The organism is Austwickia sp. TVS 96-490-7B (genome assembly GCF_019331795.1).
GTDB lineage: Bacteria > Actinomycetota > Actinomycetes > Actinomycetales > Dermatophilaceae > Austwickia.
Genome location: NZ_JAHPZL010000004.1, coordinates 341,350 through 382,426 on the forward strand (window position 1 = coordinate 341,350; position 41,077 = coordinate 382,426).

Below are 41,077 nucleotides of genomic sequence, written 5' to 3' on the forward strand. Positions count from 1 at the left end.
GTTCTCACCGGCGTGGTGACGTTTATGGTCGTCGCAGGGGGCGATCTCGCCGCCACGATGAGTTCACCGCGAGTCATGCAGATGCTACTCGGCCTCCCGTTCGGCGCCGCGATGCTCTCCGTCATCGCCGTCGCTGTCGCGGTGCTCGTGCGTCAGCCCATTGCAGCGGCCTGCCTCCTCGTCATCTGGGCCACCTACGGTGAAGACGCCGTCGGTCTCATCCCCGGTGTCGGCCCGGTGGTGAAGCTGCTGCTTCCGATCACCAACGGTCAGGCAGTCGCAGGCGCCCCGGGTGTCCAGGGCATCTCGGGTTCTTCCCTCGTTGCGGGACTGTGGATGGCGGTCCTCGCGGCGATCTCCGTCGTCGTCGCCGTCGTCGTCGAGCGCCGCCGCCGAGGCTGGGTCTCCTGACGACTCAGCCTCGGTTCTTGGAGCCCGTCGCCGCGCATCTCCGGGTGCGCGGCGACGCCACGGGGGCGGACCGTATCGCCTATGGGGCCATCCGATGGGATGAACCGCCAGCGGAAACGAGTACCTAAGCTGGCCCCATGTTGATCTGCGAAGACGTCATGATCCTTCTCGCCGAACCACGCGGGATGATCGAGAACTGGGATGCGCGGCGACAGTGGAGTCTCACGGCCGGAGCCCTGTGTGACCTCGAAGAGCTCGGCGCCATCGCAATTGAAGGCAAGCAGGTGCGGGTGCTCTCCGAGCAGGCCACCGGTCACGCGGCCCTTGAGACAATCCTCACGCGCATCGTCGACCGACGCGATCGCAAGCTCCCCTCGATCCTGCGCGATTCCGCGGCGTGTCCGCTGGAGGACATCATCGAGGGGCTCTCCGCCCGAGGCGTCCTGGAATTGAAGAGCAAGAGCCGCTTCGGCCTGTTGCCGAGCCGATACACGGTAACCGACTCGACCGTGGAGAACAACTTGCGTGCCGCCATGACCAACACTCTCCACGGGCGTGGCAATCGGCACCATCTCAGCGTGCTCGCCATCATCAACAGCGTCGAGGTGGTCCACCAGGCACTCAAACACGAGGCCGCTGGCGTCAAGGACCGTGAGATCTCCGCCTTGCTCGAGGATGTCAAGGACTCCTCGACGATGATGTCGGCGCTGCGGTCCTCCACTCGTGGCATCGGCAGCGCCCTCCCCGCCATCGCCGGGGGCATGTGACCGCCGCGACCGGGCCGCGACTCGCGCACGCAAAGAAGGCACCACGGTCACGTCCGTCCCCCACGGACGTGACCGTGCGGAGGCGCCGCGCACTCTCGCGGATCAGTCGTCGAGACCTAGCTCGGCGATGTTCCACTCGTGAGCGCGGATGATCGCCTGAACGCGGTCTCGCACGCCGAGCTTCGCGATGAGACGAGCAAGGTATGACTTCACCGTCGCCTCGGTGAGACCTAGAGCGTCCGCGGTCTCACGGTTGCTCATGCCGCGCCCGAGTAGCTTGATGACGTCCATCTCCCGCCCGGTGATGAACCGCGCCGCCATGGGCGGGGCCGACCGCTTGTCCTCGCGGATCGCATCGACCACGTGAGCGATCACCCCGGGTGACAACGTTTGCTCGACCATGACAGTGCGGCGGACATCGCCAGCGCCCTCTCTCCCACTTCTGGCCTTCAGCGCCGTAGGGGAGGCAGCGTTGGGAAGTCTCTTATCGCTGCTGATCCTCATGGCGCTCGTCGCGAACACACAACCCCTCAAATGGGTCATCGCGCTCGCGGTCGCATCCGTGGCATGGGGCACGGTGGCGTCGGCCTACGGTGTGTTCCGTCTCGACGGCGGCATTGCCGCACTGCTGCCGATCCTGGCGGGCGTCGTGTTACAGGGGGCCGTCTTGCGGTCGTCGCTCTTGCCACGCCGACTGGAGCGGAACGAACTCGCGGCTGCGGTCACCCGTGCCGAAACGGCCAGAGCAGCAGAGCGGCGGCGCCTCGCCGGTGAACTTCACGACATCGTCGCGCACGACCTCACTATCCTGACGATGCTTTCTGCCACCGGGCAGAATCTCGACGACTCCGGAAGGTACAAACCACGTTCGCCCGCATGGTATCGACATCCCGGTCGGCCTTCCCCAAACTCTGCCAGCTCCTCGACGTGCTCGAACGAACGGAGGCACCTCCGGTCAGTGTGAGCGCCTCCACCACCCGCCCCGACGTCGGAGCGGCGCTGACCAGCGGCATCGAAGAACTCACGCGACTCGGATTCTCTCCGTCCCTCACATAGTTGGATGTGGTCCCCCGATCCGTGCAACACGGGCTGCGTCGAAGCATCAGCGGAATGCTCGCCAACGCCGCGAAATATGCAGAGCCCGGCACGCCCGTCGACATCGATCTCGCTCTCACCGCCGATGAGGTCGCCCTCCGAGTCGTCAACACGTCGTCGTCGACGGGTCAGATTCACGGACCAGAGAGAATAGGGCTTGGCCTGAACAACCTTCAGGAGCAGGCGGAGTGTTTCAACGGGACCTTCCACGCGGAACTCCGGCAGCATCGATGGGTCTCCGAACTGCGCGTCCCGTTGCAACCTCACGCGGCAGAAGCCGTCCGCAACCTTTCCACCTGGCCCGCCGAACAGATGTCATAGCGAAACGAGCCCCATAGGGACACCCCCCGACACCGCCTGCCGCAACCAGCTCATCAACACCTGCCGCGCACCCGTCGAATGCGCCAACGCCCTGCTGAAATCCTCCTTCAAGGCCCTACGCCGCATCACCTTATGCCCCTGGAGAATCGGACACATCACCACCGTCGCCCTCATACTTTTAACCACCAACGGCGGCTGCTGGTGAGAAAACCTCTCTCGGCGATGCCTTTCACTGAGCCAGCTATCAGACTAGACCGCATCTTTCTAAATCAGGGAACCAGATGGGTCATTGTCCTGACCTATCTGTCTGTGATGATTTCGCTGTCCCAACTGATCCGCTAGACCGTACGTGAGGGGGCGCCCCACTGGAGCATCCCCCTCTCGCACCCTCAGAGAACGCCGGTGGAGCGCAAGAGGGGACCCAGGACTGTTCGGTCGAGGCCGCGGCGGATCACTGTGGGAGCCCACAGAGGTCGTCCGTCCCGGAGCCGGGACGCAGCCGTGAGCAGTACCCGTATGTCGTACACGCTGCCCCACACCTCGGGGACGCCACGGTCCACATCAAACAGCGTATAGACGGCTTCCATGCCGGTACGCACTGAGTATTCAGTGGTGAACACGGTGTCGCGGTCGGTGTGGGCAAATTGTCCGAGGAAGGCGAGGTTGACGCTGCCTGCGGGGACGACATCGGGCCGGTCCGCACGGCTCCGAGGCATGAAGAAGGCGGTGATGAACGGCATCATGCAGGGCATGCAGACCGCTGAAGTGGCGGCCATCTCGTCAATCTGCGCCGGAGGCACCCCGATGTGGTAAAGGAATTCGCGAGTGATTTCTTCGCCGGTGCAGTCTCGCATCGGTTTTTTCACATAATCGCCGGGGCGATCAGTGAAGAGTCCGTAGATCCAGATGACTAGTTTGTCAGCGGGTTGAGCTGCAAAATGGGGTTGGCGGTTGATGGTCCAGGACATCATCCAAGAGGAATCACGGACAGTGACAATGCCGCCGGTGGTCACTCTCCCCTCAAAAGGATTCCGTTGGCAGATCTTCTCCAGGTACGGCGGGATACGATCGTCGAGGGTGGTCAGCGTCGCTGATTCCCAGTTAGTCAGTTGGGGGTCGCTGCAGAACTTTTCGGGATGGCCGAAGGACTCATCTTGACGGGCCATGTTTTTCCACAGGCTCCAGATGCCATCGTCGTGGATGCGCGCGTCAAGGGCTGGGGCTTGGTGATGGTCGCCCCAGGTGGAGTTTTCCACGCACGATCCGTTAGTGACGAAGACCACGTCATTCTCGGTGAGGTCGATGCCGCCGGGGAATCCGTTGCGGGTCCATTCGATCCGACGAGCCATCTTGCGCAGCGGTGCAGTGGGGTCGCCTGGTACGGCGGTCTTCTCAACGAGGACGTTGGTGACTCGGGTGTCGTATTGGAAGGTGACGCCTTGGTCTTGCAGCCAGGTCACCAGGGGCAGGATGAGCGACTCGTACTGATTATATTTGGTGAATTTGAGCGCGGTGAAATCGGGGAGACCACCAATGTGGTGAATAAAACGTTGAAGATAGAGCTTCATCTCCAGCGCACTGTGCCATTCTTCAAAGGCAAACATTGTGCGCCAGTAGAGCCAGAACGTGGAGTCCAGGAAGTCCCGCCCAAGGACGTCAGTGATCTTCAGATCAGCGAGGTCTTCATCCCGGGTAAAAAAGAGTCGACCAATATCAAGTTGAGCCCGAGTGGTGAGGTCGAATCGGCCATCGGTGCGACCGTCTCGACCTTGGTCTTTGGTGGCTCGCATGAGGGAGTAGTTGGGGTCATCCTTATTGAGCCAGGAGAACTCGTCGAGGACAGATGCACCGGGGGTTTCCAGTGAGGGAATGGATCGGAAGAGGTCCCAGAGACACTCGAAGTGCTCTTCCATTTCGCGCCCCCCACGAATGAGGAATCCTTTGCCTGGATCCACGATGCCGTCGCAGGCCCCTCCAGATAGTGGTGAGGCTTCGAGGATGGTGATGCGGTGCGGGTCTACTTGGGCATCTCGGATGAGGAATCCGGCAGCAGCGAGTGAGGCGAGTCCGGCGCCGACAAGATGGGCAGATGCCGTGTCAGCGCGATGGGATTTGCGGGGTCGAGCAAAGGCTTCGTAGTTTCCGCTGCTGTAGTACACGACGTGTCCTTCCGTGGAGCGCCGAGCTGGCGTCGCCGTAGCTGTGGTCCCAGCGAGAATACCTCTTTCGGAGTCCGCTCCGCTTTAGATTGCGGTTGTCGCAGCCACGGCCAAGCCGCCCCGGCGGCCACTCAAGGCCCCGATACGCTGGGAGTTCATCGGATCCACGAGGTGAACCAGAATGCAGACAGCCCCCATGCCCACTTCCGGACCTCCGGAGACCCACCCCGCCCCACCGACAGAGGGTCGCCGAGAGCGCAACAAGCGGCTCAAGGCGGAGGCCATTTTGGCCGCAGCGGAAGACCTCTTTCGACACCACGGATACACTGCCGTCACCACCCAGCAGATCGCCGAAGCAGCACAGGTATCCAATGGCAGTCTTTTCCGCTTCGCCGGCACTAAAGCGGACCTGTTGATTCGGGTGATGGAGAGCCGCCTTCGGCTGGGCCGTGAACAAGGCTTACAGATGGCCAGGAGCGGAGCTGACCCTGTCGAGGCGATCATCGCGCTGCTGCACCCGATCGCTGAAACCGGGATGCCCCACCCTGAAGTCGTCGTGGCCTACCAGCGAGAACTGCTGTTCGCGGAGGCTCCAGAGCGCGGCGCCGAATTGGATTCAGTCGAAGCCATGGAGGCAGCAATCCGGGAGGTTCTCACGATCGAGCGCCCCGGATACGACGAACAGACCGTGCACTTCGCAGCGTTCACGATCTATTCGACGATCTATATGGATCTCGTTCGAGTCAGTGTGGGGCGAGCGTCAGCGCAGGACTTGCCGCGACGGCTTCGGGCGACGATTCGGACCTTGCTGGACACGCTGATCCCCGCGAAGGAGGGAATGGTGTCAGCAGCAGACCCGGCCCGAGTGCCGCAGCGCAGCTCGACGGGTTCCGCGCCGGGTCAACGCTCCACAGTGCGCACGTAGCGTTCGCCGACTCGATTCGCCCATCCGTGGGCGGCGAAGGAACGCAACAGGTCGAGAGCGTTTTGTACGACGCGGAGATCGGTGGCGCCGCCAGATGCACGGGTCGCGGCAGCCAGGATGAGTTGTTGATAGTCATCGCTGCCGCTGACCAGACCTCCGCAGAAGAGCCAGCTGGCCGCGGCGGGGTGACTGAGGAAGCGGGCGGAGGCAGCGAGTGCGGCTTCGACGTCGGCGACTGCGGCAGTGATGATCTCGGTGGCCACTGGGTCGTGGTCGTCGGTCCAGGCGGTGGTGACGGCGGGGGCGAGTCCGGCGAGATGTTGTTTGGGGTGTGCCGTCTCGCCGAGTGTGCGGGCGAGGTGGAGGGTGTCGGCGTCGTTGAGGTTCGCGTGGGTGGTGATGGTGGTGGCGGGGCCGCGTCCGTCTGCGGCGCGGACCATCGCGATGAGGGCTCGTTTGCCGAGGTCGACGGCGGCGCCTTCGTCGCTGGCGAGCCATTCGACGCCACCGACACGGGTGAGGGAGTCAGTGGCGTCGCGGGTCCAGAAGGCGCTGCCGGTGCCGATGATGGCGGCGACGGTTTCAGTGCCGGGTGCGCCACTGAAGAGCAGTGGTGCGACGTCGTTGACGAGGTGGATAGTGCCGTCGTACTGGTGGGTGATCGCCAGGGATCGGAATTGGGCGGCGAGCGTATCGGCGGAGGTGTCGTCGAAACCTGCGGTGGCGATGTAGGTGGCGGTGACGTGATGTTCGGCGACGCGGGCGATGAGTGCGCTGTAGACGTCGAGGGCTTCGTCGGCGGATCTGCTGGCGGTGTTGGCGCTCCCGAAGGTTTCGGTGAGGGCTGGGGTGGTGCCATGCCAGATTTCGAGTCGGGTGTGGGTGCCGCCGCAGTCGGCGACGGCGTACGACGTCGGGGGTGCCTCGGAGGGTGCGCTCACGGCATTGATTCTCTCTCGTCAGAGGGGGTGGTGTGGTGCGGCTGGTGGGGTACGGCGAGCTCGCGGGGAACCCGACAGTCAGATTGTGCACAATTTAATTGCGTACACTGGGATCGAGCCCATTGGTCCACCCTCGACACCTCGAAGGAAAACACCTGATGAAACCGTACGTACGCCTCCTTGCCCGCATCCTGCTCGGCGTCTTTTTGATGTCAGCTGGGTACAGTCACATGACCAGTGCCCGGATGGAGTTCCAGGCTCAGGTCCCCGACTGGTTCCCGATGGACAAGGATCTGGTGGTGATCCTCTCCGGGATCGTCGAGATGACCCTGGGCGCTGCGTTGATCTCCGGCTTCCGCAAGCAGATCGTCGGGTTGGCAGCTGCTGCTTTCTTCATCGCGATCTTCCCGGGCAACATCGCCCAGTTCATCGAGGGCAAAAATGCTTTCGGCCTGGACTCCGACCGCGCCCGCGCCATCCGACTGCTGTTCCAGCCGCTGCTGGTGCTGTGGGCACTGTGGGCCACTGACGCCTTCCCGGTGATCACCCAGTGGTGGAAGTCCCGCAAGGCAGGTGCCAGCCAGAGTTGAGACGGCAGCGCCGTCCTCGACAGTTACTTCTCCCGTCGAGGACGGCGCGTGAACGCCCGCTCCACACCATGCTCAGCCCGGACCGCACCGTGAGTCGCTGGTTCGCCGGGCTCACCGACACCTTGGAGGACCGTCGGCGCTGCCGCAGTCATCGGACCGGATGCCCGCCGCTTCAGTCGCTGCTCCAGCTGCTGCGCCAGCCACATCAACACATAGTTGGCGAGGATAAACAGCAGTGCTGCCACCAGATACGCCGGCACGGTGTTGGCATAGGCCGACCCCATCGTGCGCGACCAACTCATCAGCTCAGGGAACGTGATCGCCACTCCCAGCGCGGAGTCTTTAAGCACCACGATCAGCTGACTCACCAGAGCTGGAAGCATCGCGGTCAACGCCTGAGGCAGCTGGACGACCCGCAATGTCTGCCAAGGAGTCAGCCCCACTGACAGGCCCGCCTCGGCTTGGCCGCGAGGAAGACCGTCCACCCCGGAGCGGACCAATTCGGCGATAACCGAGCCGTTATACAAGGTCAGCGCGGTCACCACCGCAGCCAAGGGCGCATATTGGCTGTCCAAGACTCCCCGGGCAAAGAACCCGAAGTAGGCAAATACCATCATCAGCAAGACCGGAACGGCGCGGAAGAATTCGACGACGACCCCGCAGAACCAACGGATGGGGACGATCGGGGACATTCGCCCCATTCCGAAGAGCACACCAAATAGTCCGGCGAACACCACGGAGAGCACCGTCGCCCGGAAGGTGCCGATGAGACCGGGGATGAGGTAAGCACCCCAGGCTTCAGCGGTAAGGAAGGGCCGCCACAAGTCGGGGTCCAGCTGGCCGGCCGCAGCAAAACGCTTCCCGATCAGCGCCAACAGCCCCACAGTCAAGGCTGCCCCGATCACGGTCATGGCCGCATGGCGACGGCGCGCCCGTGGCCCGGGAGCATCGAAGAGAAGGTTCTGGGTGCTCATCGCTTCACCGCCAGTTTCTGCGACAACGTGGTCGTCGCGATGCCGATGGGCAAGGTCAGCAGGACAAACACCATCGCGAAGAGGAGGAACGTCGGCATACTCGCCCCTTCGTTTTCCGTGATTTTCGACAGGAGTCCGGCGCAGTCTGCGACACCGATCACCGCGACGACGGTGGTGTTTTTAATCAACGCGATCAGTGTCGACCCGAGCGGCGCGACAGCTCCACGGAAGGCTTGCGGCAAAATGACCTGGGTCAATGATTGGCTAAACGTCAACCCAATCGCCCGGGCCGCTTCGGCTTGACCTATGGGCACCGTATTAATCCCGGACCGTATGGCTTCACAGACGAATGAGGCGTGATAGACGGCCAGGACCACCGTGGCCCATCGGAAGGCGTTGGTCGACACGTCGGGACTGAGTTGCAGTCCCAGGATGAATGCGGCGCCAAGGATGCTGAACACCATCAGCAAGGTCAACGGGGTGTTGCACACCACTGTCACGAATGCCGCACCGACTCCGCGGAGCACCGCCGCCGGTGAGACCCGAAGGACCGCCACGATCGTGCCGATGATCAGCGCTCCGATCGCCGAGAACACCGATAGTTGGATGGTCACCCAGATGGCGGCCCAGACGTCGTATTTCGCCAAGATCTCCCCCATCGCTGCACCTCCTCGAGGGGTTGGGGCGGTACGGCGACGGCGGGTGCCTCGGTGGCGCTGCCGTCGCCTTCACGCCAAATGTCGTCAGGAACAGGGATCGGGGGTCGGCGGATTGCCTTCACCCGGGGAGTAACCGGCCGCGCCGAGATTGGAATCGACGATCCGGCGCCATTCACCATCAGCGATCATCTGTGTGATCGCGTCAGTGAGCTTCGTGCACAGTGCGGTGTCACCCTTCTTCAGCCCAATGCCATACCGCTCTTTGGTGAAGGGTTTCCCGACGAGTTTGACCTTGCCTTTGTAGTGGTCCTGCGCGGCGTATCCCGCCAGGATCGTGTCATCCGTGGTCAACGCATCGACGGCGCCAGCCGTCAAACCAGCGACACACTCGGAGTACGTCGAAAAGTTCTGCAGGTTGACCCCAGAAACCTTCTTTGCGATCTGTTGGGCGGACGTCGATCCGGTGACTGAGCAGAGCTTCTTCCCAGCTAGATTGCCCGTGCCATCGATCGTAGAGTCCGCCTTGACCAGAAGATCTTGACCAGCGATGAAGTAGGGCCCCGCGAAGGACACCTTCTTTTTGCGAGCGTCGGTGATGGAGTAGGTCCCCACGATGAAATCAACCTGGCCGGTGCTGATCAGTGTCTCGCGTTGCGAGCTGGGCGCTTGAACCCAGGTAATGCGCGACTCCTCGACGCCAAGTCGCTTCGCCACTGACCGAGCAACGTCCACATCCATCCCGGTGTAGCGGTAGCCCTGTTTGAGGCCAAGGCCAGGCTGGTCGTACTTAATTCCGATCTTAAGGCGGGGTCCGTCAGAGGGGTCCGAGCCGAGTGCGCTGCACGCACCCAAGCCCAGAGTCAAGGTCGCCGCCGTAGCGACAACCACGGTGGTCCGGCGTGGGCTCATCCGTCATTACTCCCTAGTCGTGACCGGTCAGTGGGTGAGGATCTTGCCGAGGAAGTCCTTGGCACGGTCCGACTGAGGTTGAGTGAAGAACTCTTCGGGAGTGTTCTGCTCGACGATCTGGCCGTCGGCCATAAACACCACTCGGTCAGCAGCCCGACGCGCAAAACCCATCTCGTGGGTGACCACCACCATGGTCATCCCCGATTGCGCAAGCTCAGTCATGACGTCGAGGACCTCGTTGATCATCTCTGGGTCCAGTGCCGACGTGGGCTCATCGAAGAGCATGATCTTCGGTTCCATCGCCAGGGCGCGAGCGATGGCGACGCGCTGCTGCTGTCCGCCGGAGAGCTGCGCGGGCAGCTTGGCGGCCTGATGCGCGACACCGACCCGTTCCAGGAGCTCCAAAGCCCGTTTCTCGGCATCCGCTTTGGCCACCTTGCGCACCTTGATCGGCCCCAGCGTGACATTGTCCAGGATCGTCTTATGAGCAAAAAGATTGAACGATTGGAAGACCATACCCACCTCAGCGCGCAGCTGAGCGAGAGCTTTTCCTTCTTCCGGAAGTGGCGCGCCGTCGATGGTGATGGAGCCCGATTCGAAAGTTTCCAACCGGTTGATGGTGCGGCACAAAGTGGACTTCCCTGAGCCGGACGGACCGATGATAACGATCACTTCACCTTTATGCACCGACAGATTGATATCCCTGAGCACATGCAGGTCGCCGAAGTGTTTGTCGACATGACTGATCTCCAAGAGGGGAGTCGGCTCGTCGGCCATGGCAGTCTCCTTCGTCGCCGTGGAATGCCCAGAGCGGGCGATCAACACCTCGCACCACACCGATGGCGGAATGGCGCGTGACGGCCTGATGTCGACGTTCTGGTCGACAGGGCCTCCGCTCAGGAATGGCGTGAGGTTACTCCCTGAATGTTGCGGTGAGGTTACACAGTTGAGTGAATCCGCAGCAGGAGTCGACGTACTGACCTTGTATGTCCTGAGCGAGCCGACAGCACATCACTCCACTCACCACTCCGACAACTACTTGCCGAATCGTTGAGCACTCTCCATGATGAGGCCATGAATGAGCGCCGCTTCAGCGCCGTCGCCCAGACGACATCCTGGCCCGTCGACGTCAGCACCTTCTTCGCCCCGATGGCCGCTGTCGGGGCATCCCTCCTACGACACCAAGACCGATGACATCCCGCACCCCCGACCTTTCGCCACTGGCCAGTGCGCGCCACCGCCTCGACGAGGTCATTCATTCTCCGGTCCGCTTCGCGGTCATGTGCGCTTTGAACAGTGTCGATGCCGCCGACAATGCCACGCTGCGGGAGCAGCTCGACCTGAGTTATTCCTTGCTCGGCAAGCACGCCGCGATCCTGCACGAAGTCGGCTACCTGCGCATCGACAAATCCTTCCTGGGAACAACGGCCTGTACGTCGTACCGGCTGACCCGACTAGGACGGCGTGCCCTGCACGATCACCTTGAAGCTTTGGACGTGCTGGTGAGGGGCCTGGCACGGTAGCTCCGCCGCCAGCGTGACGGTCACCGCCACCCCATCGGTGCCGACCTGCAACGGTGACCTGCAACAACACCCTCCGCTACGACTCAGCACTGCCACCAGTCGGTGTTGACGGGTCTGACTGCGCACCCTAGATTGTGGAACATCTGACATATTCATCACGAACACATGTTCCCCAAGGTGGAGTATGGCTTGATCCTGTGATGTCGCCCGCGACACATGCCGTGCCCCCACCCGGGCGTTCCTTTTCCCGCTCCCGCACCGGAGGATGGAGATCAGGAGCAGGCCCCCGTCGACACCTGAAGACCGTCGCCGCGACCCGCACCACCAGACACAGGCCCACAGCCCACCAGCACCACCCCGGACAGCCGGGGACAGCACGCTCACGAAGGAGAGCCCAGGATGCCCACCCGTTCCGATGTCGCCACCCTGATCGACCACACTCTGCTCAAGCCGGAGGCCACCCCCGCCGACGTCGAAGCGCTCCTCGCCGAGGCCGCAGACCTGGGCACCTACTCGGTGTGCGTCTCCCCCAACATGCTCCCGGTGACTCCCGTCGGTGACGTCAAGATCGCCACCGTATGCGGCTTCCCTTCTGGCGCGCATCACAGTGAGGTCAAGGCGGCCGAAGCTGCGCGTTCCGTCGCTGACGGCGCCGACGAGGTTGACATGGTCATCAACCTGTCCCAGGCCACCACTGGAGACTTCGACGCCGTCGAAGCTGATATCCGCGCCGTCCGCGCCGCCGCGCCCGCACCCGTGGTGCTCAAAGTCATCATCGAATCCGCCGCATTGACCGACGAGCAGATCGTCGGCTGCTGCCGTGCCGCTGAAGCTGCCGGGGCCGACTTCGTGAAAACGTCCACCGGTTTCCACCCCGCCGGGGGTGCCAGCGTGCACGCCGTCTCCCTGATGGCTCGCACCGTCGGCGGCCGCCTCGGCGTCAAAGCCTCAGGCGGTATCCGCACCACCGAAGCCGCCTTGGCCATGATCGACGCGGGCGCGACCCGCCTCGGCTTGTCCGGTTCTCGCGCCGTTCTGGAAGGCCTGCAGGCATGAACGGCACCCTCATCGCTCAGGCTCGGGAATGGATCGGACAAGACCCCGACCCGCAGACCCGGGACGAGCTGACCGCCCTGATCAATCGGGCCGAGAACGGTGACGATCAGGCGGTCGCCGACCTGGAGTCCCGCTTTGCCGGACCGCTGACCTTCGGCACGGCCGGTTTGCGCGGTGCGGTCGGTGCTGGACAGACCCGCATGAACACTGCTGTAGTCACCCAAGCCACCGCCGGATTGACCCGCTACTTGCTCGACACCGTCGGAGAGCGGCCCCGCATCGTCATCGGATGTGACGCCCGCCGCGGATCCCACGAGTTCCGCACCGCCGCGGCTCAGGTCGTCGCCGCTGCTGGCGCAGTCCCGATGCTGCTGCCCGAGCAACTGCCCACCCCGGTCACTGCCTACGCCGTACGAGCATTGAACGCAGACGCCGGAGTCATGGTGACCGCGTCACACAACCCCCCTGCCGATAACGGGTACAAGGTCTATCTCGGGGGCCGAGCCGCTGACGGGGACGGTTGCGGTGTCCAGATCGTGCCACCCGCTGACGCGGAGATCGCCCGACGTATCGCCGAAACTCCCGGCGCCGGGGCCATTCCGCTCAGCGAGGACGGCATCGAAGAGGTGCCGATGCAGGTCGTCGAGGACTACGTCACCCGAGCTGCCGCGTTGCGTGGCAGCACCCAGCCCGCTGCCGCCCGCATCATCCTCACCCCGATGCATGGTGTCGGCGGCGCCACCGCCCAGGAAGTCCTGCGGCGCGCCGGTTTCACCGACGTCCACATCGTCGCCGAGCAGGCCGACCCCGACCCGACGTTCCCCACGGTGCCTTTCCCCAACCCGGAGGAACCCGGCGCAATCGACCTGGCTCTGCGACTGGCTGCCGACGTCGATGCCCACGTGGTCATCGCGTTGGATCCGGATGCCGACCGCTGCTCGGTCGCCATCCCGCTGCGAGCGGATGGGACCTGGCGTCAACTCACCGGCGACGAAATTGGCGCCATCCTGGGCGAACAAGCCGCCGCAGACGCCAGCAGGGAAGGCGACACCCTGGCCTGCTCCATCGTGTCGAGTCGGTTGTTGGCCCGGATCGCAGCAGCTCATGGACTGCGCCACGCGGCCACGCTCACCGGCTTCAAATGGATCGCTCGGACCCCTGACCTGCGTTTCGGCTACGAAGAAGCGATCGGCTACTGCACCGATCCCACAGCGGTCCGAGACAAAGATGGCATCACCGCTATGGTGCGAATCGCCTCCCTCGTCGAGGACCTCCTCGCGCAGGGGCGCACTCTGGAAGATCTCCTGGACGATCTCGCCCGGGCCCACGGCCTGCACGCTACGGCACCACTCAGTTTCCGGGTCACCGACCTGTCGCTGATCAGCGATGCGATGGCACGGTTGCGTGCCCAGGCCCCGGTCGAGTTGGCTGGCTCACCTGTCGTGGAGGCCCGGGATCTCGCGGAGGGAAGCCCCGAGCTGCCACCGACCGACGGGCTGCTCTACCTGACCGACGCTGGTGACCGGGTCATCGTGCGTCCTTCTGGGACCGAACCGAAGCTGAAGTGCTACCTGGAAGTTGTCCTTCCGTGCGGCCAGGGTGACATCCCGCACGCGGATGCTGCGGCACGCCTGGAACGGATCAAAGCCGACATGACTCGCGCCCTGGCGTTCTAAAGGACTACCCCTCCCACTCCGTCCACTCAACGTGGGCTCCGCTGACCTCCCGCAGCCCGGAGATCAGCGGAGCCCCCATCTCTTCTTGGAGCGTTCATGAGCACCGCCAGCACCCCCCACATCCAGCCCGGCGACGTCCCCATCGCCGAGCGCATCCTGTTGCCAGGTGACCCGTTGCGGGCCAAGTTCATCGCCGAGACCTACCTCGACGATGTGGCCTGCTTCAACACTGTTCGCAACATGCTCGGCTTCACCGGGACCTATCAGGGCATCCCGGTCTCGGTGATGGGCACCGGGATGGGCATCCCCTCGATCTCCATCTACACCTACGAGCTGATCCACTTCTTCGGCGTAAAAACCCTGATCCGGGTCGGGTCTTGTGGCGCCATGCAGCCGCAGCTGGACTTGTACGACGTGGTCATCGCACAAGGCTCCTCCACTGACTCGCAGTATCTGGCGCAGTTCAACCTGCCTGGCACCTTCGCTCCGCTCGCGTCGTACCGGCTGTTGGAACGCGCCAAGCAGGCCGCTGACCGCGCCGAGCAACGCTGCCATGTCGGCAATGTGCTGTCCAGCGACGTCTTCTACAGCGCTGACACTGATGCACTGTCCCGCTGGGGCAAGATGGGCATCCTCGCAGTGGAGATGGAATCAGCTGGCCTCTATGCCAACGCCGCAGCCGCTGGTGTCGACGCACTGGGCATTTTCACAGTCAGCGACCACATCCTCACCCACGCGCAGACCACCCCGCAGGAACGCCAGACTGCGTTCACTGGCATGGTCGAGATCGCTCTGCAAACGGCAGTGTCCTGAGCGTCCGAGAAAAGGGTGACGACCGAAAAGAGGGCGTCACCCTTTTCTCTGGTGCCTCTTTCCTCCGACGGCGCCGCTCACCCCCTGGAATGTGATAGATGCGAGCAGAAATCAGCTCACCTCCAGCCACCTATGCTGCGCATTGACAATCATCGATTGATCCCAGCATCATCGGGTGCGCTCAAACTCCAGCACTCGTGGGAACAGCACATTGTTTTCTTTGTGAATGTGTTCATGCACGTCAGATTCCATCGCCTCCAGCCGCTTCAGCATCGCCCGGCACGACGGACAGGCGTCGTCGGGGGCAGCGAAATCGCCGGTCGTGGCTCGGATCCTGCGGAGCAGGTCACCGGCGACATCATGCTCGCTGAGCATGTGGGTGATGGGACCGACAAGACTGCCAGGGAAGATCGGCTCCGCACCCGGAGTGGCCAGGGCGATGATCGACGGAAACAGAATGCGCTCTTCCTTGGCCAGGTGACTAGCCAAGTCAGTGGTGAGAGATTCATAGTCGGCGGCGACCTGAGCCAATTCGGGATGCCGTTCACTGTGGACACCAACAACCAGGTCGATCAACTCACCGAGGCTAGGCATTTCATCCCACAGATAACGGTGGTGGACATCAATGATGTGCCGGGCGAGTTGAGCGATGTCGAGTTCCTGCCAGGTCGGTGTTTCACCGGTGTGAGGCAGGTCAAGGCGGTCGACGAGTTCAGCCGGATCAATCCCCGCTTCCAGGCATGCCGTTTCAAGGGTGCGCTCGCCGTGGCAGCAGTAGTCGAGCCGATATTCCTGCAGGATGCGACTACGTCGAGGGTCTTGGGTGACGAGGTCGCCGAGCGTGGCGGTGGGGTCGAGGGTCATGACTGGGCTCCCTTGCGTGGTGGTGAGGGTGGGACGGCGGGGGTGGCCGCCAGGTGGGAGGTGAGGGTGTCCCGAGCGGCGGACCAGGCGTGGTGGAGACGGCACTGCGTCCCGGCATCGCAGGGGTGGTTTTCGACGATGCAGCGGCCCGTGGCGGTGGGTCCGTCCACGGCCTCGACGACGTCAAGGACACTGGCATGCGCGGCAGCGTTGGTGAGGGCATAGCCGCCGGTAGGCCCAGGCTCAGAACGCACCAGGCCCACTTTGACGAGGGGGCCAATGATCTGGGGCACGAATCCGACGGTGGTATCGAGGGCCGTGGCGAGGTCGCCAGCTTTGACGCGCCGACCTGGCGGTGCCAGACAACTCATGGCCCGCACCGCCAGCCCGGCTCGTCGCGTCACCTCAAGTCTCATAGTCACAGACTAAAGGTTTTGCGGCACGGCAGCGAGGAGTCACAAGCCGCCGTACCGACGCCACCCTCACATCAGGTGATCGCGCTCCGCGCCGATCGTCGTGGAATCTCCATGCCCGGTGTGCACCACCGTCTCCTCGGGGAGCACCATCAACCGTTCCTGAATGGACTGCACAATCAGCGGTTTGGACGAGAACGACCGCCCGGTCGCACCCGGGCCACCAGCAAACAACGTGTCCCCGGTGAAGACCACCCCGAGCTCCGCCGCATGAAAACACAGGGCGCCTGGGGCATGCCCCGGGGTATGCAGGGCGCGCAGGTCAATCCCACCGATCGAGATCACCTGTCCATCTTCAAGATTCGCATCCCAGTCCAGACCGGGGTGGGTCAGCTCCCACAACGGCCGCTCAGCAGGATGCAACCAGATCGGAGCCCCCGTCGCGGCGCGAAGCTGCGGCGCCACCCGCACGTGATCGTCGTGCGCATGCGTGCACACAATCGCCCGCAGCTCCCGGTCACCGACCACCGATAAGATCGCCGCCACATCGTGGGGAGCATCTAACACCACACACTCCCGGTCGTCGCCGATCACCCACACGTTGTTGTCGACGTCGAAGGTTTCCCCGTCGAGGGTGAAGGTGCCCGAGGTCACCCCATGATCGATGGGTCCGGTACGTCCCGCCGCCGCACCGATCCCATCGCCGTACGGCGTGCTGGCGCTCACAGGACCACCACCGAACGCAGCACCTCACCGTGGTGCATCTTCGCGAACGCTGCTTCCACATCTCCCATACTGATCGTCTCGGTGACGAAAGCGTCCAAGTCCAGGCGCCCCTGACGATAAAGGTCGATCAACATCGGGAAATCCCGCTCCGGTAGGCAATCGCCGTACCAGCTGGACTTCAACGACCCACCCCGACCGAAGACGTCGATGAGCGGAATGTCCGGAACTGTCATTTCCGGAGTGGGGACCCCAACCAAAACCAATGTGCCCGCCAAGTCCCGGGCATAAAACGCCTGCTTCCAGGTCTCTGGGCGACCCACCGCGTCGATGACCACATCTGCGCCGAACCCGCCGGTGAGTTCCTGGACTCGTGCAACCAGGTCGACATTGGCGCTGTTCACCGTGTGCGTCGCGCCAAGATCTGAAGCCCACTGCAACTTTTTATCGTCCAGATCCACCGCGATGATCGTGGTGGCCCCCGCCAATGCGGCCCCCGCGACCGCAGCGCATCCCACCCCACCACAGCCGATGACGGCCACCGACTGGCCGCGACGGACACCACCGGTGTTCATGGCCGCACCCAGACCGGCCATGACACCACATCCGAGCAGACCCGCCGCTGCAGGCGCCGCAGCGGCATCCACTTTGGTGCATTGACCTGCTGCGACCAGGGTCTTTTCGATGAATGCACCGATCCCCAACGCCGGGGTGAGCTCAGTGCCATCAGTGAGCGTCATCTTTTGAGTGGCGTTATGGGTGGCAAAGCAATACCAGGGTTCGCCTCGTTTGCAGGCCCGACAGCTGCCACATACGGCCCGCCAGTTCAACACGACATAGTCACCCGGGGCGACATCAGTGACATCGGGGCCCACCGCCTCGACCACACCGGCAGCCTCGTGACCGAGGAGGAAGGGAAACTCGTCGTTGATGCCGCCCTCGCGATAATGCAGATCGGTGTGGCAGACACCGCACGCCTGGATGGCCACGACGGCCTCTCCTGGCCCTGGATCCGGCACGATCACCTCGACGAGTTCGACCGGTGCGCCTTTGCTACGGGCGATGATGCCTTTGACGGTGCTGGGCATGCGGAGCTCCTTGTTCTGTCGCGGGGATACCACCCAGTCAACTTGCCTGGCAGGTTTTTTGCCAGAGATGACGCCTCTCAGGTGGTGTCACAGCAGGTCACCCTCCGCCGACTCTCTTTCCGCTGCGGCAACTCATGTGAGGATGGACCCCGTGCCCGCGCCGCTGTTTGACCCCGTGGTCCACGAACCCACCCGAATGCGCCTGTGCGCTCTGCTGATCCCCAGCGATACCCGGGACTTTTCCTGGCTTCGCGACGAACTGCAGATCGCCGATTCGACGTTGAGCAAACACGTATCCGTGCTGCGCCGTGTCGGCTATGTCGAAACGACCCGCCGCCGTACTCACGGCCGCGACCGCATGCAGGTCGCTCTCACCGACATCGGACGCGCCGCATTCTGCGGACATGTCGCCGAGATTCAGCGCCTCGCTCGAGTGGTCCGCCGCGCCGAAGGTCACCGATCCCGTCGTACGGCGAACTCATCTGCCCTACCTTCAGTACCGGTCCCGCAGCCCGGCACGCCGAGCGCCTCCGTCGCCGCCCGGCGTGGGTGAGGGAGACGGCGCGGAGGAGGTGCGTCCGGGGCGGGTGCGGGGATGGCTTGCCTGGTGATCCCCGGTCAGGCCTGGGCGAGCGCGGCTTCGATGTCGGCGCGAAGAGCTTCAGGCTTGGTGATCGGGGCGTAGCGGTCGATCACTTTGCCGTCGCGTCCGACGAGGAATTTGGCGAAGTTCCACTTGATGCCGCCGGTGATGGTGCCGCGTTTTTGGGATTTGAGCCAGGCGTAGACGGGGTGGGTGTCGGGTCCGTTCACTTTGACCTTGTCAAACATCTGGAAGCTGACGCCGTAGTTCTTGGTGCAGAACTCGCCGATCTCGTCGGCGTCTCCGGGTTCTTGGCCGGCGAACTGGTTGCAGGGGAAGCCGAGGATGGCGAGACCTTGTTCGGCGTACTCCTCGTGAAGTTGTTGCAGTCCTTCGAGTTGGGGGGTGAGTCCGCACTTGGAGGCGGTGTTGACGACGAGGACGACCTTGCCGGCATAGTCGGCGAGGGATTTTTCGGTGCCGTCGAGAGCGGTGGCGGTGAAGTCGTGAAGGGTGGACATGGTGCTCTCCTTGGGATATCTGATACGTCCGTTAAATATTTCACACAATTAAGTTGTGCACAATACTTAGGTGGGGCCCTTCCTGCTTCAGCCAGCAACGACGAGGCCGGGACGGGGTCACGCACCCCCTCCCGGCCTCGTCCGCACCTGAGATGAGCTCAGCCAGCAGCGACCTTCGCATTGAAGTCCGCGATCATCTCGTCCCACACCGGCAGCAACGCATGCAAGTCATCCCAGAACGTCTGATCGCGCCGCGACTCAAACAGCTCAAACGGCGTACCTTGCTGCTCGACCCAGGTGTAATAACCCAGGTTGAAGATGCGGTCCTTGTCGAACTCGGTCATTTCCAAGGTCGCATCAGTGGGCACATTCGCCAGGTGAGCACCCCAAACTTCGGCTGCATGCTGGGCCGTAAACGATCCACCGAAGTCCCGTTCGGTGATCTTGACCCGCTCGGAGGAGTACATCTGCCCACCATCGGTGGCCACCGTCACCAAGACATCGTCAGCGCCCAATCCCAGCACCTTCGCGCACGAGATCGCAGCGAGCACATTGCAGATCGAGGAGACCCCGAAGTCAGGTAGCGTCTTCAGGATCGCCTCGGGCACCCCTTTGGCGCGCAGGTAGTCCAGGCCCGCGGACTCGTTGAACATGACCTCGAGGGAGTCGGTGGCCTGGTCGGAGATCGCGCAGACCAGGTCGTGCTTCTTGATGTTGTGGATGATCGGCAAGTGCTTGTCGCCGATGCCCTGGATGTTGTGCTCGCCGTAGCCGTTTTTCAGCAGCGTCGGACATTCCAGGGCCTCGACGGCGCACACCTTGGTGCCATAGGTGTCTTTGAGGTATTCGCCACTGGCGATAGTCCCAGCTGACCCGGTCGCGCTCGTCATCAAGGCGAGTCGGGCGGCATCGTGCCCTGAGGTCTGCTTGTAGTGCTCGAAGACATGCGCCAGCGCCGCGCCGGTGACTTTGTAGTGCGTCAGGTGGTTACCGAACTCGGCGAACTGGTTGAAGATGAAGTTCTTCGAGTCCTTCGCGAGCGCGTTGCACTCGTCGTAGATTTCTTTGACGTTGCTTTCGGTGCCAACGGTCTTGATGACGTCCTCGGCTGGGTTTTCGCACCACGTGTCGAGCCAGTCGAAGCGCTCTTGGCTCATGCCCTGCGGCAGGATCGCGACGCCGCGTGAGGCCATCAGTCGGGAGATGGCGACGCCGCCGCGAGCGTAGTTACCGGTGCTCGGCCAGATCGCGCGGTGCGCAGTCGGGTCGAACTGGCCGGTGACGAGGCGCGGGGCGAGACAGGCGTACGCCGCGAGCACCTTGTGCGCGGTGATCATCGGGAACCGGTTGCCAAAGAGCACCAGGATCGGGGAATCGATGCCGGTCAGCTCTTTGGTCAGCACGACATGCTCTGGTACGTCGACTTGGTTGCCCTCTGAGTCGTTGTACCAGTGCACGCGCCACAGGTTGCGCGGGTCGGGGCCTTGCGGGTCGGCGTCGCCTGCCTTGTCTTTGGCGATGTACTTCGGGGGGTTGGACAGCTCTTCCAGGGTGGGTAGCACGATGCCGCGCTCCCGGAAGCGCCGCACGCTGTTGGCCAGCACCTCCTCGTTGACGACCCGGTCGGCCAGTCCGAACTGGTCCTCGAGGGCTTGTTGGTGACTGTGCTGCGTGGTCATCGAGGTTCGCTCCTGCCTGCCGAGCCGCCGGGAATGGCGTCAGATTTATCTTTCCCCAAAGTATCCGCTCTTGTCAGCATACTTGCCGCAAAGTCCCGTAATGTGTCCGATACGTGGACTGTGCGGATGGGTCAGCGTTCCGACGCGATCTCCGCAGGAGTGCGACCGCGCAGCACGCGCTCGGGGACAAACCAGGTCAACACGAAGGTGAACAGCAGTACGGCGACCGCGCAGATCAACACGTGGGTGATGGAGTCGGAGAACCCCACCCGGAATGGCAGCGCCAGTCGCGGATCAATGACCGAGAGGAACGACGAGTCGCTGGTCATGGACCCCGAAACACCACTGTGGTCCCGCAGCATCGCCAGGATCGGCCGGTTCGCTGGGTTCGCCGCCACCGCAGGATCACGCAACGCCCCCAGGAATTCGGGGTTACCGGCAGCAGCTTTGAACGCATCTGAGATTCGGTCAGGCAGGGTGGAAAACAGCACCGAGAGGAAGACCGCCGTACCGAGGGTGCCGCCCATCTGCCGGAAGAAGGTCGCTGCAGAAGTGGCGATCCCCATGTCCTGGCGGTCGACGGCATTTTGCACGGCCAGGGTGAGTGGCTGCATGCAGCTACCGACACCCAGACCGAGAACGGTCAAGCAGGCCGTGACGTACCACATGTCGGAGTCGACGTGGATACGGGACAGCAGGTAGGCCCCGAGGGCCATCAGCGCTGTGCCAATGATCGGGAAAGCCTTGTACCGACCGGTGCGGGAAATGATCTGACCGGAGACAATCGAGGCGACCATCAGCCCTGCGGTCATCGGCAGCATGGCCAGACCGGATTGGATCGGCGAGTAACCGTGGACGATCTGCATCCACAGCGGCAATGTCATCATCGCCCCAAACATCCCGAAACCGACGAAGACACTGACCAGCAGCGGGACCCCGGAGTGTGGGTTGCTGAAGAGGCGCAGCGGGATGAGCGCTTCTTCTCCGGCGGCGCGTTCAGCCAGAAGCAGCAGGGTCAAGCCGACGAAGCCGACGATGTAGCAGGTGACCGCCGACGTGGAGGTCCATCCCCATTCGCGGCCTTGCTCGGCGACGACGAGGAGTGGCACGAGCGCCATGATCAGAGTCGCGGCACCCCACCAGTCAACACGGTGATCCACACGGTGATGCACGGTGTGCAGGTTGACCCACACCCCAGCGAAGGCTGCAATCCCGATCGGGACATTGATGAGAAAGACATAACGCCATCCGGTGATCCCGAAAATAGTCTGCTGGTCAGCGAGTAGCCCACCGATGACGGGGCCCAAGACGCTGGAGGTGCCGAAGACCGCAAGGAAGTATCCCTGGTATCGGGCGCGTTCCCGTGGGGGAACGATGTCGCCGACGATGGCGAGCGCGAGGGAGAACAGCCCGCCAGCGCCGACTCCTTGGATGGCTCGAAAGACGGAGAGCTGGATCATGCTGGTCGCTGAGGTGCACAGGGCGGAGCCGATGACGAAGACCGCGATGGCGAAGAGGAAGAACCGCCGACGTCCGTAGATGTCGGAGAGCTTGCCGTAGAGGGGGGTGGCGATGGTGGAGGTGATCAGGTAGGCGGTGGTGACCCAGGCTTGCCGGTCGAGTCCGCCGAGTTCGTCGGAGATGGTGCGGATGGAGGTGGAGACGATGGTTTGGTCGAGGGACGCGAGGAACATCCCGGCCATCAGTGCTCCGATGATGCGCAGCACGTGGGCGTGGTCGGGGTAGTGCTGTTCTTCGGGGTCGGTGGTGGCTACCGCAGAACCAGCCGGTTCTCGTTGAGGTTCGTGCTGGTCGGTGCGACTGGTCATCGTCACTGGTTCTCCTTGCAGGTCCGGGTGGCGTCGTCGATGTCGGCAGCTGTCGCCGAGGACGGGCACGGGTGGGCGGCGAAGCGGGTCATGACGTCGTCGTTGAGTCGGCCCAGCAGGGTGGTGAGGGTGTCGATGTCGGGGGTGTCCCAGTCGTCGAGGAGTCCTTGGAGCAACTGGTGGAGGGTGTCGACGTGGGCTTGGAGGGAGGCGCGTCCGAGGTCGGTGGGTTGGACGAGGGTGGCGCGTTTGTCGACGGTGTCTCGGATTTTCTCGACGTGTCCGGTGCGCACGAGTGCGTCGACCTGTCTGCTGACGGTGGAGGGGTCGAGGCCGAGTTCAGCGGCGAGCGCGGTGGTGCGTGATGGTCCGAGGCGGGCGAGTAGACCGAGGACGGGGACGCCGGAGGGGGTGATGGTGTGGTGGAGGGGGGTGGCGGTGCGCAGGAGGTGCAGGGTGCGTTTGAAGTGGACGAGTTGGGCGCGCAGCGCGGCGGTGGCGGTGGCTCGTTCGTCGGTGGGGTCGGCGTCGGCGCAGAGGGGTTGGGTGGGCATGGGTGGTCCTTGGGTACGGCGGGTGGGCATGTCGTCCTGGCGGCGTGGGGGTGGGTCTCACGTCGGTGTGGGTGCGCTTGCGGGGCTGCGTCGTCGCAGGGCTGCGTGGTGGCGCAGCGGGTGCTGTGGTGTCCTGTCGGCGTGGCCTGACTGAACCTAAGCGATCACATGCATGATACATACATGTAATTTCAGGTCGCGCGGACCCCCTCCCCCGCCGTATCGATGATCAGTGGTGATCGTGCCGCCCGAAGAGGCGGAAACCGCCACGGTTTTCGTCGTGTCGGCCCTCGTCCCGGCTGGCATCGTGCCCGCTCGGGTGAGTCCCGACCCCGCGGAGTTCCGGGATCACCGCTCGTTCAAAAAGGTCGACACCGCTGAGGTCGTACGCCGCTTCAGTGAACTGACACATCGCGTAGGTCAACCCGTTGGCACGCAGCGCGAAAAGCTCCTCGACGACCTGCTCCACCGGTCCCACCAAAGGTTGCCCAGTCAGCGCATGGACCTGCTCGGTGGCGAGATCGTGGGACAGCCCGGCACCCACCAGATGGTCGTGATACCAGTCGAGACGGGACCGGACTTCTTCCTCATCCCGACCGATGACCACGTCGTATTCGGCGGCGCGGGTGATCTCATCGACATCTCGGCCGTCCTGGTGGCATCGATCGTCCAGGGATTCACCCCAGGCAGCGAACGCTTCCGGGGCAGTGGGCAGAATCACCGCGTCACCGTGGCGGACAGCCAGTTCCACCATCCGATCGTGATCGGCGACAAACCACATCGGTACGCCGGGCCCAGTCTGAGCGGCGGTGCCATCTTGCAATGGCACCGGCAACGTCATCGCCGCCCGTAGCGGTCCGCGGTCGATACGACCCTGTGTCCACGCCTGACGCAGCACTTCGATGCCTTCTTCGAGGGCGTCGACCCGTTCGTCGCTGCTCGGGAATCCATGACCGTAGGCCCGCCATTCTGGTTCGTGGCCGTTGACACCGAAACCGAGGTCCAGCCGACCTTCGGAGATGACATCGACGGTGGCAATGGTCTTGGCGAGAGTCGCGGGGAATCGATGAGGCAGGCAGGTGCTGAGCACCCCCAGCCGGACTCGCCCGGTGACCGCGGCGAGCGCGGCGGTCACACTCCACGCCTCGTGGGTGGGGGCGGGTGCCGCCAGCGGTGCAGCGTGGAAGTGGTCATCGATCCACACTGCGGTCCAGTCGTCGCTGGAGTCGGCACGACGGGCCAAACCGGCCATCACTCCCCAATGCTGCTCAGGGTCGATCCCGAGCAGGTCCAGGCGGCGTCCTTGGGGGATGTGCAGGCCGAATCGCATCGCGGTCTCCTGGGTCGTCGTCGACTCCGTGGTATGGAGTCACGCTAGCGCCCACCAGGGACGATATGGGGTCCTAGGGCCTCATGACGTGGAGGCGCGACGCTCTCGGAGGGCACGTCCTTTGGCGTGAGCGGCGTCGCGCAGGTCATCTTGGAAGGTGACCATGCGTCGACGTACCTCGGCGGCGCGGCCAGGGTCGCTGGTCGAAGCGCCAATGATGCGGGCAGCGAGAAGGCCAGCATTGCGAGCCCCGCCGATGGAGACGGTGGCGACGGGGACTCCGGCAGGCATCTGCACAATGGACAGCAAGGAGTCGATGCCGTCGAGGTGCGCGAGAGGCACGGGGACACCGATGACGGGGAGCGGAGTGACAGCGGCAAGCATTCCAGGCAGGTGAGCCGCTCCCCCAGCGCCGGCGATGATGACATGGAGGCCGCGGTCAGCGGCGGCGCGACCGTAGTCAATCATGTCGGTGGGCATGCGATGCGCGGAGACGACGTCGGCCTCGTAAGGGATAGCGAATTCGTCAAGGGCAGCGGCGGCGTCGTGCATGACCGGCCAGTCACTGTCGCTGCCCATGACGATCCCGACGAGGGGTGCGATTTCCATTGAGGGCCTTTCTGGTGCGGTGAGGGTGGGATTAGCTCGTGACGATGCCAGCGAGGTAGTCGCAGGCGTGACGGGCACGTTCACGCAGATCAGGTAGGTCATCGCCACAGACGTTGACATGACCGATTTTGCGGCCAGGCCGGACGCGTTTGCCGTAGAGGTGCATTTTCAAGCCCGGGTCGCGGGCAAAGAGATGCCGGTACGTCGAGTAGAGCTCGTCGTACCCGTCACCACCGAGCACATTGCCCATGACGGTCCACGACGCACGGGGACGGGGGTCGCCGAGGGGCAGGTCGAGGATGGCACGCAGATGTTGTTCGAACTGGCTGGTGATGGCCCCATCAATGGTCCAGTGACCGCTGTTATGAGGGCGCATGGCCAGTTCGTTGACGACGTACGTCGGCTGGTGGTGACCCTCAATCTCGAAAACTTCCACAGCCATCACCCCGGTGACTTGAAGTTCACCGGCGATGCGTAGCGCGTCATGGGTGATGAGAGCCGCGAAATGCGGATCAAGGTCAGGCGCGGGAGCAATGACTTCAGTGCAGATCCCTTGTTCTTGCACGGTTTCCACGACCGGCCAGGCAGCGGCTTGACCGGAGGGACTGCGGGCGAGTAGCACGGCCAGTTCCCGCCGGTGGTCGACATGAGCTTCGGCGAGGAGTCCGTCCGGCCCGGCAGTGGCGAGCCAGTCGAGAGCCTCCTCAGGAGTGCGGACGAGCCGGACCCCTTTCCCGTCGTACCCGCCGCGAGGTGCTTTGAGGACGATCGGCCAGCCGGCGCGCTCCCCAAAGGCGGCCAGTTCGGCGGGTGAGGTGATCTGCGCCCACAGCGGGCAAGGAATGCCTAACGCGTCGAGACGGCGCCGCATGGCGAGTTTGTCTTGTGCGTAGCGAAGCGCCTCAGGATGGGGGTGTAGCGGGATTCCGTCGGCGAGGAGAGCAGCTAGGACTGTGGCGGGGACATGTTCGTGGTCGAAGGTGACGACGTCACACTGCGCCGCGAACGCTCGGACGGCGTCCAGGTCGTCATGGGTGCCTAGCGGCGCGGAGGGGACGACGAGAGCGGCGGGATCGTCGTGACCTTCTGCGAGGACGGAGAGTTGAATCCCCAGTCCGACGGCGGGTGGGGCGCACATCCGAGCGAGTTGGCCGCCGCCGATGATGCCGACGACGGGGAAACCTCCGGGAGCGCGTTGGGGGATGCTCACCGGGCCAGGCTAACGAGGTGCACCAGTCAGGGTTGACGGGGCGTGTCGCCTGCTTCGAGTGTGGGTTCGGCGGCGGACAGGAATAGCGCAAAAACGACCGGATATCCCTGGACCAGTTCCAGTCGGCCGCCGTGACTTTCGGCAAGATCCCGGGCAAGTCCAAGACCCAGGCCCGTGCTTTTGGTGGACACGCTGCGTTCAAAAATATGCGGCGCGAGTTCGGGTGAGACGCCGAGGCCCTGGTCGGAGACTTCGACCACGACTGATGGCCCGGAACGTCGGGCGTCGATCCGGACGAGGCCCTTGCCGTGGACCAGGGAGTTCTCGATGAGGGTGGACAGGATCTGCGCGAGTGCGACGGGTGTGGTGATCAGGCGCAAGCCTCGTTCGCCGCTGACTCGCACGGTGCGTTGCGCCGATTCGAAGGCGGGCATCCACTCTTGTTGCAGACGAGCCAGGACGGCATCTAGGGAGGTGGGTGCGGAGGCTGCTGGGGAGTGGGTGCGGGAACGGGCCAGCAGAGCATCGACGGTGGCGTTGAGTCGTTCTACCTGGTCAATAGCGATGTTGGCTTCTTCGTGGGCGACGTCAAGATCGTCAGTGAGCGAGATTTCTTCGAGGCGCATGAGCAGCGCGGTGAGCGGGGTGCGCAGTTGATGGGAGGCATCGGAGGCGAAATCCCGTTCTGAGGACAGCGAGGTGAGCAGTTGTTGGGCGCTGCTGGCTAGGACAGCGGAGACTCGGTCAATTTCCTCGATACCGCTGCGGATTCGCTCGTAACGGGCGTCGCCAGCACCGAGCCGTTCAGCTTGTTCAGTGAGGCGCTGCATGGGTTCGATAAATCGAGTGGAGGCTCGGTTGGCCAACGCGAGTCCGACAGCGCAGGCCATGATCGCCAGGACCAGCGCGGCCAACAGCACCCACCAGGGTGCAATGACTGGGGGTGGCACCCCGTAGAGCGCGTCCCGGTCAAGGTGATGCTTCACGGCGATGGTGAGCAGCACCGTGACCGGGACGAAGAAGACGATGAGGCCGACGAATCCCGACGTGATCGCCGACCGCATCAAGAAACGGCGCACCGGTCAGCCCAGTCCGTCGAGCCGTTCGAACCTGAAGCCGACTCCGCGCACTGTGGTGATGTAGCGGGGTCGCGCTGCGTCGTCGCCGAGTTTGCGGCGGAGCACCGAGACGTGCATGTCGAGGGTTTTCGTGGAGCCGAACCATTGGGTGTCCCAGACTTCACGCATCAGTTGCTCCCGGGAGACCACTTTGCCCTGTTCGCGGACGAGAACTCGCAACAAGTCGAATTCTTTAGCGGTGAGTTGGAGTTCTTCGTCGTTCATGTAGGCGCGACGTGCCTGGGCGTCGATGCGCACCCCGCCATCTTCATCCGCTGGGGCACCGGGGGTACGCCGTAAGAGGGCTCTGACGCGGGCCAGGAGTTCGGCCAGCCGGAACGGTTTGGTGACGTAGTCGTCAGCGCCGGCATCGAGTCCGACGACGGTGTCGACTTCATCGGCGCGGGCGGTGAGGATGAGGATGGGGGCGGTGCGTCCTTCGGAGCGGAGGCGTCGACATACTTCGAGCCCGTCCATGGAGGGCAGGCCGAGGTCCAGGATGACCAGGTCGGGGTTGTCCTGGGCGGCGCCCAAGGCGCGCAGTCCGTCGTCGGAGACCACGACGTCATAACCTTCACGCCGTAATGCTCGCGCCAAGGGTTCGCTGATCGCCGGATCGTCCTCGGCCAGCAGCACTCGGATCATGGCGTCATCCTAGGGCGAAGTGCCTCTTCAGGACGGTTGATCGAAGAGCAACCTTCGATCTGAATGCGATTGATTGTCAATATTGTTCGCTGAGAAGCGCAGCGCCGATGGTCCCTTCGAGGCGGGGTCACGCCCCAGGCCAGCGAGGTGGGCGTTTTTCGACGAACGCGGCGACTCCTTCGGCCCGGTCGGGGCTGTTCGCGGTGGCCCGCCAGCAGGCGTCCTCAATCTCAAGTCCCGCAGGCAGATCCGCGCTCATCCCCATCCGGAGGGCTTTCTTGGCGTGTCGGGTGGCGACCGGACTGTGGCCCGCGATGTCACGGGCCAGAGCGAGCGCAGTGTCACGGGCAGCCCCAGGCTCGGTCAGCATGTCGATGAGTCCTTGCTGGTGAGCTCGGGTGGCGTCGATGCGTGCTGCGGTGAAGATCGTCAAGGAGGCGGCGGCGGCGCCGACACGGCGCGTCAGGAGTTGGGTGCCCCCACCCCCGGGAATGACCCCGACGGACACTTCGGGCAGACCGATGGTGGCTGCGCTGGAGGCGACGATCGTGTCGCAGGACAGCGCGATTTCATAGCCCCCGCCCAGGGCATATCCGTCGATAGCGGCGATGGCTGGCATGGGCAGGTCCAAGACGCTGCGGTAGGCGGCTCGGGTCACCGGTCGTTGCCGCATCAGGTCGGTGTCGGTGAAGGTGTGTCGTTCTTTCAGGTCGGCACCGACGCAAAACGCCCGCGGATGGCTGCTAGTGATGACAACGGCCCGGACGGTGGGATCTGCAGCCAGGGTCGTGGCGGCCGCGGTGAGTGCGAGGGCCATGTCGGTGGAGATGGCATTCATGGCGTCTGGACGGTCTAGGACAAGTTCAGCGACGTGGTCGTCCGGTCCATGCCGTCGCAGGGTGACATACGAGGGGTGCTCGCTCACTGGTCCTTCTCCTGGTCTCGTCGCAGGGGCGCTGGCCATGGGAACGTTCTGGGAGGGAAATGACTGGTCAGCTTGGTGTTGCTCGAGGCGCGGGGTCGGGGCGGGGGCGGCAGGTCATGGGTGGACCTGACGACATAGGCCCGGGTCGGCCCCAAGCCGCGTAGTTCTCGGGCGCGCAGTGGAATCAGACGGAATTCGTCCCGGTCGGTGAGCCCGCGGGCGGCTTCACTGTCGCTGAGGATCGTGCCGGGTCTAGCGAGGGAGGTAAGGCGGGCGGCGCGATTGACGGTGGTGCCGAACAGGTCACCGAGCCGGGAGACGACGGGACCTTGGGCCAGGCCGATCCGCAGGGCAGGGAGGGCACGGTCAGTGCGGGCAGCCTCAATCAGTGCCAGTCCAATTCCGGCGGCAGCATAAGCATCTTGGCAGGAAAACAGGACTTCATCACCGATGGTTTTCACGAGGCGACCGCCGTAGGCGGAAATGACATCTGAGGTGGTCACTTCGAACCGTTGGACGAGTTCACCGACTTCACTGTCGGTGAGCTTGCGCACGGTATGGGTGAATCCGACCATGTCGGCGAATCCGACGATGCTGCCGTGGTGGGGGCATCGGGAGGGCCGATCGTGGTTGTCGATGTGGGTAAGCGCGGTCGCCAAATGTCGTCGCCAGGCATGCAGCAGCAGGGGTTCCAGGTCGGGGGCGATCCGGGCCATCAGGTCGGCGGTGTTGACGCTACCGTCGGCGTCGCCGTGCTCATGGACCATGTCGCTGAGAGCTTGGGCTGACCATACGGCGAGCTGATCGCAGCTTCGGGCCAGAGCCCGAGTCAATGACAGCGCCGTGTCCTCGTCGAGTGGTCCGTCCTGAACGAGGGCAGCGATACGGGCGAGAGCTTCGACGTCGGCGTCGCTAAAGGCGATGTCATCGTCGCCGACCTGCGGGAATCCCAAGGCCCGCCAGTAGCGTCGCGCCCATTGCCGAGAGACGCCAACGGCGGCGGTGGCTTCAGTCGGAGCGTAAAAGCGTTCACCGACGAGGGTTTCGTCGAGGCCGTCGTCGAGGGCTTCAGGCGGGCTCTGTCGACCGATCGCTAGCAACGGGGTGGGGTGGGTGCGGCGCGGCCCGCCGGGAAGGAGATGCCGTCCCGGTTCGACGGTACGACGCCCAACCCGCCCCGTGGTGGGGCGGGTGCCGGACGGATGGGGCGGCGCAGGCACAGGTCGCAGCGCCGCCGGCGTACGGTCTGGGTGCGCCGCCGGCGTCCGCATGGCGCCGCTGCCCCTCGTCATGGACTGATCATGCCTGACTGGTCGGTCGGGTGGGAGTCGCTCGCCGTAGATGAATAACGTCTCCGGCAGCGAAGGAGCGGCGGGCACCATCGATCATCACGACGATTTCCCCACCGCGGGAGACATCCACGGCCTCCCCTTCGACAACGATGCCGTCGGGCAGGTGTACTTGTACGTCGCAACCGATGGTGGTGCAGGCGGCACGATAGTCACGGCGGAGTTCGTCGAGGGTAAGCCCCCCGGCGTACCACGGTCCGTGCAGGTCAGCTATCTCGTGGGCGAGAGCCACGACGACATCCGCGGGGGCGTGACGTTCATGGCCGGCAAGGGTCAGTGAGGTCGCTGCCGGGACGGGGAGTTCCTCGGGGCTCAGGTCGAGGTTCACGCCAATGCCGATGACGGCGACGGCGATGCCACTATCGGTGGCAGGTGTTGCTTCGCAGAGGATTCCGCAGACTTTCCCCCACCGACCGTGAGGTTCACGGGCCAGCACATCGTTAGGCCATTTGAGGGCAAAACTGTCAGGGCTACCGGTCACACGCCCCAGCGCCCGGGTGACGCCCAGGCCGGCAATCAAGGAGAGCCACCCCCACGAGGCAGGATCCTTGGCCAGCGGCACGGTGAACGACACGGCGACGGACGCGCCGGCGGGAGATTCCCAGCTGCGAGTGTGACGACCGCGCCCGTGGGTCTGGTGTGGGGTGGTGACGACTCGCCAGGGGCGGGGGTCGGCAAGGGCCGCAGCATTGGTTGATCCGAGCTGCGCTGGGCAGCTGACTTCGCGCCAGGGGGTGCGGTCGGTGATCAGGGCGTGACGTAAGGGGTCTTCACTCAGCTCCATGGGCATGGCGTCAAGGCTAGGCTCTCCGCCATGAGCGACGCCGCCACGACCGGGACCACTCCGGAGCAGCCTGATCTGCACACGACGGCCGGTAAGTTGGCCGATTTCCGTCGACGGAGCGACGAGTTGCTCCATGCGGGCTCCGCAAGAGCGGTAGAGAAACAGCACGCCAAAGGCAAAAAAACCGCTCGTGAACGCATCGATCAGCTTCTCGACGAGGGAAGTTTTGTCGAGCTGGATGGCCTTTCTCGTCATCGCTCCACCAACTTTGGCCAGGAGAAAAATCGCCCGTACGGCGACGGGGTCGTCACCGGCTATGGGACCATCGATCACCGTCCGGTATGTGTGTTCGCCCAGGACTTCACTGTTTTCGGCGGATCATTGGGCGAGGTGTTCGGGGAGAAGATCGTCAAGGTCATGGATTTGGCGTTGAAGATCGGATGTCCCGTGATCGGAATCAATGATTCTGGTGGCGCTCGCATCCAGGAGGGAGTCGCCTCACTTGCCTTGTACGGCGAGATTTTCCGCCGGAATGTTCATGCTTCAGGGGTGATCCCGCAGATCAGCTTGATCATGGGTCCGTGCGCTGGTGGCGCAGTGTATTCTCCAGCGATCACTGATTTCATCGTGATGGTGGATCAGACGTCACATATGTTTATCACTGGCCCTGACGTGATCAAGACTGTCACCGGCGAGGATGTCGCCTTCGAAGACCTGGGTGGGGCGCAGTCCCACAACACGAAGTCAGGCGTGGCGCACTATGCCGCAACCGATGAGGATGATGCTCTCGATTACGTTCGTGAACTGTTGTCATATTTGCCGCAGAACAACCTGGAAGAAGCTGTCGTCTACGAGTTCGACGAGGAACCTGAGGTGACCGTCGAGGACGAGGCATTAAACACGTTCATCCCAGATGCAGCGAACTCGCCGTATGACATGCACACTGTCATCGAGACGGTGGTGGATGACGGCGCTTTCACTGAGGTCCATGCCTTGTTCGCACCGAATATCATCGTCGGTTTCGGTCGGGTGGAGGGACGCAGTGTTGGCGTCGTTGCGAATCAGCCGATGCAGTTCGCTGGCACGCTCGATATAGATGCCTCAGAGAAAGCAGCACGGTTCGTGCGGACCTGCGATGCCTTCCATATTCCGGTGCTGACGTTCGTGGACGTCCCGGGCTTCCTTCCCGGGACGGACCAAGAGTGGAATGGGATTATTCGTCGCGGCGCTAAGTTGATCTTTGCGTATGCCGAAGCGACGGTCCCGTTGGTCACGGTGATCACGAGAAAGGCGTACGGCGGAGCTTACGACGTGATGGGGTCAAAGCATCTGGGCGCGGACGTGAATTTGGCCTGGCCGACAGCGCAGATCGCAGTGATGGGCGCTCAGGGCGCGGTCAACATTTTGTATCGGAAGCAGTTGGCTGAGGCGGTGCAGCAGGGGCGTGACGTGGAGGCTGCTCGGCGAGAGTTCATTGAGCAGTATGAGACGACGCTGGCTAATCCTTATGTCGCGGCGGAACGCGGATATATCGACGCAGTGATCGAACCGGCACAGACTCGTGTCCAGGTGATCAGGGCATTGCGAGCGTTGCGATCGAAGTCGGAGAAGTTGCCGCCGAAGAAGCACGGCAACATTCCGCTGTGACGGGCATGTTGTGGGGTGGGCGGTGCTGTCCGGTGGGTCATGGAGGTCTGTGATGAGTGACGTCGTATCTGCTCAGGACGATGTGTTGTTCCAGGTGGTGCGCGGTGCGGTGGACGCTGAAGAATTGGCGGCGCTCACTGTGGTGCTGTTAGCACTGCTGCGCGGCGACCAGACGAGTCCGAGTTCGTCGGCAAAGGGGTGGAGCAGACCGTCAAGGTCGTTCAATGTCGGAGCGGCCCGGGGCGCTGGCTGGGGTGCTCAGGTCGGCGGCTGAGCTGCTCCGCTCTAGCACGGGCGAGCCTGACGCGGTAGGGAATCGACGGTTTCGCGTTTCCCCGTTCAGTAGCGACTGTTGCGGTACGTTCGTGGGGTGACCTCTTCCATCGTTTCTTCTCGTCAGTTGACTGCCGCCGATCGTGTTGCTGAGGAGTACGTCGATCGGTTGGTGGAGTTGAGCCCGTTGATGGCCACCCAGTTGGGTTTGCCGGGCCGGGAGGATGAGTACGACGATTTCTCCCCGGAGGGATTGGCGGCGTTGTCGGAGTTACGCCGGGATGTCCTGCGTCGCATCGGGACGGTCGAGATTGTGGACGACGTTGACCGGGTGACGGTAGAGGCGATGCAGGAACGGTTGGGCTTAGAAGAAGAGGTTCATGACGCCGCATTAGATCTGGCGTCGATGAACAACTTGGCCAGCCCGATGCAGATGATTCGCGATGCATTGGATTTGATGCCGACGGACACCCCCGAGCAGGTCGAGTTGCTTGCTCGGCGGATGCGGGGGATTCCGCGGGCCTTGGAGCAGTGGGATGAGTCACTGCATGAGGCTGCGCGTCGGGGACGGCAGCCAGTGTTGCGACAGGTGTTGACCTGTCAAGAGCAGGCCCGTGAACTCGCTGGCGAGGAAGGGTATTTCGCTGGGTTGGGCACGTTGGCCAAGGGGGATGAGCGGCTGCTTCGTCTCGTAGAAGACGCTACGAGCGAGGCACGTCGGGGATACGCAGAGACGGTGACCCGCCTCGATGCGTTATCTCGGATCGCGGTTGACCGGGATCCGGTGGGCCGGGAGACCTATGAACTGTGCTCTCGGATTTTCCTGGGCACACGGATCGATTTGGCGGAGACCTACGCCTGGGGCCAGGAAGAGTTGGCACGTATCAAGAAGCAGATGGGCGCCGTCGCCGAGCTCATCCGTCCGGGGGCTTCCCCTGCGGAGGCGGCAGCAATATTAGATGAGGACCCAACGTACCGTTTGGAGGGGACGCAGGCTCTGCAGGAGTGGATGCAACGTACGGCGGATGCTGCCGTCGATGCGCTGGCGGAGAAACATTTTGACATTCCAGAGCCGGTACGTCGCATCGAGTGTTGTATCGCACCGACGCAGAGCGGCGGGATTTATTACACGGGTCCGTCGGATGATTTTTCACGTCCGGGTCGAATGTGGTGGTCGGTGCCGAAGGGCGTCACGTCGTTTGGGACATGGCGTGAGCTGACCACTGTTTATCACGAGGGAGTCCCCGGGCATCATTTGCAGGTGGGGCAGACAGTGTTTCGATCAGAGCTGTTGAACCGGTGGCGGCGCTTGATGGCCTGGACTTCCGGGCACGGCGAGGGATGGGCCCTGTACGCGGAGCGTCTCATGGAGGAGCTGGGATTCATGGAAGATCCCGGTAACCGGCTGGGGCTGCTCGATGGTCAGTCGATGCGCGCAGCTCGGGTGGTGCTGGACATTGGGCTGCATTGTGGTCTTGAGGCGCCAGCTGAGGTGGGTGGGGGATCGTGGAATTACGCCAAGGCGTGGGAGTTCTTGAACAGTCATGCCCAGATGGCGGAGGGGTTCTTGCGGTTCGAATTAGACCGGTATTTGGGCTGGCCTGGGCAAGCTCCGTCGTACAAGATCGGTGAGCGTCTGTGGTTGCAGCTACGTGACGAGGTGCGTGCTCGTGAGGGTGCGGCCTTCGATCTGAAGAGGTTCCACCGTCAGTCTCTGGACATTGGTGGGGTCGGACTGGACACCTTGCGTAAAGCTATCCTGGCCCAGTGACGAGCTCCGTTCAGCTGGTTCTGGCTTCAGCTTCTCCTGCTCGCTTAGCGACACTACGAGCTGCTGGGGTGTCCCCTACGGTGCAGGTCTCTGGGGTCGATGAGGCCGCTATCGTGCGGCAGGAGCGTTCCCAACGTGGCGAGTTGTCACCAGCCGAGGCGGCGTTGGTGTTGGCGCGCGCCAAGTGCGAAGACGTGGCGTCACGCTGGATCAGTGAGGTAGGACTTCCCGGAGGGCTTAGGTCAGACAGGACCGCTTCTGCGACTGATGCCCGGGTGCTGGTGTTGGGCTGTGATTCGCTGTTCGAAATGGACGGCGTGGCGTATGGCAAACCAGGGTCCGCAGCTGAGGCCAAAGCGCGATGGCACTTGATGTCTGGCAGCCAGGGAGTGCTGCACACGGGACATTGGCTTGTTGACGTATGTGCTGGAGATCAAGCTGCCGTGGGGCTCATTGTCAGTACGACGGTGTCGTTCGTCGAGGTGACTGATGCTGAGGTATCAGCCTATGTGTCTACCGGTGAGCCGTTAGCATGCGCAGGCGCCTTCACCATTGATGGCTTGGGTGCTGCTTTTGTATCCGGGGTCAACGGTGATCACCATAATGTTGTAGGGGTGTCCATCACCGGATTACGGTCCATGGTGGCAGAACTGGGTATCTCATGGACAGAACTCTGGTCCGCACACAATCAGTGATGTGTATCAATCAGTGATGTGCGTTACCTCCGCCATGTGGAGCCACAGCCAACTGAATGCATGTATGCCTAACTGAAATCAGAAGGAGTGTGACCAGATAAAACGAAAGCCCCTGGAGATGATCTCCAGGGGCTTTCGTGAATGTTTGTCCGGCGGCGTCCTACTCTCCCACACCGTCTCCAGTGCAGTACCATTGGCGCTGAAAGGCTTAGCTTCCGGGTTCGGAATGAGACCGGGCGTTTCCCTTTCGCTATGACCGCCGTAACGTTGTCGTACTTATCAACAGTCCTCACACTGTTTTGACAGGGTGTGAGGGTTCCCGTGGGTGTTGATGTTCCGGGAACTATACAGTGGACGCGAGGATCTTTATGTGTCAAGTCATCGGCTTATTAGTACCAGTCAGCTCCACACATTGCTGTGCTTCCACATCTGGCCTATCAACCCAGTAGTCTAGCTGGGAGCCTCTCGGGGATCGTGTCCCCATGGAAACCTCATCTTGAAGCGTGCTTCCCGCTTAGATGCTTTCAGCGGTTATCACTTCCGAACGTAGCTAATCAGCGGTGCTCTTGGCAGAACAACTGACACACCAGAGGTTCGTCCATCCCGGTCCTCTCGTACTAGGGACAGCCCTTCTCAAGTTTCCAACGCGCACAGAGGATAGGGACCGAACTGTCTCACGACGTTCTAAACCCAGCTCGCGTACCGCTTTAATGGGCGAACAGCCCAACCCTTGGGACCTACTCCAGCCCCAGGATGCGACGAGCCGACATCGAGGTGCCAAACCATGCCGTCGATATGGACTCTTGGGCAAGATCAGCCTGTTATCCCCGGGGTACCTTTTATCCGTTGAGCGACCACGCTTCCACAAGCCATGGCCGGATCACTAGTCCCGACTTTCGTCCCTGCTCGACATGTCTGTCTCACAGTCAAGCTCCCTTGTGCACTTGCACTCAACACCTGATTGCCAACCAGGCTGAGGGAACCTTTGGGCGCCTCCGTTACCTTTTAGGAGGCAACCGCCCCAGTTAAACTACCCACCAGGCACTGTCCCTGATCCGGATCACGGACCGAAGTTAGACATCCAGTACAACCAGAGTGGTATTTCAACGTTGACTCCACCCATGCTGGCGCATGAGCTTCACAGTCTCCCACCTATCCTACACAAGCCGTACCGAATACCAATACCAAGCTGTAGTAAAGGTCCCGGGGTCTTTCCGTCCTTCTGCGCGTAACGAGCATCTTTACTCGTAATGCAATTTCGCCGAGTTCGCGGTTGAGACAGTGGAGAAGTCGTTACGCCATTCGTGCAGGTCGGAACTTACCCGACAAGGAATTTCGCTACCTTAGGATGGTTATAGTTACCACCGCCGTTTACTGGCGCTTAAGTTCTCAGCTTCGCCCACAAGTGAGCTAACCGGTCCCCTTAACGTTCCAGCACCGGGCAGGCGTCAGTCCGTATACATCCACTTACGTGTTCGCACGGACCTGTGTTTTTAGTAAACAGTCGCTTCTCCCTGGTCTCTGCGGCCCTCACCCCTAGACTGTGAAGCCTTCAAGGATCAGGCCCCCCTTCTCCCGAAGTTACGGGGGCATTTTGCCGAATTCCTTAACCACGATTCACTCGATCGCCTTGGTATTCTCTACCTAACCACCTGAGTCGGTTTAGGGTACGGGCGGCTCGAACCTCGCTAGAAGTTTTTCTTGGCAGCATAGGATCACCCTGCTTCCACCAAACGGTGTCACCATCACATCTCAGACTCATGATGCCCGGATTTGCCTGGACATCGTCCTACATGCTTGGACGTAGACAACCATCGCTACGCGGAGGCTACCTTCCTGCGTCACTCCATCGCTTACCTACTACCAGATCGGGTCATGCGCTCCACTACCTCACTCCACCCGAAGGCAGAAAACGAAGCAGCTTCAGGCACTTAGCATCACTGGGTTCGATATGGGCGGTTCTTCGCCGGTACGGGAATATCAACCCGTTGTCCATCGACTACGCCTGTCGGCCTCGCCTTAGGTCCCGACTTACCCAGGGCAGATTAGCTTGACCCTGGAACCCTTGGTTATTCGGCGGACGGGTTTCTCACCCGTCATTCGCTACTCATGCCTGCATTCTCACTCGTGTAGCGTCCACACCTGGATCACTCCGGCGCTTCACTCGCCACACGACGCTCCCCTACCCATCAACACCCCTGAACCACGAAGGCTTAGGAAATGTGTCAATGCCACAGCTTCGGTGGTGTGCTTGAGCCCCGCTACATTGTCGGCGCGGAATCACTTGACCAGTGAGCTATTACGCACTCTTTCAAGGGTGGCTGCTTCTAAGCCAACCTCCTGGTTGTCACTGCAACTCCACATCCTTTTCCACTTAGCACACGCTTAGGGACCTTAGCTGGTGATCTGGGCTGTTTCCCTCTCGACTACGGAGCTTATCCCCCGCAGTCTCACTGCCACGCTTACACTTACCGGCATTCGGAGTTTGGCTGACGTCAGTAACCCGGTAAGGCCCATCAGCCATCCAGTAGCTCTACCTCCGGCAAGAAACACGCAACGCTGCACCTAAATGCATTTCGGGGAGAACCAGCTATCACGGAGTTTGATTGGCCTTTCACCCCTACCCACAGCTCATCCCCTCAGTTTTCAACCTAAGTGGGTTCGGTCCTCCACGCCGTCTTACCGGCGCTTCAACCTGGCCATGGGTAGATCACTCCGCTTCGGGTCTAGACCCCGCGACTAAAACGCCCTATTCAGACTCGCTTTCGCTACGGCTACCCCACCCGGGTTAACCTCGCCACGGAGCACTAACTCGCAGGCTCATTCTTCAAAAGGCACGCCGTCACCCCACACAGAGGCTCCGACGGATTGTAGGCACACGGTTTCAGGATCTATTTCACTCCCCTCCCGGGGTACTTTTCACCTTTCCCTCACGGTACTTGTCCGCTATCGGTCACCAGGGAATATTTAGGCTTAGCAGGTGGTCCTGCCAGATTCACACGGGATTTCTCGGGCCCCGTGCTACTTGGGATACTTCTCCACAGTTCCTTGCATTTCAACTACCGGGCTACCACCGTCTCTGGCCGGCCATTCAAGACCGTTCGTCTATACAAGAAATTTTTGACTGCGTACCAGCGTGTCAGCACTGATCGAAAAGTCCCACAACCCCGCACATGCAACGCCTGACAGCTTTAACACATGCACGGTTTAGCCTCTTCCGCTTTCGCTCGCCACTACTCACGGAATCGCGGTTGCTTTCTCTTCCTGTGGGTACTGAGATGTTTCACTTCCCCACGTTCCCTCTACACACCCTATATATTCAGGTGCAAGTGACTGGACTTGCCTCCAGCCGGGTTTCCCCATTCGGAAATCCTCGGATCACAGTCTGGTTATCGACTCCCCGAGGCATATCGCAGATTCCCACGTCCTTCATCGGTTCCTGGTGCCAAGGCATCCACCGTGTGCCCTTAAAAACTTGGCCACAAAGATGCTCGCGTCCACTATACAGTTCTCAAAACACCACACACCCCACACACCAGCCACCACACACCCACCAGCACACAACACCAGCAGACGGGTATAACCAGCTCACGCGGGAAGTCCCACAGAACCCACACCACACAACAGTAGCTGAGCCCTGAAAACCCAACAGCGTGCCACGACACCCACCACCCAACAGCCAGCTTTCCCCGCCAACACCAGCATCACAGACACCAGCACCAACCGTACTCACTGAACACATCAGCAGCAGACGCCATCCATCGATGTTCCACCCTTGAGCAACCCCCACCACATCGTCAGTGATGAAAAGGCCACTCGTCGACCAACCCCCAGCCACCACAACGCGACTGACAGAGCTACAAGCCGACGATGCTCCTTAGAAAGGAGGTGATCCAGCCGCACCTTCCGGTACGGCTACCTTGTTACGACTTAGTCCCAATCGCCAGTCCCACCTTCGACGGCTCCTTCCACAAGGGTTAGGCCACCGGCTTCGGGTGTTACCGACTTTCGTGACTTGACGGGCGGTGTGTACAAGGCCCGGGAACGTATTCACCGCAGCGTTGCTGATCTGCGATTACTAGCGACTCCGACTTCACGGGGTCGAGTTGCAGACCCCGATCCGAACTGAGACCGGCTTTATGGGATTCGCTCCACCTCACGGTATCGCAGCCCTTTGTACCGGCCATTGTAGCATGCGTGAAGCCCAAGACATAAGGGGCATGATGATTTGACGTCATCCCCACCTTCCTCCGAGTTGACCCCGGCAGTCTCCCATGAGTCCCCACCATTACGTGCTGGCAACATGGAACGAGGGTTGCGCTCGTTGCGGGACTTAACCCAACATCTCACGACACGAGCTGACGACAACCATGCACCACCTGTACACCGACCTTACGGGGAGCACATCTCTGCACTTTTCCGGTGTATGTCAAGCCTTGGTAAGGTTCTTCGCGTTGCATCGAATTAATCCGCATGCTCCGCCGCTTGTGCGGGCCCCCGTCAATTCCTTTGAGTTTTAGCCTTGCGGCCGTACTCCCCAGGCGGGGCGCTTAATGCGTTAGCTGCGGCACAGAGCTCGTGGAATGAGCCCCACACCTAGCGCCCAACGTTTACGGCATGGACTACCAGGGTATCTAATCCTGTTCGCTCCCCATGCTTTCGCTTCTCAGCGTCAGTTATGGCCCAGAGACCTGCCTTCGCCATCGGTGTTCCTCCTGATATCTGCGCATTTCACCGCTACACCAGGAATTCCAGTCTCCCCTACCACACTCTAGCCTGCCCGTACCCACCGCACGTCCAAAGTTAAGCCTTGGATTTTCACGGCAGACGCGACAAACCGCCTACAAGCTCTTTACGCCCAATAATTCCGGACAACGCTCGCACCCTACGTATTACCGCGGCTGCTGGCACGTAGTTAGCCGGTGCTTCTTCTCCAGGTACCGTCACTTTCGCTTCTTCCCTGGCGAAAGAGGTTTACAACCCGAAGGCCTTCATCCCTCACGCGGCGTCGCTGCATCAGGCTTTCGCCCATTGTGCAATATTCCCCACTGCTGCCTCCCGCAGGAGTCTGGGCCGTGTCTCAGTCCCAGTGTGGCCGGTCACCCTCTCAGGCCGGCTACCCGTCGTCGCCTTGGTGAGCCATTACCTCACCAACAAGCTGATAGGCCGCGAGTCCATCCTCCACCAATAAATCTTTCCACACACCATCATGCGCCAGTGTGTCATATCCAGTATTAGCCCCGGTTTCCCGTGGTTATCCCAGAGTGAAGGGCAGGTTACTCACGTGTTACTCACCCGTTCGCCACTAATCCACCCCGAAGGGCTTCATCGTTCGACTTGCATGTGTTAAGCACGCCGCCAGCGTTCGTCCTGAGCCAGGATCAAACTCTCCAAAAACAATTTAGAAAACACTCAACCAGCCACAAAAACATTGCGACCAGCCAAGATCCCAGCCCCAAACCAAAAAACCCTAACCCCACTCACGTGAAGCCAGAGCCGAATTGACTTGAAACCAACAAACAATTGGCATCGATTTCGGCACGCTGTTGAGTTCTCAAGAATCAGTTACCGCTTCGCTTTCAGCCTTTCAGCTTTCCGCTCGGCGACTTCTCTAAGTTATCCTTCCAGCTGAGCGAGTGTCAAATCCG

Annotated in this window: 38 protein-coding genes, 3 rRNA genes and 1 pseudogene (1 of these 42 cut by a window edge); 16 read left to right on the forward strand and 26 right to left on the reverse strand. The window is 62.3% G+C overall.

The annotated features are described in order from the left end of the window. Both KEM60_RS07390 and KEM60_RS07395 read left to right on the forward strand, forming a co-directional pair. Positions 1 to 411: the end of a hypothetical protein gene (locus tag KEM60_RS07390; RefSeq protein ID WP_219106871.1), read on the forward strand. The gene continues 432 nt to the left of window position 1, outside the view; only the last 411 of its 843 coding nucleotides appear in the window; its start codon lies off the left edge, out of view; its stop codon occupies positions 409 to 411. A 137-nt stretch (positions 412 to 548) separates the two neighbouring features. Further along, complete coding sequence (locus KEM60_RS07395) at positions 549 to 1,178, forward strand: GPP34 family phosphoprotein (protein WP_219106872.1); 630 nt, start codon at positions 549 to 551, stop codon at positions 1,176 to 1,178. A 102-nt stretch (positions 1,179 to 1,280) separates the two neighbouring features. Here the strand turns inward: KEM60_RS07395 and KEM60_RS07400 are convergent, their stop codons facing one another. Next, complete coding sequence (locus KEM60_RS07400; protein ID WP_219106873.1) at positions 1,281 to 1,682, reverse strand: response regulator transcription factor; 402 nt, start codon at positions 1,680 to 1,682, stop codon at positions 1,281 to 1,283. Here KEM60_RS07400 and KEM60_RS07405 point away from each other — a divergent pair. From KEM60_RS07405 to KEM60_RS16515, 3 genes and pseudogenes are all read left to right on the forward strand, one after another. Next, entirely contained in the window at positions 1,681 to 2,142 is a 462-nt protein-coding gene (locus KEM60_RS07405) for a histidine kinase (protein ID WP_219106874.1), read from the forward strand. The two genes, KEM60_RS07400 and KEM60_RS07405, sit on opposite strands and share 2 nt — an antisense overlap. A 98-nt stretch (positions 2,143 to 2,240) precedes the next feature. Next, positions 2,241 to 2,594, forward strand: coding sequence for a hypothetical protein (locus tag KEM60_RS07410; RefSeq protein ID WP_219106875.1), 354 nt, complete (start codon positions 2,241 to 2,243; stop codon positions 2,592 to 2,594). A 58-nt stretch (positions 2,595 to 2,652) separates the two neighbouring features. After that, a pseudogene (locus KEM60_RS16515) lies at positions 2,653 to 2,799 on the forward strand (IS5/IS1182 family transposase); the annotation flags it as partial. Positions 2,800 to 2,983: 184 nt separating this feature from the next. Here KEM60_RS16515 and KEM60_RS07415 read toward each other — a convergent pair. Then, entirely contained in the window at positions 2,984 to 4,753 is a 1,770-nt protein-coding gene (locus KEM60_RS07415) for an oleate hydratase (RefSeq protein ID WP_219106876.1), read from the reverse strand. Positions 4,754 to 4,949: 196 nt separating this feature from the next. On the opposite strand from KEM60_RS07415, the gene KEM60_RS07420 reads away from it, so the two are divergent. Beyond that, complete coding sequence (locus KEM60_RS07420; RefSeq protein WP_219106877.1) at positions 4,950 to 5,678, forward strand: TetR/AcrR family transcriptional regulator; 729 nt, start codon at positions 4,950 to 4,952, stop codon at positions 5,676 to 5,678. Here KEM60_RS07420 and KEM60_RS07425 read toward each other — a convergent pair. Further along, positions 5,654 to 6,619: a BadF/BadG/BcrA/BcrD ATPase family protein gene (locus tag KEM60_RS07425; protein WP_219106878.1), complete on the reverse strand. Its 966-nt coding sequence runs from the start codon at positions 6,617 to 6,619 to the stop codon at positions 5,654 to 5,656. The two genes, KEM60_RS07420 and KEM60_RS07425, sit on opposite strands and share 25 nt — an antisense overlap. A 158-nt stretch (positions 6,620 to 6,777) precedes the next feature. On the opposite strand from KEM60_RS07425, the gene KEM60_RS07430 reads away from it, so the two are divergent. Continuing rightward, positions 6,778 to 7,209 carry a DoxX family membrane protein gene (locus tag KEM60_RS07430; RefSeq protein WP_219106879.1) on the forward strand — a complete coding sequence of 144 codons (432 nt, stop codon included), beginning with the start codon at positions 6,778 to 6,780 and terminating at the stop codon, positions 7,207 to 7,209. Between the two features lie 23 nt (positions 7,210 to 7,232). Here KEM60_RS07430 and KEM60_RS07435 read toward each other — a convergent pair whose 3' ends face one another. The 4 genes from KEM60_RS07435 to KEM60_RS07450 form a co-directional block, all read right to left on the reverse strand. Then, positions 7,233 to 8,183, reverse strand: coding sequence for an amino acid ABC transporter permease (locus KEM60_RS07435; RefSeq protein WP_219106880.1), 951 nt, complete (start codon positions 8,181 to 8,183; stop codon positions 7,233 to 7,235). Beyond that, a complete protein-coding gene (locus tag KEM60_RS07440) occupies positions 8,180 to 8,842 on the reverse strand; it encodes an amino acid ABC transporter permease (RefSeq protein WP_219106881.1) in 663 nt (220 codons plus the stop codon). The genes KEM60_RS07435 and KEM60_RS07440 overlap by 4 nt, the downstream gene beginning before the upstream one ends. Positions 8,843 to 8,926: 84 nt before the next feature. Further along, the gene (locus KEM60_RS07445) at positions 8,927 to 9,751 is read right to left on the reverse strand and encodes a glutamate ABC transporter substrate-binding protein (protein WP_219106882.1); all 825 of its coding nucleotides are present in this window, start codon (positions 9,749 to 9,751) and stop codon (positions 8,927 to 8,929) included. Between the two features lie 27 nt (positions 9,752 to 9,778). After that, positions 9,779 to 10,528: an amino acid ABC transporter ATP-binding protein gene (locus KEM60_RS07450; protein ID WP_219106883.1), complete on the reverse strand. Its 750-nt coding sequence runs from the start codon at positions 10,526 to 10,528 to the stop codon at positions 9,779 to 9,781. 413 nt (positions 10,529 to 10,941) lie between these two features. On the opposite strand from KEM60_RS07450, the gene KEM60_RS07455 reads away from it, so the two are divergent. From KEM60_RS07455 to deoD, 4 genes are all read left to right on the forward strand, one after another. Continuing rightward, positions 10,942 to 11,274, forward strand: coding sequence for a transcriptional regulator (locus tag KEM60_RS07455; protein ID WP_219106884.1), 333 nt, complete (start codon positions 10,942 to 10,944; stop codon positions 11,272 to 11,274). 399 nt (positions 11,275 to 11,673) lie between these two features. Beyond that, on the forward strand, positions 11,674 to 12,330 hold the full coding sequence (gene deoC / locus KEM60_RS07460) for a deoxyribose-phosphate aldolase (RefSeq protein ID WP_219106885.1): 657 nt from the start codon (positions 11,674 to 11,676) through the stop codon (positions 12,328 to 12,330). Then, positions 12,327 to 14,006 (forward strand): phospho-sugar mutase, encoded by a 1,680-nt coding sequence (locus KEM60_RS07465; RefSeq protein ID WP_219106886.1) that lies wholly within the window; start codon positions 12,327 to 12,329, stop codon positions 14,004 to 14,006. The genes deoC and KEM60_RS07465 overlap by 4 nt, the downstream gene beginning before the upstream one ends. 96 nt (positions 14,007 to 14,102) lie before the next feature. Next, on the forward strand, positions 14,103 to 14,819 hold the full coding sequence (gene deoD, locus KEM60_RS07470) for a purine-nucleoside phosphorylase (RefSeq protein ID WP_219106887.1): 717 nt from the start codon (positions 14,103 to 14,105) through the stop codon (positions 14,817 to 14,819). A 168-nt stretch (positions 14,820 to 14,987) separates the two neighbouring features. Here the strand turns inward: deoD and ric are convergent, their stop codons facing one another. The 4 genes from ric to KEM60_RS07490 form a co-directional block, all read right to left on the reverse strand. Continuing rightward, the gene (gene ric, locus KEM60_RS07475) at positions 14,988 to 15,683 is read right to left on the reverse strand and encodes an iron-sulfur cluster repair di-iron protein (RefSeq protein ID WP_219106888.1); all 696 of its coding nucleotides are present in this window, start codon (positions 15,681 to 15,683) and stop codon (positions 14,988 to 14,990) included. Next, positions 15,680 to 16,099 carry an Rrf2 family transcriptional regulator gene (locus tag KEM60_RS07480; RefSeq protein WP_219106889.1) on the reverse strand — a complete coding sequence of 140 codons (420 nt, stop codon included), beginning with the start codon at positions 16,097 to 16,099 and terminating at the stop codon, positions 15,680 to 15,682. The genes ric and KEM60_RS07480 overlap by 4 nt, the downstream gene beginning before the upstream one ends. A 66-nt stretch (positions 16,100 to 16,165) precedes the next feature. Further along, entirely contained in the window at positions 16,166 to 16,822 is a 657-nt protein-coding gene (locus KEM60_RS07485) for an MBL fold metallo-hydrolase (RefSeq protein ID WP_255574358.1), read from the reverse strand. Beyond that, positions 16,819 to 17,907: an S-(hydroxymethyl)mycothiol dehydrogenase gene (locus KEM60_RS07490; protein ID WP_219106890.1), complete on the reverse strand. Its 1,089-nt coding sequence runs from the start codon at positions 17,905 to 17,907 to the stop codon at positions 16,819 to 16,821. The genes KEM60_RS07485 and KEM60_RS07490 overlap by 4 nt, the downstream gene beginning before the upstream one ends. A gap of 151 nt (positions 17,908 to 18,058) precedes the next feature. On the opposite strand from KEM60_RS07490, the gene KEM60_RS07495 reads away from it, so the two are divergent. Next, positions 18,059 to 18,460, forward strand: a complete 402-nt coding sequence (locus tag KEM60_RS07495; RefSeq protein ID WP_219106891.1) for a transcriptional regulator — start codon at positions 18,059 to 18,061, stop codon at positions 18,458 to 18,460. A gap of 65 nt (positions 18,461 to 18,525) precedes the next feature. Here the strand turns inward: KEM60_RS07495 and KEM60_RS07500 are convergent, their stop codons facing one another. The 12 genes from KEM60_RS07500 to KEM60_RS07555 form a co-directional block, all read right to left on the reverse strand. Continuing rightward, positions 18,526 to 19,011 carry a glutathione peroxidase gene (locus KEM60_RS07500; protein WP_219106892.1) on the reverse strand — a complete coding sequence of 162 codons (486 nt, stop codon included), beginning with the start codon at positions 19,009 to 19,011 and terminating at the stop codon, positions 18,526 to 18,528. Positions 19,012 to 19,169: 158 nt separating this feature from the next. Beyond that, positions 19,170 to 20,690: a pyridoxal-5'-phosphate-dependent protein subunit beta gene (locus tag KEM60_RS07505; protein WP_219106893.1), complete on the reverse strand. Its 1,521-nt coding sequence runs from the start codon at positions 20,688 to 20,690 to the stop codon at positions 19,170 to 19,172. Positions 20,691 to 20,821: 131 nt separating this feature from the next. Continuing rightward, complete coding sequence (locus tag KEM60_RS07510; protein WP_219106894.1) at positions 20,822 to 22,519, reverse strand: MDR family MFS transporter; 1,698 nt, start codon at positions 22,517 to 22,519, stop codon at positions 20,822 to 20,824. A 2-nt stretch (positions 22,520 to 22,521) separates the two neighbouring features. Continuing rightward, positions 22,522 to 23,073 carry a MarR family winged helix-turn-helix transcriptional regulator gene (locus KEM60_RS07515; RefSeq protein WP_219106895.1) on the reverse strand — a complete coding sequence of 184 codons (552 nt, stop codon included), beginning with the start codon at positions 23,071 to 23,073 and terminating at the stop codon, positions 22,522 to 22,524. Positions 23,074 to 23,302: 229 nt separating this feature from the next. Continuing rightward, a complete protein-coding gene (locus tag KEM60_RS07520; protein ID WP_219106896.1) occupies positions 23,303 to 24,403 on the reverse strand; it encodes an LLM class flavin-dependent oxidoreductase in 1,101 nt (366 codons plus the stop codon). A gap of 81 nt (positions 24,404 to 24,484) precedes the next feature. After that, positions 24,485 to 25,012: a 5-(carboxyamino)imidazole ribonucleotide mutase gene (gene purE, locus KEM60_RS07525; protein ID WP_219106897.1), complete on the reverse strand. Its 528-nt coding sequence runs from the start codon at positions 25,010 to 25,012 to the stop codon at positions 24,485 to 24,487. Between the two features lie 31 nt (positions 25,013 to 25,043). Further along, on the reverse strand, positions 25,044 to 26,222 hold the full coding sequence (locus KEM60_RS07530) for a 5-(carboxyamino)imidazole ribonucleotide synthase (RefSeq protein WP_219106898.1): 1,179 nt from the start codon (positions 26,220 to 26,222) through the stop codon (positions 25,044 to 25,046). A 26-nt stretch (positions 26,223 to 26,248) separates the two neighbouring features. Further along, a complete protein-coding gene (locus KEM60_RS07535; RefSeq protein WP_219106899.1) occupies positions 26,249 to 27,286 on the reverse strand; it encodes a HAMP domain-containing sensor histidine kinase in 1,038 nt (345 codons plus the stop codon). 18 nt (positions 27,287 to 27,304) lie between these two features. Next, a complete protein-coding gene (locus KEM60_RS07540; RefSeq protein ID WP_219106900.1) occupies positions 27,305 to 27,985 on the reverse strand; it encodes a response regulator transcription factor in 681 nt (226 codons plus the stop codon). A 127-nt stretch (positions 27,986 to 28,112) separates the two neighbouring features. After that, positions 28,113 to 28,910 (reverse strand): enoyl-CoA hydratase/isomerase family protein, encoded by a 798-nt coding sequence (locus tag KEM60_RS07545; protein ID WP_255574359.1) that lies wholly within the window; start codon positions 28,908 to 28,910, stop codon positions 28,113 to 28,115. Next, entirely contained in the window at positions 28,907 to 30,202 is a 1,296-nt protein-coding gene (locus tag KEM60_RS07550) for an adenylate/guanylate cyclase domain-containing protein (RefSeq protein ID WP_219106902.1), read from the reverse strand. The genes KEM60_RS07545 and KEM60_RS07550 overlap by 4 nt, the downstream gene beginning before the upstream one ends. Positions 30,203 to 30,209: 7 nt before the next feature. Further along, the gene (locus KEM60_RS07555; protein WP_255574361.1) at positions 30,210 to 31,049 is read right to left on the reverse strand and encodes a biotin--[acetyl-CoA-carboxylase] ligase; all 840 of its coding nucleotides are present in this window, start codon (positions 31,047 to 31,049) and stop codon (positions 30,210 to 30,212) included. Positions 31,050 to 31,073: 24 nt separating this feature from the next. Here KEM60_RS07555 and KEM60_RS07560 point away from each other — a divergent pair, with 24 nt between their 5' ends. The 4 genes from KEM60_RS07560 to KEM60_RS07575 all read left to right on the forward strand — a co-directional run bounded on the left by KEM60_RS07560 (position 31,074) and on the right by KEM60_RS07575 (position 35,429). Beyond that, positions 31,074 to 32,690 (forward strand): acyl-CoA carboxylase subunit beta, encoded by a 1,617-nt coding sequence (locus KEM60_RS07560; RefSeq protein WP_219106903.1) that lies wholly within the window; start codon positions 31,074 to 31,076, stop codon positions 32,688 to 32,690. Between the two features lie 52 nt (positions 32,691 to 32,742). After that, complete coding sequence (locus KEM60_RS07565) at positions 32,743 to 32,964, forward strand: acyl-CoA carboxylase epsilon subunit (protein ID WP_219106904.1); 222 nt, start codon at positions 32,743 to 32,745, stop codon at positions 32,962 to 32,964. A gap of 96 nt (positions 32,965 to 33,060) precedes the next feature. After that, positions 33,061 to 34,734 (forward strand): DUF885 domain-containing protein, encoded by a 1,674-nt coding sequence (locus KEM60_RS07570; protein ID WP_255574363.1) that lies wholly within the window; start codon positions 33,061 to 33,063, stop codon positions 34,732 to 34,734. Further along, on the forward strand, positions 34,731 to 35,429 hold the full coding sequence (locus KEM60_RS07575; protein ID WP_219106905.1) for a nucleoside triphosphate pyrophosphatase: 699 nt from the start codon (positions 34,731 to 34,733) through the stop codon (positions 35,427 to 35,429). The genes KEM60_RS07570 and KEM60_RS07575 overlap by 4 nt, the downstream gene beginning before the upstream one ends. Before the next feature lie 147 nt (positions 35,430 to 35,576). On the opposite strand, the gene rrf is transcribed toward KEM60_RS07575, so the two are convergent. The 3 genes from rrf to KEM60_RS07590 form a co-directional block, all read right to left on the reverse strand. After that, positions 35,577 to 35,693 (reverse strand): 5S ribosomal RNA (gene rrf / locus KEM60_RS07580). Between the two features lie 105 nt (positions 35,694 to 35,798). Then, positions 35,799 to 38,910: ribosomal RNA gene (locus tag KEM60_RS07585) — 23S ribosomal RNA — on the reverse strand. Positions 38,911 to 39,310: 400 nt separating this feature from the next. Beyond that, a 16S ribosomal RNA gene (locus KEM60_RS07590) occupies positions 39,311 to 40,826 on the reverse strand. Together the 16S, 23S and 5S rRNA genes form the textbook arrangement of a ribosomal RNA operon. Positions 40,827 to 41,077 lie beyond the last annotated feature (251 nt).

Bases quoted from the DNA above. Each gene is read 5' to 3' on its own strand.
- KEM60_RS07395 (WP_219106872.1), top strand. From the start codon at position 549: ATGTTGATCTGCGAAGACGTCATGATCCTTCTCGCCGAACCACGCGGG.
- KEM60_RS07405 (WP_219106874.1), top strand. From the start codon at position 1,681: ATGGCGCTCGTCGCGAACACACAACCCCTCAAATGGGTCATCGCGCTC.
- KEM60_RS07400 (WP_219106873.1), bottom strand. From the start codon at position 1,682: ATGAGGATCAGCAGCGATAAGAGACTTCCCAACGCTGCCTCCCCTACG.
- KEM60_RS07420 (WP_219106877.1), top strand. From the start codon at position 4,950: ATGCCCACTTCCGGACCTCCGGAGACCCACCCCGCCCCACCGACAGAG.
- KEM60_RS07430 (WP_219106879.1), top strand. From the start codon at position 6,778: ATGAAACCGTACGTACGCCTCCTTGCCCGCATCCTGCTCGGCGTCTTT.
- KEM60_RS07435 (WP_219106880.1), bottom strand. From the start codon at position 8,183: ATGAGCACCCAGAACCTTCTCTTCGATGCTCCCGGGCCACGGGCGCGC.
- KEM60_RS07440 (WP_219106881.1), bottom strand. From the start codon at position 8,842: ATGGGGGAGATCTTGGCGAAATACGACGTCTGGGCCGCCATCTGGGTG.
- KEM60_RS07445 (WP_219106882.1), bottom strand. From the start codon at position 9,751: ATGAGCCCACGCCGGACCACCGTGGTTGTCGCTACGGCGGCGACCTTG.
- KEM60_RS07450 (WP_219106883.1), bottom strand. From the start codon at position 10,528: ATGGCCGACGAGCCGACTCCCCTCTTGGAGATCAGTCATGTCGACAAA.
- KEM60_RS07455 (WP_219106884.1), top strand. From the start codon at position 10,942: ATGACATCCCGCACCCCCGACCTTTCGCCACTGGCCAGTGCGCGCCAC.
- deoC (WP_219106885.1), top strand. From the start codon at position 11,674: ATGCCCACCCGTTCCGATGTCGCCACCCTGATCGACCACACTCTGCTC.
- KEM60_RS07465 (WP_219106886.1), top strand. From the start codon at position 12,327: ATGAACGGCACCCTCATCGCTCAGGCTCGGGAATGGATCGGACAAGAC.
- deoD (WP_219106887.1), top strand. From the start codon at position 14,103: ATGAGCACCGCCAGCACCCCCCACATCCAGCCCGGCGACGTCCCCATC.
- ric (WP_219106888.1), bottom strand. From the start codon at position 15,683: ATGACCCTCGACCCCACCGCCACGCTCGGCGACCTCGTCACCCAAGAC.
- KEM60_RS07480 (WP_219106889.1), bottom strand. From the start codon at position 16,099: ATGAGACTTGAGGTGACGCGACGAGCCGGGCTGGCGGTGCGGGCCATG.
- KEM60_RS07490 (WP_219106890.1), bottom strand. From the start codon at position 17,907: ATGCCCAGCACCGTCAAAGGCATCATCGCCCGTAGCAAAGGCGCACCG.
- KEM60_RS07500 (WP_219106892.1), bottom strand. From the start codon at position 19,011: ATGTCCACCCTTCACGACTTCACCGCCACCGCTCTCGACGGCACCGAA.
- KEM60_RS07505 (WP_219106893.1), bottom strand. From the start codon at position 20,690: ATGACCACGCAGCACAGTCACCAACAAGCCCTCGAGGACCAGTTCGGA.
- KEM60_RS07510 (WP_219106894.1), bottom strand. From the start codon at position 22,519: ATGACCAGTCGCACCGACCAGCACGAACCTCAACGAGAACCGGCTGGT.
- KEM60_RS07515 (WP_219106895.1), bottom strand. From the start codon at position 23,073: ATGCCCACCCAACCCCTCTGCGCCGACGCCGACCCCACCGACGAACGA.
- KEM60_RS07520 (WP_219106896.1), bottom strand. From the start codon at position 24,403: ATGCGATTCGGCCTGCACATCCCCCAAGGACGCCGCCTGGACCTGCTC.
- purE (WP_219106897.1), bottom strand. From the start codon at position 25,012: ATGGAAATCGCACCCCTCGTCGGGATCGTCATGGGCAGCGACAGTGAC.
- KEM60_RS07535 (WP_219106899.1), bottom strand. From the start codon at position 27,286: ATGCGGTCGGCGATCACGTCGGGATTCGTCGGCCTCATCGTCTTCTTC.
- KEM60_RS07540 (WP_219106900.1), bottom strand. From the start codon at position 27,985: ATGATCCGAGTGCTGCTGGCCGAGGACGATCCGGCGATCAGCGAACCC.
- KEM60_RS07550 (WP_219106902.1), bottom strand. From the start codon at position 30,202: ATGACGAGGGGCAGCGGCGCCATGCGGACGCCGGCGGCGCACCCAGAC.
- KEM60_RS07555 (WP_255574361.1), bottom strand. From the start codon at position 31,049: ATGCCCATGGAGCTGAGTGAAGACCCCTTACGTCACGCCCTGATCACC.
- KEM60_RS07560 (WP_219106903.1), top strand. From the start codon at position 31,074: ATGAGCGACGCCGCCACGACCGGGACCACTCCGGAGCAGCCTGATCTG.
- KEM60_RS07565 (WP_219106904.1), top strand. From the start codon at position 32,743: ATGAGTGACGTCGTATCTGCTCAGGACGATGTGTTGTTCCAGGTGGTG.